Source organism: Acinetobacter sp. ANC 4862 (genome assembly GCF_004336635.1).
Lineage (GTDB): Bacteria > Pseudomonadota > Gammaproteobacteria > Pseudomonadales > Moraxellaceae > Acinetobacter.
In genome coordinates, this window is record NZ_SJXH01000018.1 from 1 (window position 1) to 57,671 (window position 57,671).

Sequence of the window (57,671 nt, forward strand, 5' to 3'; positions counted from 1 at the left end):
GTTTTTTCTGCTTTAATCGCAGCAAGTGCTACCTTAGCTTTAAAATCATTTGAATGATTTCTTCTTGGTCTACGTGCCATAAAATACTCCATATATTGATGTTTATAACATCATTTGGGGAGCAAAATATCACTTATAAGTGTTGTTCAAATTTCCTGATCCACCTCTATATCTCCCTTCCTCTTAACTTTACAAAATTAACTATCATGAAGATATCTGCATATTCTTGTATAAAGCTACCATCCATTCTTGTTAGTATGATACCAGTCATTACTGTTCCAAGTAGGCTACTATAATTATCTTTGATAAAGTGCTATTAAAGAAATTATAAAATTAATATTTTCCTATTTTTCTTAGTTCTTCCATACGTTCTTGTACTTTTTTAGGTACAAGATGCTTTTTATAATAATCTGTTTCCCAGAATTCCTCGTGGGATAACCCACCTCTCATTAATTCACTTAATTTGCTCAATGGCTTATCAATTTCAGGATAATCAACTTCACTCCAATAAAAACCCGTAAAAAAAGAATGAATATAACCAGATAAATCAAATGGTTGGTCGATTTCTTTCTGAATTGCGACATCATAAACAGGTTGATATACTTTTATCATTGGATCAATAAGGCTTTCACTCCATTCAATACAGTCCAGAATTTCTTGCTCACCCCATTCAGGTCTATAGGGAACTATAGTTTCCCTAATGTTCCTCTCAGATTTCCAATCTAATAAAGCCTGCATAAATTCATTAGCTGCTATTTTAATTGCCTCTTGATCTAACACTATAGGTTTGGTATTTAAAATGTCTGGTATATCTTTCTGAAATTTCTTAACTATTCTAAACGCCAAAGGTTTTGCTGCAAAAATCAGTGCGACAATAACTGCAAACCAGATCCAAATCATTTTATTTCACCTTAATCTGTATGCCTGTTAGGAGCTGCGAGTTATAAGTGGCCTACTTGGATAGAATAACTGGTAGAACACGAACAGGAATGGGTGGCCGAATTATTCAGTAATATGCAGATATCTAAAATTATCTTTTTTTATATCCCCAAATGCCTTCTTCATAACTTCTATGATTCTTATCACTAGATAACCATTTTGATAGGAGAAAGTAGAATGTCTAGAACACAAAATGATAACCGGTCAGATAGCATGAATCCAAACAACGATGCTTATTGGGATTCTCTCTATAATCATGCAGATCAGTTAAATCCAAACAATGATCACTATCAAGGATAAATCATTATGCAAATAGGGGGATTTCGATCTCCTATTTGTTTTAAGGACTGAATAGCCACCAAAATTCTAGACACACCTAACCATCTTTTGATGGGCTTTTTCATAATCTAATGGAGAACGCTGACCATTGGAACCATGTCTGCGTTTTGAATTGTAGAACATCTCAATATATTCAAAGATATCTGATCTGGCTTCAGTTCTTGATGCATAGATTTTCTTCTTAATTCGTTCCCGCTTTAATAGCTGGAAGAAGCTTTCTGCAACAGCATTGTCATGGCAATTTCCTCTACGACTCATACTACTTTCAAGATTGTGATGCTTGAGAAATGTCTGCCATTCATGGCTGGTGTATTGGCTGCCTTGATCAGAATGGATCAAGACTTTGTTCTTTGGGTGTCTTCGCCACAAAGCCATCAATAATGCATCTAAAACCAGATCTGTCGTGATTCTGGATTTCATAGACCAGCCAACAACAAGACGTGAAAACAGGTCAATCACAACTGCAAGATACAACCATCCTTCATGAGTACGGATATAGGTAATATCTGTCACCAACAGCTGGTTGGGATGAGTTGGATTAAATTGGCGATCTAAAGTATTTGCGGCAACAACAGCTGGAATACCAGCATGAGTTCTAGGTTTGCGATAGCCACGCTGTGATTTAAGACCATCTGCTTTCATCAACCGATGTACTCGATTAATCCCGCAACTTTCACCGACATCTTTCAGATCACAGTGAATCTTGCGATAGCCGTAGACTCCGCCAGATTCTAGCCAGAACTGTTTAATTAATCCCGAAAGCTGTTGCCGTTTCCTCGCAGTTTTACTGATGGGTTGCTTTAACCATGCGTAATAACCACTGTGATGAACATCCAGAGCTGAACATAAACGACGGACAGGCCATATGTGCTGATTGTCCTGAATAAAGGCGTACCTCATTTGGACTGGCTTGCGAAGTACACCGCGGCCTTTTTTAATATGTCTCTTTCTTCAGTGACCCTTTGCAGCTCTTTTTTTAACTTTGCCAATTCTGCACTTGAATCAGTAGATTCTGTTGTCTTGGGCTGTTGAGGATCATAGCGTTTAATCCAAGCATATAAACTATGTGTAGTCGTACCTAAACGTGCTGCGACATCAGCAACACTATGACCTTTCTCAGTGATTTGTTTTACTGCTTCAATTTTGAATTCTTCAGGGTATCGTTTACTGCTCATAAGCACCTCTCATAAGCACCTCGTTAATTAGCCATTTTATCTAACTAAAAGGTGTCTACAAAATCGGTGGCTATTCACTACTACTTAACCCTTTACTAAGGCTTTTATTGGTTGGTGGAGAATTAATAAAGCAGCGATCTAATAAAGAGATAAGTCTTGTCTTATATGTGATGTAGTATTGATAGTTATTTGATGTGAAAGATAAAGTTCCAATATACATCTCAAGATACCAGTTTAAAAACTGCTTAATAGTGATCAGCCTTTGATTAAATGTATTGGCTCTAACTGCGATCTTGATAGTTTTATGTCTTTTTTCATGGTCTTTTCTTAGAAACTCTACAAGACTTCCGACAATTTCAGCTTCAGTAAAAGGTCTCTTCTGAATCAATCTTTCATATAAGTCGATGTTGTGCATGTGCAACCATTGATACAGTAATTTTATTTCTCTTAAGTTTCTGATCAATGTATTAGAGCTTGAATGTCGTTTTGACAAAATAAATATTTGGTAAAGGTATTGGCATACCATCATCATCTAAGAGTATAGGCAACAACTCTCCAGAATCATGCAAGATTACCTCTACATCCATCTAATAAATTTCCAAACTTGATACATTCTTTTTTAACACATCAACTTAACAAAATAAATTATATATGCACTTTTAACTTAACATTTTCTATAGTTAAAAAAATAGCTTCTCTTATTAACAAAATAAAAGAAGCTATTTTTCTACTTAAGTATTTGAATTGAAATTATTTTCAATTCAAATACTCACTAACAACTTAACAAATTATGTTTATATATGATCTAGAACGGTAAATCATCATCTAGATCAGCAGGTGCAGCGACAGGCGCAGGTGCAGATTGCGGTGCTTTCGGCTGGAAAGCAGACGGATTATTGTTGGCATAACCGCTTTGCTGGTTGTTATTAAAACCACCACCTTGATTATTGCCATAACCGCCTTGGTTGTTATTATTGTTATTATAACCTCCGCCTTGATTATTATTGAAACGTGGCTGGTTATAACCGGCGTTGTCACCACCCGCAGCTTGTTCACCTTGCTGACGGTTGCTATCTAGCATTTGCATTTGTTCACCACGAATTTCTGTGGTGTAGCGTTCTTGGCCACTTTGGTCAGTCCACTGGCGCGTACGCAATGAACCTTCAATATAAACTTTTGAACCCTTACGTAGATATTGCTGTGCAATTTCACCTAAGCGGTTATGCAACACAATACGATGCCATTCAGTTTGCTCTTTACGCTCACCCGTATTTTTGTCAGTCCACGAATCGCTGGTTGCGATTGAAAACTGAGTCAGAGAACCACCATTTGGAAAAGTTTTGGTTTCAGGATCTTTACCTAAAGTTCCCACTAAAATAACTTTATTAACACCACGCATCAGACGTACACTTCCTATTTATTTCTATATTTTACTTTATAAGAGTTATGCTTAAATGGCTACCTCTTTACCTAACAACTGCGTTAAATCTTGTCGCGCAGCTTCATCTATCAGCTGTTTATCAATTTTAACATAAGCAAATTGCTGATCAGACATCACCACAACCTCTTCAATACCACGAATCGCCAAAAGTTGAGAAGTCCACTCATCCGTTTGTTTTGTCTCGGGCAAGGCCAATACCAGCGATGAAAGATAACGCGGCTGAGCCAGGCCAAAGCTGATCAATAACCAGACCAGAGCGATCCCTGCCAGGATACTCCAACCCATTGAAGTATTATTTAGTAACAAGAGTTGACCGCCAATCATGCCACCAAAAAATGCCCCTAAAAACTGACTGCTGGCATTCACACCCATCGCGGTGGCTTTAGACTGAATCGGGGCTGATTTGGATAACCATGAAGGTAACAAGGCTTCCATCACGTTAAAGGCGATGAAGAAGCATCCTAAACCTGCCAATAAAATATATTTTGATTCATAACCAAAAATAAGCACCAGTAAACCCAGAATAATCCCGCCAATGGCAGTCAGGAAAATGCCGCGCATTTTACGATATTTTTCCGCCAAAATAATGCTTGGAAAAGCAAAAAACAAGCTAATAATGAGCAATGGCAAATACACCAGACCATGACTGGCCAATGGAATATCAGCAAACTGAATCAATTGTGATGGCATATAAATAAACATCGCAGTCAGCAATAAATGCAGTGCAAATACTGAAACATGCAAGCGGTTTAAATCGCCCATTTTCAGCACCTGTTTCAGTTGTGCGAGATAACCTTGCTGATAGTTTTTATGATGACGGGTCACTTTGGGAACCAGCAGCAACATCGAAATTGCCGTCAAACCCATCAGCGTAGTCACCCAGAACAGTCCGGAAATACCGACTAAACTGGTGAGCCAAGGTCCAAGACTGAAGGCGACCATAAAAGATACACCAATACTCATTCCCATCACGGCCATGGCTTTACTGCGCTGTTCTTCCCGGGTGACATCGGCTAACAATGCCATCACCACGGCAGAAACCGCACCACCACCGGCAATCGCACGACCAATGATCACGCCATAAATGGTTTCGGACATCGCGGCAATTGCACCACCTAGCGCAAACAACAATAAGCCTAAAACCACCAAAGGCTTACGGCTAAAACGGTCAGCCAGCAAGCTGAATGGAATTTGTAAAATCGCTTGGGTTAAACCATATACGCCTACCGCCAAACCAATCAGCGCAGGTGTTGCCCCTTGATATGACTGTCCTGCCACAGAAAACACAGGAATAATCATGAACAAGCCCAACATACGCAGGGCAAAAATACTGCTTAAGGCAAAGGTTGAACGGCGTTCTAAAGCATTCATCATATCAATAAGCTTAGGTTTATAAATTTAATTTCGATGGGCTATCCTACAACATTCATGTTATGGATGTTGATTTATTCAAAGATCAGCCATCATAAAAAAGGGCGCATTTTCATGCGCCCCTATTGTAACCGTTTTTCTTAAAAAACCATTAACCGATCCGTTCTTGACGCTTACTATATTGAATGGATGCAATCACTGCCCAAACAATAAATGCCACACCAATCAAACCAGTCACGACTTCAGGTACGTGTAACCCAGTACCGCTCGCCAGCATAATGAATGCCAAAGCACCAATGGCATAGTGCGCGCCATGTTCAAGGAAAACATACGCATCTAATGTACCTTTTTCGACCAGATAAATGGTCATTGAACGCACAAACATTGCACCAATGGCAAGACCGAGCATAATGATTACAACATCCGATGTAATCGCAAAAGCACCGATGACACCATCAAAACTGAACGATGCATCAAGTACTTCAAGGTAAATGAAACCACCAAAACCGGCTTTAATCACACCTGTAGATGCACCACTGGCATCATGTGCTACAGCATTACCCTGTTCATCAATTTCAGGTTCACCGCCTAACAAGTGGCTGAGTACTTGAACCCCGATATAAACCACAATGCCCCAGATCCCGGCCATGGTCACGGCTAAACGTGCAGTTTCCTCTACATTTGCTGCCATGATCAGCAAGCCAACCAGTGAAAGGAATACTGACATTGCCGGTACGTTGGCTAAATTAGACAAACGTGCTTCAAGCCATCTAAACCAGTGGGTATCTTTTTCGCTATCCAGGAAGAAATTCAGGAATACCAGTAACAAGAATGAGCCACCAAATGCTGCAATTTCAGCATGATGTGCCATCAGTTTTTCTGAATAACTAATCGGATCATTGATCGCCATTTTCACGACTTCAAGCATGCCCATGTCCGCAGTGACTGCAACAATCACAATCGGGAACACCAAACGCATGCCAAATACAGCAATAACAATACCGACGGTTAAGAAAATCATTTTCCAGAAATGATCCCAACCGCGCAGTACCGAGGCATTCACCACGGCATTATCGAAAGAAAGTGATACTTCCATGACGGCCAGAATGGCAGTAATGGTTAACGCCGTGAACATGGTCTTTAAACCTGCTTCCGGGCCATGCGTAAAGCCCCAATATGCAGATATAGCCAGACACACGATCGTAAAAATGATTGAGAAACCAAAATGTTTCATCATGATAGATCGACCTATGAACAAATATGTATAGAGAGTAAATTCGGTAAAACTTAAAAATAGAAGCTTAAGATTTTATGTGCACAATTATGACGGCTTTTTGATATTAATCCAAAATTCTTCGTATGATTTTTTTTGAAGATAAATACACTATTTATGCGGCTTGATATCTTAGCGCGAAAACTCTTGTTATAGTCCCGCCTTCTGTAAATTCTTCTTTTATTCTCGACAGGATGATGACATGAGCTTTTCTCAAGATGTATGGCAGCGAAATCTAGCTTTATATCAAAAAACTTTAGCCCTGCCATTTAACCAAGAACTTGCACAAGGTACTTTGAGCAAAGACGTTTTTAGTCATTATGTGATTCAAGATGCGCATTATTTACTGGCTTATGGTCGATCACTTGCAGTCTGTGCTGCCAAAGCTTTTGAAGCCGATGACGTGATTCAGTTTGCGGAAGCTGCCAGAATTGCCATTGTGGTTGAACGCAGCCTGCATGATGGCTTTATGCAAGAATTTGATATCACCAAAAAAGAATTTGAATCCACCCCTTTAACCTTGGCTTGTCATCATTACACTTCATTTTTAACTGCTACAGCCTGGTCTGAAAGCTATCCGGTAGTCTTGGCTTCTTTACTGCCTTGTTTCTGGATTTATGCAGAAGTCGGTAAAGATATTGTCGATAATTCAATATCGAATAATCCGTACCAAGCTTGGGTCGATACCTATGCAGGTGAAGAATTCAATGAGGCTGTACGTAATGTGATTGCCACGGTTGATAAAGTCGCTGCACGTTGTGATGCCGATACGCTTGAGAAAATGCATCATGCCTATACCACGGCTGCCAAACTGGAATGGTTGTTCTGGGATAGTGCTTATGATCAAAGACAGTGGTTGGGTTTGGATCAATAATCATACTAAAGACCTAACACAACGGAGTCTTATTATTCTAAATTCGTTTTCAATATCAACCTTCGGTTCGACCTACTTTTCTTTCGGGGAAAGTAGGAAACCCATTGTCATCTGGAAAATTCGGCAATATCCAACTCTTATCGAATTCTTTACAAAAGTTCTAGCTTTAGAATACCTTTTGCTTAGCTGAAATTCAGCACAATCAAAGCAATCAGTGTGATTAAAATTTTGGCAATCATTGTTTTCATTTCCCTTTTTATTTTCATGCTATTGTGCGGTGATTTTGCTTTTTTAGCGACACCCTCTGCAACACGATTCACATTAAAAGTAGCTTATTCAGACTTGTGGCTCTTCCGAAAGCTCGCTACAGTCTTATAAAATTTAACTCAACTGATTCGGCCGACATAATATGTCGTTAAAAAACGATTTTATTCAGCTTGAACAAAATTAAATCGCTATCATATATAACCTTCAATTTGCACATTACCGAGATGTTTTATGAGCCAAAGTCATATCCGTATTCGAGGCGCACGTACCCATAACTTAAAAAATGTGTCACTCGATATTCCACGCGACAAATTCGTGGTCATTACGGGACTCTCAGGCTCAGGTAAATCTTCCTTAGCTTTTGACACTTTATATGCTGAAGGTCAGCGCCGTTATGTGGAATCGCTTTCTGCCTATGCGCGCCAATTCCTTTCACAAATGGAAAAACCAGAAGTCGATTCTATTGAAGGTTTAAGCCCTGCTATTGCAATTGAACAAAAATCAACCAGCCACAACCCACGTTCAACTGTGGGAACAATCACCGAAATTTACGACTATTTACGTCTTTTATATGCACGTGTCGGAACACCGTATTGTCCTGAACATGACCTGCCGATGGTGGCACAAACCGTTTCAGAAATGGTCGATGCAGTTAAAAACTTAGAAGAAGGCACCGCTTTAATGCTGCTTGCCCCTGTGGTGCGTGAGCGTAAAGGTGAATACACCAACCTGTTTGAGCAACTGCAAAGCCAAGGTTTTGTCCGTGCGCGTGTAGATGGTGAAATTGTCGAAATTGACACGCCACCTGAACTGGATAAAAAGAAAAAACACACCATTGAAGTAGTCGTGGATCGCTTTAAAGTTCGTGATGATTTGGGCAACCGTATTGCTGAATCTTTTGAAACTGCACTGCGTTTAGGTGGTGACATCGCGATTTTATCGTGGATGAAAGGCGAACAGGCAGATCGTGTGTTCTCGGCAAAACACTCTTGCCCTGAATGCGACCGTGCCGTTGCCGAACTTGAACCACGTTTGTTCTCGTTCAACAATCCATTTGGTGCCTGCCCGGTCTGTGATGGTTTAGGTACCCGCAGTCATTTCAGTGCAGACAAATTGATTCCAAACAATGAAGTTTCAATTAGCCAGGGCGCGATTCGTGGTTGGGACAGACAACGTCCGTATTACTACAGCATGATTGAAAAAGTCGCAGCACATTTTGGCTTCTCTTTGGACACGCCTTGGAATGAACTGGATGCCGACACCAAAAAGAGATTCCTTTACGGTACCGGTAAAGAAAAAGTTGATTTAAGTTATATCGATGAGCGTGGTCGTCAGCATAAACGTGTGCAACCTTTTGAAGGCATTTTGCCACATCTGGAACGTCGCTACCGTGAAACTGAATCTAATTATGTCCGTGATGATTTGGCACAATATTTATCCAACGCAGCCTGTGATGCCTGTGGCGGTTCACGTCTAAATGAAATCTCGCGTAACGTTCGTGTCAAAGACAAGACCATCGCACAGATTACCAAAATGTCGATTGGCGATGCCGAAAGTTACTATCAGGATTTAAACCTTGAAGGTGCCAAAGGTGAAATTGCCGACAAAATTTTCAAGGAAATCCGGGAACGTCTGCACTTCCTTGTGTCAGTGGGTTTAAATTACTTAAGCCTGTCGCGCTCTGCCGAAACCTTATCTGGCGGTGAAGCACAGCGGATCCGTTTGGCTTCACAAATTGGTGCTGGCTTAATGGGTGTGATGTATGTCCTCGATGAACCTTCAATCGGCCTGCATCAACGTGATAATGATCGTCTGCTTGAAACCCTGGTTCGCTTACGTGACTTGGGCAATACAGTTTTAGTCGTTGAACATGATGAAGATGCAATTCGTGCTGCGGATCATATTATTGATATTGGCCCGGGTGCAGGTGTACACGGGGGTCATATTATTGCCGAAGGCACCTATGACGAAATTTTGGCGAATCCCGAATCGCTTACCGGACAATATTTATCCGGAAAGTTAAAAATTAAAGTGCCGGAAGTTCGCACTCAACCGCCAAAACCTGAAGAAAAAATCAAGTTGATGGGTGCGGCAGGTCATAACTTGCAGAATGTTGATTTAACCATTCCTTTAGGCATTATGACCTGTGTGACGGGTGTGTCAGGTTCGGGTAAATCGACCCTGATTAACCGTACCCTTTTACCGCTTGCAGCAACACAATTGAATGGTGCAACCACTTTAACCGCTGAAAAATTTGATTCGATTGACGGCTTACAATTCCTCGATAAAGTCGTGGATATTGACCAAAGTCCGATTGGACGTACGCCACGTTCCAACCCGGCGACTTATACAGGACTGTTCACCCCGATTCGTGAATTGTTCGCGCAAACGCCTGAAGCTAAAGCCCGTGGTTATGCTGCAGGTCGTTTCTCGTTTAACGTGAAAGGTGGTCGTTGTGAGGCCTGCGAAGGCGACGGCATGATTAAAGTAGCGATGCATTTCTTACCGGATATGTACGTACCATGTGATGCCTGTCATGGCGATCGTTATAACCGTGAAACGCTAGAAGTCGGTTATAAAGGCAAAAACATTTCCGATGTTTTGGGCATGACTGTTGAAGATGCGATGCATTTCTTTGAAGCCATTCCAGTGATTCACCGCCGTCTGGAAACTTTAACTCAAGTCGGGTTGGGTTATATCCGTCTAGGTCAATCTGCGACCACCCTTTCTGGTGGTGAAGCACAACGTGTGAAACTGGCACGTGAGTTGGCGAAACGTGATACGGGCAAAACCTTATATATCCTGGATGAACCGACCACAGGTCTGCATTTTCATGACATCGCCAAGCTGTTAGACATTCTGCATCAGCTCCGCGATAAGGGTAATACCATTGTGGTGATTGAGCATAATCTGGATGTAATTAAAACTGCCGACTGGGTAATTGATTTAGGTCCTGAAGGTGGTGCAGGTGGCGGTATGATTATTGCCGAAGGTACGCCTGAACAGGTGGTGAAATCTAAAACTTCACATACAGCGAAGTTCTTAAAACCTTTGCTTAAATAATTTTCTATTTCAGCTAAATACATGATAAAACGGTGATTCATTCACCGTTTTTTTATTTTTAGATATGACAGAATTAGAAATTATAGATACAGCCGTTAAAATTGGATTAGGCTCAATTATTACAGGATTCTTTGCTTACTTTCTTCAAAGAACTAATATCAGTGCTTCAGTATCCAAAGATAAATTAGAAAACAACAGAAAAATTTTAATGCAGATTTCTGCAGACATTGAGGAAATAAATCATCTAGTTTTAAAAGTATGGAGTATTTTTGATTTTGAAATTAAGAAAGATCCAATCGATAAAGAAAATATATATTTAAGATTAACGCCATTAAAAGCATCCTTATTTAATGACTTTCAACTATTAAGTAAAATGAAGGCTTACTATTATTATATGGTTATAAAGACCAACAACAATGCCTAAGAAAATACGGAGAGTTTTTAGTAAAGTTTAATTCTTATACTTATTTCAATGGAGAAAAAGTTACTCAAGAAAAATCAACTTGGTATCGAGGAGAAATTCTAAGACTCAGATATGAATTATATGAAAGTTTACATAGTGCTCTTTCCCAATAAAAATGCATGTATTCCATCACCCCGCGACTTTATTCTTCCCATTTTCTTTGGCCTGAAATAAAGACTTATCGGCTTTTTCAAGTAATGCCATCCACGATGCTGCACCAACTGCCACACCTGCACTCACAGAAATCTGGATATTCTGATTGATCTCGGCAATGTACAGTTCAGAGCTACCAATCTCTTCAAGAATTTTATTCGCGACAACCCAAGCATCCTGAAAATCAGCCTGTTCGATTAACACCAAAAATTCATCACCGCCATAACGCACAATCAAATCCGAAGTACGTACATTAAATTGTAATTTTTCCGCAACTAGCCTAATAACTTCATCGCCGATAATATGCCCAAATGTATCATTTACATATTTAAAATCATCAATATCAAAAATAATCAGGGCTGTTTGAGTAAATTTTTCAGGTTTCTTTTCCAAATACTTAATGTATTCATCCAAAGCCAAACGGTTGGATACACCAGTCAAACTATCAGTATTGGCAATATTTCTGAGTTGGAATTCTAAAGCATCGCGTTGCTGTAGCACGGATTTCAACTTTTTAATTGCCTGTAACAATGTTACTGGATCATTTGATAATTTATCAAATTCACTATCTGCAACTTTATGCTGTGCCAAACGAAGAATTGCATTTTTGGCTTTCAGTAAAGGTTTAAATACCCCATTTCGTGCATAAATCATGGTAAAACATGCGGTAACCAGACAAATTACTGCAACCAATAGCGTTATTATAAATTGTTGTTTCGCTTTATTTTTCTCATCTTGAGCAACGCTAACACTGTAATCTAAAATATAAGTTTGCAAATTTACCACTGTGACAAATTTGTCGACCATAGCCTCTGTCAATTGCGTACCGGTTAATGAATAACGCTGATGATGCAAACTTTCATTAATTAAACCCGCAACAATTGGAATACCTTTGTCTAAAAACTGTGCTTTTACTTGTTGATGCAAAGCTAAATATTCGGGGGTTTTACCTTGTTCAGGTTGTATGGTATTGACCAAAGCCCATAAATACCTTGCCTGATGTTGAGTCTGTAATGATCGAGCCAGATTATCTTCAGGTATTTTTTCTACAAAAGTGATGGATGCCATGATATTGGAGGCAATTCGCCCTCCCTGATCGCGTAAATCTGCCAGAATTAAAATCAGCGTATAGTATTCAGAAACAGATGTGCTTTTAGCTTCAGCGTGTACCAATACATTTTTTAAAATTTCATGACAACTATCCCATGCCGTGAACATTTTCTTAATCGCTTCATCAAGCTGTTTTGAAGTACGTTCAGATCGGGGCAAAGCAGCATACGCATCTACAGCTTGACGACCTTGCTGTAAAGTTACTTTTAAATTGGAAGATAAGCCTCGTACCTGGGCAGAAAAGCCCGCTGCATTTAAAATCTGTATGGTCTGATCAATTTGTATATCAACTTCTTTTCGATGCGCTTGCAGCTCTTGTAGATTTTCAGCTAATTCTTCAGCAGTGCTCGACATCACCTTATTCGCAGGTGCTCGCTCGCGTGAAACTTTATTGGCTAAATCGGCAACTGCACGTAGCGCAGAAATTTCAGTTAAGGCTCGATCTGCTTTTTGATAACTCTGATAGCTACTGACAATTAAGGGAACAGAAAGAAAAAGCAGTGAGAAAATAATGATAATCATCGACAAAAAAAGCCGTTGACTAATATGTCCCGAACGTAATTTATACATGGATTCAGTACGTCCCACACAAAAACAACTGGCCAATCATCATCATATTTCGTTTATAATACAATCGTATATATTACATGATTTTCATACTACTAATTCTTTCTTATCAACCGTTTATCTTATTTTTTTATAAAAAATTATTATTAATACTACTCTCTAATGAAGATAAAAGAATAAACCAAGTTTATCCAAAATATCTAAGCTCAATTGCTTGCGCTCATCAGCATCATGGATTGATTATAGAATTCTGTTCGCTTTTCTTTTGACAAGCACCTAATTGCATCAAGCCCCCCATTAAGCAACTTAAGTAAATCAATCCTTGTTTCATCTCGAAAGCCTAAATTTTCTACTTTTATTAAATTCGTTCAGATCATTTTGTATGAATGACACATAGCTAAAAATATTTTTATAACAGGTCTAAGAAAATATTTACACATGCCACAAATAAGTGCATAATGCACCGCATTAGGGCAAGTCAAAATCATTCCTCAGCAGGATTTTTGATTTATCCGAGATTTTTGGCTAAAAAACCCCAGTTTTCACAGGAAACTGGGGTTTTTTATGACTAAAAATTGAGAAATAGCATAAAATTAATATTAATAACGCACCATATTAATGCACCATTATTACAAATCGTTCCAAATGCACATTTTTTAAATATTCTGCTTTGTAATCAATCATTGAGCAAAAATAAAGAAGAATATTCTTTTAGTTTCAATACTTCGTTGATACTTGGATATTTTCTTTATTAAATATGAGAACGTAGGCAGAGCACACTTCTTTCAGGCAAAAAAAAACCCAACCTTGGGGAAAGTTGGGCATATAAAAACAAAACTTGTTCATGGAGAATCAGATCATCATCACATTATTTTAATGTAACATGACTTGATAGATGGATTATGATAAAAATCACCAAATAAGTAAAGCCTATTGAATTAGTTGGCTTTTAGTTAAATCACAATAATTAGATAATAATGCAAAAATCATCACATAAATAAAAATAATATGTTTGTTTTTTATACCCAAATAAAATATTTTTAAGGCTAACTTTGATGTTAAATTCTAAATAAAATTAAGAATATGCAAAATAATTCACACTTAAGCTAGCTCTATAAATTGTTTTTTACAAAAAATAAAAAAAATTATCAAATTTTACATTGTTAAAAATCTCTCAAATTTTCCGTTTTTTTTCCAAAAAACAGCTGTAAAAATCCGTATATTCATTTGTTCTAAAAAAGTTTTTTAACTTTGACATAAAACCAATCAATTGAACATTTTTTAAACAATTATATGGTTTACTACAAAAATTCAACAAAATAATGTCATTATAGTTCATTGACTTAATGTTTTGTTACAATACAATGACTAATGTTTAATCTATTTTTAACAAAACTGGTAAGTATTATGAAAAAACTCGGTTTAGCCACTGCTTTATTATTAGCCATGACTGGTGCTCAAGCATATCAAGTAGAAGTACAAGGTCAATCTGAGTACGTTGATAACACAGCAAATGACAAAAACTTTACGGGTGCTGTACAAGGTACTTATTACCTTAAAAATGTTGATTCTTCAAAAGGTCCATTGGCTGAAGTAGCTTTCTTAAACCAAGCATCTAACGTTTCTGTAGCTTATAACTATGGTGAATACGACGTAGATGCTGAAGGTGAAGACTTTGTTTCTCATACTATTGGTGCTAAAGCAGAAGCGTATATTCCAACTAAAGTTGTTCCTGTATATGCTAGCGCTTCTTATAGCAACACAATTACAGACAACAAAAACAACCAAGCTGATGACCATGGCGACCGTTATGCTTTAGAACTTGGTGCTGTAGTAGCTCCTAACTTCTTGGTAGCTGTTGGTTATACTAGCGTTGCTAACCAGACTTCTTATGATGCTTTCAACATCCTTTCAAACGGTGTTGTTAAAGCTGGTTTAGAATCTGACACGATTGATCAAGACCAAGACGCGATCACTGCACGTACTAAATACGTTGGTGCAATCGATGGTACAAACATGTCAATCGGTTTCGAAAGCGGTTTAGTTTACGGTGAAGATACTGCTTACAACCTAGGTACAACTCTTTTCGTTACACCTAAATTAAGCGTTGGCGCGTCTTATGCTGAATCTAGCTTCGATGGTTCACCAGACAAAGCTTGGGGTGCGAACATAAATTACTTCATCACTCCTGCTGTTGCAGTTGGTGCATCTTACGTAAATGCTAATGCTGAAAAAGGTTCTGTATACGATACAGAAACTGTTGGCGTAAATGCTAAATTCCGCTTCTAATTTCCAATTAGAAAAAGAATTCAAAAAAGGACTCAATTGAGTCCTTTTTTATTGTCTAGCTTTATTCAGATGGAAAGCCATTATTCTCATGAATCACACTGCTCTTATTTATTAACATCATCATGATCTGGTAAATATGCAATAGACCTCTTGCGAAAGTAAAAACCACCTCAATCTAAGTTTCATGAGATATCAGAACTTAAACCGTTTTTCAGATTCTGAATTTAAACGCTTGGTTGGCGTACCTCGACCAGTTTTTACCGAAATGGTAGAGGTTTTAGAAAAAGCAGAATCACTCAAAAAGAAATCAGGTCGTCCTCATACTTTAGCTATAGAGGATCAGTTGTTATTAACGCTCAATTACTTACGGAACTACAGTACTCAACTGGAATTGGCGGCAAATTACCATATCGCTGAAAGTAATGTGAATCGAACCATTAAAAAGGTTGAAGATGCATTGATGAAATCAAGATGTTTTACTCTGCCAAAACGAAGCATTACCACAGCAGACGAACACTTTAACTGGGTCATTATCGATGCGACAGAATGTTCAATAGAACGCCCGAAAAAAAAATCAGAGTAAGTTCTACAGTGGTAAAAAGAAGAAACATACGCTAAAAGCACAAGTGATCTATCATCCAAAGAGCAAACAAATCATAGGGCTAGATATATCGAATGGCAGTCAGCATGACATTAAACTGGCAAGAAAAACGGTTAAGAAATTCAAACATTGTGAATATGTTATGACCGATTTAGGGTACTACGGATTAGAGCAAGATGGCTTTAAATTATTGATGCCAATAAAGAAAAAGAAGAATATACCCTTATTTGATGTTGAGAAAAAGTACAATAAAATGATTGGAAAAATACGAGTTGTGATCGAACACATCAATAGTCAATTGAAAACATTTAGAATATTAAGTGAACGCTATCGAAATAGACGGAAAAGATTCGGTTTACGCATTAACTTAATCGCTGCACTGGTAAACCGGATAAATTTTCAATAATGACTTTCGCAAGAGATCTATTGTTTCAGTAGAAATCGTTACCAATGAAACGGACAATTTTTCACTAATTGTTAAAAGCTTACCAAATAATCAGGGAAATAAAGGAATTATAAATATTGATTTTGATGACCATAAGACTGCCCAAAAAATGGTTGATAAAATCAAAAAAGCACTTAACTAAATCTTAGTTATAAGCATATTTGTAAATCGGTAATTATCCACTTGGCTCAGCCGTGACTCTAATTCACTTCCTAACGTTCATATAACGTTATTTAAAGCAAAAATATAGGCAATAAAAAACCCCGGCATCCTGCCAGGGTTTTTCATATTGGGTTCGCTTGGTATAACTCCTGTCGTACCTGCCAATCCTTGTGCGATCTTTCTTATTCTTGTTATTTGGAACATCCTGTTCTCTATGGCTTCATCATAGGAAATTTCTTATATCTCAACCAGCAGCAAAGAGCCAAGATTCGTGTGAGCCAAAGCGTACAACGATGCCTAAAATTCACCCCATTTTTTATAGCATAAGTTTTTTGAAATTTAATCCTATTTTTTTGATGTTAGAACCCATTTAAAGTATCTATATTCTCACCAATAAAGCTATCAATCTGGCACATTTTCTAGGTTGGCAGGATTTTCAGCAAATCCCTTAAATAGACGTATGGATCGAGTCCATTCAGTTTAATAATGGACAGTATGGGAGATGTTTAGCTGACAGGAAAAGTGAGGGTTGACGTAGCTTAGCATCACTTAAATAATTCAATTTGAGTTAAAATATCTCTCTTTCAAACGATCTAGAAAACACCACCTGAATTCATCTCTTTCTAAAAAAACTTAGGGTCTGTTGACATTTACTGTATAAAAAATAGCGAGATAGTAAAATCAAATCGCCAAACCCAATTTTACTCTCGCTATGCCTCGTACAATGCTGAATGATCAACACTGGTCTAAGTTACTTTCCATTTTCCGTCAGTTTAATATTTATCTCAAATCAAATTTAAGAAATTTCATTGAAGCTATTTTATTTCGTATTAGAACAGGTTGCCCTTGGAGAGATTTGCCTCTGCAATTTGGTAAACCAAACTCCATTTTTAAGAAATACAATCGATGGTCTAAAAACAGTAAATTTATCAATATATTCAAATTATTTAGTAAGCATGCTGATAAAGAGTGGATTTTTATTGATGGTAGTCATGTTAGAGCTCATCAACACTCTGCTGGAATTAAGAATCAAGATATATCTAAAAGTATTGGCGGTAATAGTTCCAAAATCCATCTAGCTATCGATTCTGATGGTAATCCTATTGAGTTTATTATTTCTGATGGGACGTCTCACGATATTAAAATTGCACCAGGTCTTTTATCTAAACTGGATTTAACTGAATCAGAAATATTATGCGCTGATAAAGGGTATGACTCAGAAAATTTCAGGAATCAAATTGAAGCAACAAAAACAAAGCCAAATATTCCAAGAAAATCGAACACTAAGTCCAGTAATGATCATATGGACTGGTATATTTATAAAATCAGACACTTAGTTGAAAATTCATTTTGTAGGCTGAAGCAATTTAGAGGAATTGCTACCCGATATGACAAGTTAAAGCGTAATTACCAAAGTGCTGTCGCTCTCGCTTGTATTTTTATATGGTTGCCCTTATAGGACAATTTATGCACTACAAATGTCAACACACCCTAATTAAAACAAACTCTATTTCGGCCATTATTTTTAGCATTGTATAAACGTTTATCTGCTATTTCTAGAGCACTCATTAATTGGGTGTCGGTATCTATTCTGGCTGCCCCAAAACTTGCAGTAATTCTAATATTATTAATAAAAAGTTGATCTTCAATCTTTTTGCGTAAGCGTTCAACTAAAGCGAATGAAGATTTTTCATCTGGACTACGCAGTAATATAATAAATTCTTCCCCGCCAAACCGGCCAACAATATCACCTTGCCGAATGTTAGATCTGCATATATCCGCAATTTTGCATAAGATTTCATCCCCTATCACATGCCCCCATGCATCATTTATGTGCTTAAAATTATCAATATCAGACATCACAAGATAAACTTCACCGTGCTGCAATTCATTAAATAAATCTTTTGTTTTTTCTAAAAAACCATTCCGGTTATACAGCTTCGTTAAAGGATCTCTCAATCTTTCTTCGTTGATAATATTAAATCTTTCTTTTACAGCGACAGCTGAAACTATAATTGCAAACCACAGGCTGAGTAGGAGATTTACAGCAACCATCATCATCCACCATTGGGTTGTTACTAAGTTTACATCTTGCACATTTTGAAGGTATACGATGACAATTAATGTTCTAATAACGCCATAACTAAATAAGAGGACATAACTAAAACATAAAAGCTTTTCTAAGGCGTAGGTTTTTTTAAATAAATCATATACTTTTGGAAGTGCTAAAACTTCTAAGCATAAAATCACAATATTAATTATTATTATTCTTAGCCATAACTTCTCATCAAAATGGGTAAAATATAAAAGCAAAGCCATACCCACTACAATCAAAGTGGTTGCTACAAATATATTTGATTTTGAATTGGCTTTTAAGAGCATTCCATGCACCACTGCCCAAGCGCCACCTAAATAAAAAAGTGCAAACCATGGGGCAGTCAGTCTCAGCTGTGCATTTGTCATCAATGTCTGTGAACCTAATGCGACCGATGGCAAAATACAACCCAGACCCATCCACAATAAATATTTCGGCGCTTTAAACCATAGATGAGCAGCAATAAAAACAGCACCTATAAGAATTAAGCAAATTGGGTAAACTAACAAAAAATACTGGGTATCTGGCAGATTCACGTACTGAATGACACCTAGGGCTGGGTGATTTTTATTCTAAATTGTTTAGCTAAAATTAATCAATAATTATTTATTTTTTAATAATAAAAATCTTTCATAACTCATTTTTTACTCGGTTTCAGGTTGTGAATTCCAGCAATTCAATTGAATCTTAAACCGGGTGTTTTAGCTCTATTTCGATAAAAAACCAGTTGCCGGAGCAACTGGTTTTTAAACTTAAATTTCAATAACTCCATTTACTTGTTTTTTTCAATTAACTCAGCTATTGCTGGAGCTTCTAATACTTTACCGCTTGAGACAATTTTATTATCGATAATTAAACCTGGTGTACTCATCAAACCTGTTTCAGCAATCTTGATCATGTCGGTGACATACTCAATTTCAGCTTGTACACCACTGCTTTTCACCGCTTCTTCTGTCGCCGCCAATAAAGCCTTACATTTACGACAACCTGTACCCATAACTTTAATATGCATTTCTAATCTCCTGAGACTGTTTTAGATAAAGAACTGACCAAATAAATTTAGACTGTATCCAATAATTAAAATACCAACAAACACAATCACGACAAAAAGGCTGAGTAATTGTGTTTTAACGACTTGCTTTAACAAAATTAAGGAGGGCAGAGAAAGTGCTGTCACCCCCATCATAAATGCCAAAACTGTACCTAAACCCACACCTTTAGCCACCAACGCTTCTGCGATGGGTAAAGTACCAAATATATCCGCATACATTGGTATACCGACCACAGTCGCAACAAGCACTGAATACCAGTTGTCTTGTCCTAATAAAACAGTAATCCACTGCTCTGGAATCCAGTTATGAATCGCCGCACCAATACCGACACCGATTAAGACATAGATCCAGACTTTCTGGAAGATTTCAACCACCTGTTCCCAAGCAAATTCGCGGCGCTCTTTAGCAGACATTTTAAAATCTTCATCACCTTGCACCGCAGAATTTTGAGTGACAAATTCAGCAACATACCTTTCCATTTTGAAAAAGCTGATGATTGAACCCCCAATGACCGCCAGAATCAGACCGAGTGCCACATAGATCATGGCAATTTTCCAATTGAAGATACTGGCTAATAAGATGATGGAAGCTAAATCAACCAAGGGAGAGGAAATCAGAAAAGAGAATGTCACGCCTACAGGCAAACCAGCCCGAGTAAAACCAATAAAGATAGGAATAGATGAACAGGAACAAAATGGGGTAATGGTTCCAAGTAAGGCACCCATGATATTGGCTTTAAGCCCTTTCATGCGTCCCAGAATTTGTCGAGTTCGTTCTGGGGGGAAATAGCTCTGAATATATGACAGTGAATAGATCAGCACACTTAAAAGTATAAAAATTTTAATCACATCATAGATAAAGAAATGCACGCTGCCACCGACTTGTGTGGCAATCGATAAACCCAAAATACTTTCAACGAACCAGGCAACCCCCTCTGATAGCCAAGTCATTTTTAACAGCATGTCATTTAACCATGCAAAGACCGCAATAATGCTATCCATTTAAATCCCCTTGATCTTGACCTAATAAAAGCGTTTTAGTGAATGAATACAGCTGTTCGGTACAAGTGGTATTCATTGAATAACGCATCCAGCGTCCATCTTTTCGCCCCTTGACTAACCCCAGTTCAGTCAAACACTTCATGTGATGCGATAGTGTAGATTGCGTGATAGAGAGCATTTCCAATAATTCACATGCACAGCACTCGCCTGAATGTAATCTTTGTAAAATTTTTATCCGCGTTTCATCGGTTAAAGCTTTATATAGATGACAGGCCTCAAGATTGTTCAATCTACAGGATCCTTAAATGACTCTAATGTAATTAGTATGTAAACTACATTGATCACTGTCAATGTAATATGGCAAATAAAAAAAGCCCATTTTTCAGGGCTTTGTTAATAAGTACAGGACAAGTATTCATTGTCGTGATGAAGTCATAGAATAACTTCAACTCCTAGGTGATTTCGAAGATGATACCGTGATAGGTGAGAATTTAAGGGTGCATTATTAACGCTGGTTGAGCGCAAGAGCCTCTATATTCAATCATTCCCTTGGGTAAAACAAGAACCTTCTAAAATGAGATCCAGTGTTTTGGAGCACCTGTAAAGCAGTCAGGTCTATATAGCCAAATACTAAAAAATATAGAGCAATAGAAACATGGGATATTAGATCTCTTGCGAAAGTTAATTTAAGAGCATCCAATTCACCATTCCAGCAATTAAATTCATTCTTAGACCAAATCGTTTCCGTCTATTTCTATAGCGTTCTGTTAATATCCGAAAATGTTTAAGTTTGCCGTTGATATGTTCAATTGTGATCCTACGCCGACTGATTTCTTGGTTGATCTGTTTTGCTATTTTGGGTAATGATAAATTCTTAGGTTTCTTGATTGGAATGAGTAACTTACTCTTAATCTGATGAAATCCTTTATAGGCTAAATCTGCCATGATACAAGGATAAATGATCATCTCCTTCAAATACTTACGCGCAATCGTCAGATCATGTTTTCTGCCACTTTCGACCTGTATACTTACAATTTGCTTTAGTCTTGGGTTAAAAATGACCTGTGTTTTTAGCGTATGTTTCTTCTTTTTACCACTATAGAATTTTCTTTGTTTTTTTGGGAGGCTCAATCTGTGACTCAGTGACATCAACGATCACATAATCCCCCTCACTAAACTTTTGATTCCTTTTAGGCAATGCGAAAATCCGTGATTGAATCAGAGTATTTTCAACTTTCTGAATAGTACGATTCACATTGCTTTCAGCTAGGTTATAGTCAGCGGATAACTCAATTTGAGCTCTATAACAGCGTAAGTAATTTAAAGTTAACAACAATTGATCCTCTAAACACAACGAATGAGGTCTTCCAGATTTTTTCTTGGCAAGTTCAGCTTGTTGTAACACCGATACCATTTTTAAGAATAATGGACGAGGAACTCCAACGAGTCGTTTAAATTCCCCATCATTAAATCGAGTTAAATTTTCATATTTCATGGGGCTAGTATAAACAATTTTTTACTTTCGCAAGAGATCTATTCAAAAGATTTTAAAGACGAAGATATTGATAAATTGTTTAAAGATTACTGTAATGATTTATTTGGTATTTAGCTATATTCTCCCCTCTTGTTAAGCACGGTTTTTGAAATTAGCCAATAATAAGGTCTACAAATTCAATAAATTTAACTATAATCAGCATGATAACAAAGAAGGATATACCTTGTGCGCCATTCTTATCATCTTGAAAAACATTACATCGAACGTGCGGGATGGTTGCGTGCAGCTGTGCTGGGGGCAAATGATGGGATTATTTCAGTCACAAGTCTCGTGGTGGGAATAGCAGCCAGTGGAGCATCCACTCATACTTTACTGGTGACTTGTGTTGCCGGATTAATATCTGGAGCCGCATCGATGGCTGCAGGTGAATATATTTCCGTTAAATCACAACAAGATATTGAAAAGAATGATCTGGAAATGGAAGAACGTGAACTACAACGCCATCCTGAACATGAATTAAATGAGCTAAAGAATATTTACATACAGCGTGGATTGCAACCCTCTTTAGCACAAGAAGTCGCGCAACAACTGACTGCACACAATGCTTTAGACGCACATGCTCGTGATGAAATTGGTATTTCAGATCATACTTCTGCACAGCCCTTTCGTGCTGCATTCTCTTCAGCCATCGCATTTACTGTAGGCTCATTATTTCCTTTAATTTCAATTATGCTTCTGCCTGAGCAATACTTAGAGAAAGGCGTAATGCTGATTGGGGTATTAAGCCTGGGGATTATGGGCGCCTTGGCCAGTTATGCTGGCGGTGCAAGTATTTGGAAAGGTTCGGTTCGGGTCATGCTTTGGGGTATTATCGCCATGTTATTCAGTGCTTGGATCGGATCATTATTTAATGTTGCGGTGGCGTAAGATCCCTTTTTATATGACCCGAACACGTCCAAACCCATGAGGGGTATAGATAATAAATTATAGAAATATTTGACATGCTTTATATCGATAAAGCATGTTGTTCTGGGTGAACAATATCGCTATTTTTTTATAGATCTAAATCACTTCATTTTTTAAATAACATACTTTTTAATACATTATCTTTGAAAATAAAATGGTGGATTAATGCAGCACAGGCATGCAAACCCACAATTACAATAAAAAAGTTACCTAAAAATTGATGTAATTCAGCAATAAATTTAAGATCTTTCACACTGCTTAAAAGTGGCAAGTTTAAAGAGAATACTTGGAAGTTATCAGTCAGACTCGATAATGCAAGCCACCCCGCGATTGGAACGACACATAAACTTAAGTAAAGCGTAAATCTGACAATTTTGAATAATTTGATTTGATACGAATTAATTATCTCATTTTGAGGAATACTTCTTTTATAAATAAAAACAAAACTTAATCTCACGAAAAATAGAATAAATATTGAAATTCCACCCATGACATGAATCTGGCCCTGCAAGCCTGTTCTTGTGGGATCTCCACTCGTCAAATATACAATTCCAACTAAAACAAAGGTAATCCAGTGCATTATTATTATAGGTTTTGGATAGTTATTATTCATGATTTTTCCTGAATATCAGATACTGATATTATATAAAATACAATCTAACTGAATTAGATAATCTAAATCTCGGATAAGAAATTGACTTGAAAAAGATGACTTGAATAGCCACCACTCTCCTAGACAAATTTCATCTATTGTTTTTTAAATACCTATAAACAGCTTGCCTGCTGATATCAAATGCTTTTGCCAAATCAACCTTGGATGAATACTTCCCTTCTTTCCAAGCTTGTTGTAAAGCTTTGGCCTGATCAGGCTTCAATTTATGTACCCGGCCTTTGTACTTCCCTTGAGCAGAGGCGAGTTTAATTCCTTCCTTTTGCCGTTCTAAAATGATCTCACGTTCGAACTGTGCAAAAGCACCCATCAGTTGCAGCATCAAATTATCCATCGGGGTGGATTCGGCCGTAAAAGTAATATTTTCTTTTACAAACTGGATGGCGATCCCTCTTTTAACCAGTTTATCTACTTCAGTGACCAAATCTTTTAGACTGCGTGCAAAACGATCCATGGAATGTACAATCACGCTGTCCCCTTCCCGGACATAGTTCAACATTTCCTGAAATTTCGGTCGGTCGGTATTTTTACCCGAAGCACGGTCAACAAAAATCCGGTCGACTTCAATTCCCTCAAGTTGACGCCCAGTATTTTGCTCGACCGAACTCACTCGCACATAACCTACTTTTTGGCCTTTCACTCTTTCTTGCCCCAATTGGATAAAAATGAACAATTTCGTAAATTATAAATCTTTAATACCAAAGTTACATGTTACTTATGATTAAAAATCATTTAAATGGTACATAGTTTTACGAACTTTTAAAGTGTTACTTTAGGGTACAGTTTAAAGTTACATACTTGAGTACAGAGTGTGTTCTTATTCATAAAGTAGGCCCCCTCATTTGTTCAGATTAAGCAGTCAAGCTAATCAGAGTCGTGGAACATTGCTCAAATAGTAGGCGTGGAACATGGGAAATCATAAAAAAAGCCCATTCGAGGGTGAATGGGCTTTTTACAATTCCATATCATACTGATTTTAAAAGATAAAACAATGGTTGTTTACTGTGTCAAAAAAAATGTCACTTTGGGAAGCCAGTACCATTGCCTGTCTACTTTGACTAGGACTCAAAACCTGACATTTTTTTTAGCATGAAATCTGCGGTTCTCTTAGGGAATCGTGTCAAAAAAAATGTCACTTTGGGAAGCCAGTACCATTGCCTAGTCTACTTTGACTAGGACTCAAAACCTGACATTTTTTTTAGCATGAAATCTGCGGTTCTCTTAGGGAATCGTGTCAAAAAAAATGTCACTTTGGGAAGCCAGTACCATTGCCTAGTCTACTTTGACTAGGACTCAAAACCGGACATTTTTTTTAGCATGAAATCTGCGGCTCTCTTAGGGAATCGTGTCAAAAAAAATGTCACTTTGGGAAGCCAGTACCATTGCCTGTCTACTTTGACTAGGACTCAAAACCTTAGGGCTTTTAAATTAACGCTATTGGTTTGTTAATAAAGATATTTCAGCTGGAGTATAACCACGTTCATATAGAATGCTACCAACAGCGTCTCTAACATTCTGACAGTTAGATTTTTTACTCTTTTTAAGTAAGTCAAAATCACTATAACTACTTAAGTTATATTTTAATTCTAGGACTTTAGAATTTGGGAATGAATAAAAGGAATGTAATAACTTACGTATTCGGGGGCGCATATAGGGGGATAATTAGATAGTGAAATTTGATCTTATAGAATTTTAAAATAATAGAAAAGATAATACTTAACAGTTTTGAGAATTTTTTTTAATTAGATAATATTTAGGTTCTCTAAAATCAACATAATGGCGATTATACGAAACTAAAAATAAATAGTGTTAAATTTCAAAAAGTTATGCTATAAAAAATCGGGGACGCAAACCCGAAAAGCCGGCTTGGAAACAAGTCGGCTTTTTTATGATCTTTTTTGATAGTTTTTGCCAATAATTTCGACTAAAAATTACGCTTTTCAACTTGAGTGATACAATTTTGTGATACATTATTGTACATACAAATTTGAATGTTTTTTATGGAACAATATTTCGAATGGGATGAGGCAAAGAATCGAAAGAATCAGAAAAAACACGATGTCTCTTTCGAAACGGCAAGCCTTGTTTTTGACGATCCACTGAGGATCTCAATCCAGGACAGACATACCGATGGTGAAGAACGTTGGCAAACCATTGGAAAAGTAAAAGGCGTACTAATGCTCTTAGTAGCTCACACCATCTTTGATGAAGATGACTGTGAAATCATACGAATTATTAGTGCAAGACAAGTAACTAAGGCGGAGCGAGATAGATATGAGCATGGTTAGATACTCACGCAAAGAGCTGAATGAAAAATTCGGCGACAAGCAAGATGCTGAAATTGAACGCTTGCTTGCTAAGGGAACGATTCCTGACGATCAGCTAGATCTATCAGATATTCCTGAAATTACAGACTGGAGTAATGCTATTCGTCATGGGCAATTTTATCGTCCAGTGAAGCAACAAACCTCTGTTCGTCTTGATGCTGATGTACTTGCATGGTTAAAAGCACAAGGGAAAGGCTATCAAACACGCATGAATAAAATTCTGCGTGAAGCAATGTTAAAAGATTTAAAAAATCATCAATAAAAATGGGAGCTTAGGCTCCCATTTTTGTGTTTTTTTGACTTCGTATAACGTGTATTATATTAATTTTAGAAAATCTTAATCTTTAGCTAACATAATCATCAGTTGATATCACTTGAGCATATGCAAATTCAAAAGCGGCCATTAATGTTGCATGGACATGACCAGCAGGTACTTTAACGCCATTAAATTCCAAGTCTAGTGTTGCACAAGCATCATGAATCACTTTTACCTTATAACCAAAATCAGAAGCAGCACGAACAGCAGCATCAACACACATATGGCTCATAGCACCAATCACGACTAACTCAGTCACTTGATTGCTATCTAAAATTTCTTTGAGATTCGTATTTAAGAACACATTGATGTGATTTTTAATGATCACGGATTCATCTTCTTGCGGCTTAACTGTGTCCTGAAATTCAATACCATTTGAGCTAGGTTCAAATATAGGAGATTCAGCATCAGCAATATGTTGGACATGAATCACTTGAGTACCCAGTTGACGGGCCTTCGCAATTACTTTCACTGCATTAGCAGCAGCTTGTTCAATATTTACCAATGGTAATTTACCTGTAGGTAGATATTCATTTTGTAAGTCGATAACTAATAAAGCTGATTTTGACATAGCGGTTCCTTTACTTAACTAATATTGGTTTTGTTCTGCTTAGGATTTTAAAGAAGTGGAAGCATTCCACTTCTTTAATTTACTTTAGAAAGAAAGCGTTTCACCATCGATAGGAATTAAAACCTTATCTTGAATCCCTTTGTCTTCTACATATTCTGCAAGTTGAGCACGTGTTACCGACATGTGGTTAATGGCATCCATATGAACCGCGACAATTTTAGCATTAGGTGCTTTTTGGGTTGCACGATAAGTATCTTCTTTGCCCATAATAATAGATTCTTTAAAGCCATCAACCAAGGCGTTACCTGTATTCAAGACAATCACATCAGGTTTAAATGTTTGAATCGCTTGATCAACTTCAGAACGCCAGATGGTATCTCCTGCCACATAAACAGTTTCATGGCCAGCAGCTTCAAATACCACACCCATTGCTTCACCTAATCCAGCTTTAAGCTTAGGAATACGGTACATCGCATCAGTACCATGTTGACCACCAGTTTTAGTGAGCTTAATCCCTTCAAAGGTCGCTTGAGTTAATACACGAACATCTTTGAAGCCTTGTGACTGAATGACTTTCTGGTCTTCTTTATTCTGTACAAACAACGGCATGTTTTTCGGAATAGTCGCTTGTGCTGCATCATCCCAATGATCTAAATGGGTATGGGTCACGATTACCGCATCTACACCTTCTAAAATCGTTTCGGGCTTGATAGGCAAATCGACTAATGGGTTCCGTAAATAGCTACGATGAGTATCAGGGAAACCTTCATAGAACCCTTTTTTAGCAAACATTGGGTCAATTAAAAAAGTCGTATCAGCATAGGTTACTTTAATCGTTGCATTGCGAATTTCTTGTATATGCGTCACTTTAGAGGTATCTCGCTGAACCACTTTATCATTCGCATATAAATTGACTGAAGCCATTGCCAGAGAGAGTGCAATAACAGAGCTACTTAAAATTTTATTCATGTTCTAGATCCAATCATTGAGTCATACTTGAATCATGATAGGAAAAATCAAATAATAAAATTGTCCTTAAGGACAATCATCGAAACTATTGGGACAACATGCTATATTTGTTATTTTAGAGAGGTAGATCGAATGGCTATACCAGTGATTGGATTATTCGTTTATCCCAATATAAATCCATTTCACTTCTCTATCCCCCATATCATTTTCAATATCAAGATTGAAGATAAACGCTTATTCGATCTGAAAATTTTTTCTATAGATGGCCAACCCGTAAAAACAGAACAGTCTATGATGATTATCCCTGATGGTGGGATTGAACTCATTAAAGAGTCGGATCTTATTATTATTCCTGGATGGGATGATTTTAATCATAAGCCTGAACAAGTACTTATCGATGCCCTAAATTGTGCATATCAGACTGGAATTAGAATTGTAGGGTTATGCTATGGAACTTATGCATTGGCATATGCTGGTTTACTTGATCATAAAAAAGCAGCTACGCACTGGATGGCTGAACAAGATTTCAGTGAGCGATTTCCACAGGTTCAGCTTGATCATGATGCCCTGTATGTAGAAGACCAAAGGATCGTAACCTCTGCTGGAACAGGCGCAGCGTTAGACTGCTGCTTATATTTGGTACGTGAAATCTATAATGCACAAATTGCGAATAAAGTCTCTAGAGTAATGGTCATTCCACCTCACCGTGAAGGTGGGCAAGCTCAGTTTATTGAACAGCCAATAGCAGAATCGAGCCAAGATGCACAAATTAACCTATTACTTGATTTTTTAAGAAAGAATTTAGCTTTACAACATAATATTGAAAGCCTAGCTGAACGAACACATATGACACGTAGGACGTTCACACGGCATTTTAAGAAAGCGACAGGTATGACCTTAGTCGATTGGCTGAATACTGAAAGAATCAGATTAAGTTGTGAACTTTTAGAAACGACAAACTTGTCTATCGAAAAGATAACCGAGCTTTCAGGTTTTAATAATACCGTGTCATTTAGAAAAAATTTTCGTGAAAAATATGGCACCAGCCCTCAGGCATGGAGAAAAGCTTTTGGGATCATTAATGAGGATAATCTTCCACATTTAATATAATGGCTGTTATGCGAAATCGAAAAAATCCCAGGTTTAAAATCTGGTGTGTTAGAACCCATTTAAAGTGTCTACAAAATCGGCGGTTATTCAAGCTATAATACGATGACTAGAACAGCTAACCGAACCATGATGTTTGTTTTAGTAGAGAGGTAAAAGCTGTAACTTCTGCCTCTTAATTTTTATGTTTCGATATTTGAATCTCTTGATTAAGTAATAAGAAAAACAAAAATCCCTGTAAAGGGGCTGTTATCTGATTTAGGCTTGCACTTGTGCATAGTTTTTTCTTGTCCTTCCGCTTCCTCAAACACTCCTGTTTTGTTCAAAACCATGTGTTTAATTGGCTGATCGGTTAGCTCGGAAATATCCAGAAGATCACCAACCATTTGTTGTCCTAGCTGTTCACGATGAGCAGCTTCAGGGATTTCCTGCATGTTTTGAGATTCTTCAGAACTAAGAACTAAAGGCAATCTATCCATATCTAAGACCTCATTGAAGAGCCACTGATTTTGTAGACACAACGAAATCTGAACAGTTTAGCTTCTAAATCTGCTATGTATTTATGGTCAGAAGTGGCAACTCGGCTTTTTAACCAAGGAAAGTTAGACAAAGCACAATATGAAGTCGCAACAGTAAATTTTTAAATGGTTTATAGGGTAGACATTTTAATTAGTGAATAACAAACAACCAAAACTTGCAAGACCAACATAAAAATTGGAGCTTTAAGCTCCAATTTTTATGAGAATATTTCACTGATTGCCATAAATTATGGCAAAATCTGATCTTTCTACAAATCACATAAGTTATATTTCAAGTTCTGGATAAGTCCAGATCGATTACAACAAATCTATAAATCGCATAAGCGATATTTCACCTTGCTCGTGTAATCCCGGTGGAAATGCTGAATCTATAAATCGCATAAGCGATATTTCACTACAATATTAAGAATATATATTGTAATTAATCAATAAATTATAGTTTTTTATACAAAAAAATCAAGACTTTATTAATGAAAATAAAACAATATAGATTCAATAACTTGAAGTATGTATCAAACAATTAGAGATTTTATAAAATGTAGCAAAAAGCAGAAACTTCATGTTTCTCCAAGGAAAAATATCACATATGAGCGATTAAAATCCATGAACCACTGACCACACATAATTTTCATGGGTTTATGATGTCCAAAAACATGGGACTTTTTTACAGTTAACTGGTTCCAACTCATCAAAGATTTCAGCTGAATAGAGACAGAATTCTTCTAAGGAAATGAAGTTTCTAAAAGACTGGTTTATTTCCAGTTATTCCCAAGCTTAAATAACCCGAATCGCGGATAAGAAATTAACTTGAAAAACAGGAGGACTAGAGCCATCAGTTGAGTTACCATACTAAACTCACAACTCTAGTCCTGATGTTCGATAGTACCGAATTATTCTGTGTAATTGATGATTTCTTTCTTAAATTTGAAGCAACCTACTGGAAATTCCTCAAACAAAGTAATCACTGTTTAAGAATCCGAACTGGTCAACTAAGCATCTCAGAAATCACCTTTATCGCCATTTGGTATAAATGTTCTCACTTCAGCAATTTCAAAGCATTCTTCTCATGGTTGAAGCAGGACAAATGTAATTTATTTAAAAGCTTACCCTGTTACCAACGTATGATTCATCTGATCAAAAGGCATGAATTAGCCCTTCATGTCGCTCTGATGAAAGGTCAAGAAACACAATATTTATGGATTGATTCAACAATGCTACCTGTTTGTAAGAATCAACGTATTCAACGTCATAAATCATCAGTCCAAATTGCATCACGTGGTAGAAGCTCAATGGGCTGGTTTTATGGCTGTAAATTACATATTGCGATGAATCAATTTGGTGAAATTGCCTGTTCTGCTTTATCGAATGGACATGTTGCTGACATAAAAATGGTTGAGCAATTAGTTGATGGCCTAAACGGAAAACTTTACGGGGATCGGGGCTACATCAGCCAAGAATTAAAGAGCAGGCTGCAAGTTCAAGGTATTGATTTAATTAATTATCATCGGAAGAATATGCAGGCTATTCAACTCTGTACATCAGATGAATATCACCTAAGGTAACGCAATAAAATAGAAACATTATTCAGCTTATTGAAAGGGCAATACAATTTAGTGACGAGTAAAGCACGTAGTACTCATGGATTTCTCAGCGGAATTTATGCTTCGCTATGTGCATATCAACTCACCCATTCAAATAAGCCAAAAATTCAGATTATAAGATCATTAGCTTAAATAGGATTCGGGTTAAGTAGTTTAGCAATTTCTAACTGCTTAAATATAAGATTTTTAAAAGTGAAGATCATCTCTGCTCTTAAGGGCTTCTGAATGGGATTTTGTATCATAAATATAGATCATGATCTAAGCAGCAATGTGTTAATATTTTTGAATAGCTCGTTATTCACATATCCATCTCTTATGCGTAAAAATAGCCATCTTGAAGTATGTCCAATCGCTAGAACGGTATCAATTCTTGGTGATGCTTGGAGCATATTGATTTTAAGAGATGCACATCTAGGATTAACACGATTCGATCAATTCCGTACCAGTTTAGGCATTGCACCAACGATATTAACCAAACGCTTATCAGTTTTAGTTCAGGAAGGCTTACTTGCTAAAAGACAGTATTCTGAACACCCTCCACGTGATGAATATGTCTTGACTCAATCAGGTCAAGATTTTCTTCCGATTCTCTTTGTTCTTAGTGCCTGGGGAAGCAAGCATAAGCCTTACGAATATACTGAACAACTGACTCAATTCCATGATCTTGAAAATGGCACTGAAATCAAGCCTATTGTCATTGATCAAGTGACTGGTGCAGAGATTGGCACACGACCTATTTGTCCAAAAAAATGAAGAAAAACAACAGTCGTTACCCCTTGTGTTAAGCGAATTGAACTCTCTGCCTATTGCTAATTCATGGGTCATCCATTGATCCCAATAACTCCTCCAACAACACTACCTAACTAAGAAAAATAATGTTCTTTTGTGTTATCTGAATTTTCCATTAGTACGATAAGCAGAACTAGCCCCATCAATCTCAATACATTGAGTTTCAGTGCCCAGTTGCATCATTTTGATAGCGAATGATACACGTTGGTCATCCATATTTTTTTGATAGTGACTATACATAAAATAAAATTCATGTCACTATCTTTTTAGTAGTCACAAATTTTTCTTACGTTCTGCTCAATAACATTCAGGTGAAAGAAATGGATCTGTCACCTAAAACAATAATATTGGACATTTACTATGACAGCTAAAGTTGTTCTTATTACAGGCGCTTCTTCAGGTATAGGTTTGGCAACTGCCGAACGATTACAGGCATCTGGGTTCATTGTTTATGGTACGAGCCGAAAAACATATACAGCTTCTCCTTATAAATTTCATCTGATTAAGCTCGATGTTAACGATGATGATTCCGTCGCTGATGCTGTTAAAACCGTGATTGATCTCGAAGGTCGGATTGACGTATTAATTAATAATGCAGGCTTTGCCATTGCACCGGCAGGCGCTGAAGAAAGCTCCATCCAACAAGCGCAAGCAATTTTTAATACTAATTTTTTTGGTGCAGTCAGAATGACCCGCGCAGTGATTCCATTCATGCGTCAGCAACAATCTGGGCTGATCCTGAATATCAGTTCAATTTTAGGGGTGTTACCAATGCCCTTCGGCGCACTTTATACGGCATCTAAACACGCGCTTGAAGGTTATTCAACGTCTTTAGACTATGAACTTAAGCCCCAAGGCATTCGTGTGTCTTTGATTGCACCTGCTTATACCCGTACCGCTCTGGGACTTAACTTAGTTGAAGCAGACAATCAAATATCAATCTATGACTCGATTCGCAAAAAACTGTATCAGCAAATGATTAAGTCCATACATGCGTCTGATGATCCAAGTGTAGTCACTGAAGCTATTCTCAGCGTCATTCAAAGTCAACAGATTCGCCCACGTTATGACATTGGTAACACTGCAAAACGACTCAACCAAATACGTCGATTCTTACCTGCAAGTCTATTGAGTCGTCTGATTCAACACAGCTTAAAGATTTAATCAAAGGCCCTAATTATTTCATTTCAACAATAATAGAATGATAGAGAGATTCAGTATGAAAGCCGCATATATTCAGTCTTATGGAAAAATTGATGATGTCAACATGGGCAATCAAGCTCAACCGACGATTTCGGACTATGAAGTACTGGTAAAAGTACACGCTGCAAGCATTAATCCACTTGACTTACGTGTACTTAAAGGTGAGTTCAAAGCCATTTTACCTGTTCAGTTTCCATTGATCTTGGGCAATGATTTTGCAGGCGTTGTTGTTAAAGTTGGCGTGAAGGTCACACGATTTAAAGTCGGTGATGAAGTCTATGCGAAGACAGATGTACATGGTGCATTTGCCGATTACACGGTCGTACATCAGTCTTCTCTAGCATTAAAACCAGAAAACCTGTCAATGGATCAAGCTGCATCTTTACCTCTTGTATCTTTAACCGCATGGCAAGCCTTGGTCGAGATGGCAAAAGTTAAAGCAGGAGATAAAGTGCTGATTCATGCCGGTTCAGGTGGCGTCGGATCGATCGCTATTCAACTTGCAAAGCATTTAGGCGCAATTGTGGCGACGACCACCAGTACTCAAAATATCAATTGGGTAAAAGCTTTAGGCGCAGATATTGTCATCGACTACACAACCACAAATTTTGCAAGAAAACTTAAAGAGTATGATGTGGTTTTCGATACGCAAGGCGGTAAAACTTTAAATCAATCGTTGCCTGTTCTGAAAAGAGGTGGACGTCTTATCAGTATTTCAGGTCCACCTGATCATGCTTTTGCCGAACAGCTCGAGGTGAATCCATTACTCAAACATATCGTTCCGCTGATCAGTTGGCCCATACGCCATAAAGCCAAAAAACATGGTATTCAATATTCATTTCTGTTTATGCAGCCCAATGGACAACAGCTTTCTGAAATCACGCAGCTTTTCGAAAGCAGAGCGATTAAGCCTGTGATCGATAAAAGCTATGAATTCTCAAGCATTAAAGATGCTCTCAAATATGTGAACAAGGGGCGAACTAAGGGCAAAGTGATTGTAACAATGTCACTATAGAACAAATGCTTTAAGCATACGGTGTTAGGTATCATCAATTGATAGGCAATACCTTTATATAAGATACCTAACACCCTTTATAACCTGAACAATTTACGCCTATATCACTAAAATTTTGTCTTCTTGATCAGCACATCAGATATTCAGCTTCGATCCGTTCGTATGCTTGGATTAAGCAAAAATTGCCACGGTCTGTGTACCTGACAACACTAATTCACTGTGTTGATTCCACACTTGCATCGTCTGATATGAATATCCACCGCTCGCATCCAAGCTAAATGATCGAACCAAGTACCACTCGCTATGCTGAGCAGGTTGGCTAAAATCTACAGTCCAATTCATGGAGCTAATCGGTGCCAAGTCTTTAAAACATACGGTGGATGCCGGTGGCAAACAATCTCCAATCAGTAGTAGTGCAACTTCAGGTGAAATTTCATTGAGTCCTTCTAAATGCACCCACGCTAACAGCTCAGGCCTTTCAGCGCCTGAAAAGAACATGGACTGACTCACTAAACGTATATCAAAATTTTTAAAAAAGTTTGGCACCGGTAAGTGTTTGGGAATAGCCGCATAGTGCTCAGGTGATTTCACCTCAGGACATGCAATATAGTGATGCTGAATATGACTTTCTCTTGGATGTGCAAAGGTAAAACCTGCCCTTAATACAATCGCCTGATCCACACACGCATCCACTGCCACTTGGGTCGCAGACTTGCCTTGTCTTAAGGTTGAAACATCAAAAGACACCTGCTCGGTGACGGGTCCAATAAAGGCAATCTGTGCTGCTTTTAACGGTGGACGTTCCTCAGATAGATGATTCAGTGCGATCTGAAGTGCCATTGCAGATGAAAATCCACCATAAGCGGTTCGCCCTTGTCGCCAATGTTCAGGGGGCGTAAATGGCTGTTCTGTGCTTAATGACGCAAACATGTCGGCTAAGGTTGGCTTATCCATAGGCTCGTTTCTCTTAATTATTGTGTCAGTTGTTTTAAATCAACGGTTTCATCGGCAAAATCATCAGGATCAATTTGAATATTTTCATGAATGATTTTTTTACTGATCATAAATTCCAAAGGACGATTTACACAATCTGCAGCAATCAGTTTTTTCTCTTTAAAATAAAACACGGCAAAGCTATCGTTGTTGTGACGATCCCCTCGAATCACCAACTGATCATAACCCTGATTTAAACCTGCAATTTGCAATTTGATATCATATTGATCTGACCAAAACCAAGGTAAAGCATCATAAGTTTTAGATTTTCCACAGAGGGTTGCAGCCGCAACTTTGGCCTGCTCGTTGGCATTGGGTACAGATTCTAAACGAATGTAACGCTGATAATGTGGACTAAAATGGGTGGTACAATCCCCTGCCGCCACAATATCTGGATCATTGGTTCGGCCATAACCATCAATCACAATCCCATGATCAACGTCAATGCCTGCTGTCTCTGCAAGCTCCGTATTCGGTTGCACGCCAATGCCGACAATGACTAAATCTGCTGCAATGGTTTGACCATTGGCACAGATCACCGCTTCCACCTGTGTACTGCCAACAATACGCTTGATACTCATATTGTGATATATGCTCACGCCCTGTGCTTGATGAATTCGCGTATAAAACTCAGATAATTCAGGCGCTGTCACACGCTGTAATATCCTTGGGGCATTTTCTAATAGTGAAACTTGAATGCCTTGTTTTCTGAGCGATGCTGCGGTTTCCAAACCAATATAACCGCCGCCAATCATCACTGCATGCTTGGCATGTGGGATCTGCTGTTGTATGGCGGTAATATCTGCGGCATTTCGAACGTAATAAACGCCTTTGAGCTGACTGCCTTCGATATGCAATTTTCTGACCCGTGCGCCCATACACAAAGCAAGCTTTGTATAGGCGATGTGTTCACCACCGGCAAGTGTGAGCATTTTTTTCTCACGATCAATGCCAACCACATGCCCGTGTATAAACTGAATCTGCTGTTTTTCATAAAATGAGGCCGGACGGATCAGCAAATCCTGAATGGTTTTATCACCCGATAAAAAAGTTTTTGATAAAGGTGGACGATGATAGGGCAAATGCGGTTCATTGCCGATCATGATAATCTCACCTTGCCACCCTTCTTGGCGCAAGCTGGCGCTGAGCTGCGCCGCGGCATGACTTGCGCCAATGATCACTGCTCTCATGTTTTGCATCACATCCCCTCTTTTTCAATGCACAATCGAGTTTATGCTGCAGTTTTCGCGGTGAGCTTGACCATTAATTTTGAATAACCGCGAACAAAATTCGACTGCACAATTTCAGGTTCAGCAACCACCTCTAAACGGTCAAAACGTTTTAAAATTTCTTCCCACAAAATGCGTAGTTGCATCTCAGCTAAACGATTACCCATGCAACGATGAACGCCAAAGCCAAAGGACAAATGATTACGTGCATCTTTACGATCAATCATAAATTGCTCAGGATGTTCAATGGCACGTTCATCAAAATTACCTGAGGCATACCACATCACCACTTTGTCACCTTTACGAATAAACTGACCATTCAGCATGACATCCTGTTTTGCAACGCGGCGCATATACGCCAATGGGGTCTGCCAACGGATGATTTCGGACACCATATTCGGAATCAAGCTTGGATTTTCTTTGAGTTTGGCAAATTGTTCAGGAAATTGATGCAATGCCAATACGCCACCGCTCATTGAATTACGGGTAGTGTCATTGCCACCGACAATCAGGAGTGCCAAATTGCCTAAATATTCCATGGGACGTTTAATCAGATCACGTGTCGCATCGCTGCTTTGCATTAATGTGATGAGGTCAAAACTTGGTGTTTCGCCTGCAGCTAAACGTACGGCTTTATCATGCCAAAGCGCCACAAAGTGTTTGGCCATATCCGCCACACCGACAAAAGATTCATCTAAGTCTTTATCGCCCCCTGTACTTTGCGGTGATGATGAAAAGAGATCTGACCAATACACCAGTTTTAAACGGTCTTCGTAAGGGAAATCGAGCAGGGTCGCCAACATACGCGCAGTCAGTTCAATCGAAACAGTGTGTACCCAATCAAATGGTTGTCCAATCGGTAAGCTGTCGAGGACTTCTGCAGTGCGTGTACGAATCAAGGATTCCATTTCTTTCAGATTTTTAGGTGCAACCACACCTTGAACCGCTTGACGACGTTCATCATGTTTCGGTGGGTCCATGGCAATAAAGGTTTCCACATCAATCGGTGCAGTCCCAATTAAAATCAGTGGCTCTGCTGAAAACAGTTCATGGTTTTTATCGACAAAGACAATATCTTTATAACGGGTCACCGACCAAAATGGCCCAAATGGGCTATTGGCTTGATAATGCACCGGACATTCATCACGCAGTCGTTTGGAATAGGCATGCCATTGGTGCTGTCTAAATAAGAATGGATGACTTAAATCGATATCTTGGATCGCAACGGTAGATACGTCGGGAATCGGTTGTTCTACAAATTCTGGGAAATATTCCTTTTGTGTGACAAAGCGTTTGGTGCGTTTAAACAGATGTACACCTTTAACTTGCATATCCATTGGGATCCATGGCGAGAGTCGATTAGATGCTTCGTTTTTGACTTTATTCAATAGGCTTTCGAATTGGGTCATTGTTGATGTCCTATTTTTATTATTGCATTTATGATCAGTTTTAGATGTGTCTATCAATGTAATGGATTACATTTGATATTCAGGAAGTTGCACACGCATACCGTTCATGTCTTCAGACACCTGTACTTGGCATGCCAAACGTGAATTGCTGGTTTTTTCAGGACTTAAATCGAGCATTTGCAACTCATTTGCAGGCGCCGGGCCGACCGCTGCGATCCACTTGCTGTCTAAAATCACATGACAGGTGCCACAGGCACACTCACCACCACAATCGCCATCAATACTTGGAATGCCGTGATCAATGGCAATCTGCATCAGTGACTTACCGACCTCTAAGTCAGCCGAATGTTCTGTTCCATCGTGCTCAACAAATGTAATCGTTCCCATTTCTGTTCTCCTTCACAGGGGATGAATATGCTATTCATCGGTTTTTATTTGGATCACGATAATCTAATGCTATAAAGACGATGTAAGCAGGTCATTTTTTGGCAAGATAGGGTCATTAAAAGACACATTCATCCAATATGACCTGACTTTTATTTGTTTAAACGCGCTGACAGGATGTCGATGTGTACCAAAACCAGAACGCTTTATGGCTCGAGACCAATCCCGATATTGCCAATATTCCATCGAATTATGCACGGCTCATTGGTCGAGAATTGGCACTGAATATTCGAGAACTGCCGCAATTGCTGCAATTTACTCAGCTGAGTCCTGAGCAATTGATGCAGGATGAAACCTTACTGACTGCAAGGCAATTGGTGCAGATTTTACAGAACAGCGTCGCATTGTCTGAACATGCCGATTTTGGCTTACGTTTGGGTCAGCGTTTGACACCAACCACACATGGTGCCATGGGATTCTTGGTCAACAGTAGCCCAAATTTATTGATGGCATTGAAAGCGTTTCAGGAATTTATTCCCACTCGCATCAGCTTTGCACGTTTAAATCTTGAATACACCGAATATGTAGTCCATCTATCCCTATATTTTGATTTTCAACTGTCCGAACAGGTGCATCGTCTATTGGCTGAAACCTGTGCTGTGATTTTATTTGAATGTGCTGAATTTATTGTTGGACGCCCCCTCCATGACGCTGAAATCTGTTTTGCCCATGCAGAACCCGACTATCACCAAGCCTATGCGCAGTATTTATCGGGCGCTTATTCTTTTTCAGCAGCTGAAATTAAAGCCACCTTCCCTTTGAGTCTATGTCACATTCCGAATGCGTCGGCCAATCAAGACAGTTATTTACTCGCGATGCAACAATGCGAAAGCATGCTACAGCAGCTCAAACCGAGCAAGCAAAGCTATGTATATCTGATAAAAAAAATGATGCTGTCGAGTTCACTACATGAACTGAGTGAAGACCAAATTGCAGCGGCATTGTTTATGAGTAAACGGACATTGGCACGTCAACTTGCTGCAGATGGCACAAGCTTTAGGGAGATTCGAGATGCCATTTTGTCGGAGCAAGCACGTCGTTATTTAACAGACAGTACTTTATCTGTCGATGCGATTGCCACTCTATTGAACTATCATGACAGCTCTAACTTTAGACGCGCATTTAAGCGTTGGTTTGGCGTTACACCGAGTCAATATCGTAATCAACATAGTTAAACTTTGGGTAAAGTTCATTGCATAAGCAGGTGAAATATTTTTTATCATTCAAAATTGACCTGATTGAAGATTAATTTTTTTCTGTATTCATGACCATCCCTGATCGGACGGCTAAACATCATGTCGTTCGAATAAGACCTTTAAATCAGCCATTTGTTATAATTTGGATATACAATGAATGGCAAAATTAAATGGATCATTTGCAGAAGTTACAGATATATGTGCGTGTGGTTGAAACCCAAAGCTTTACTCACACTGCGGAGACATTGGGTGTGCATCGTCCGCTGATTTCCAAAGCCATTAAACAGCTTGAACATGAATTGGGTGTCCGATTACTCAATAGAACCACCCGTAAAGTCAGCATGACTTTAGAAGGTGAAGCCTTCTATCAAAAAGCATTGCAACTCCTTAAAGATTTCGATGCTATTTTTAATAGCTTTCAACCAAATCTACAGACGCAAAATATATCGGGTAAACTGCGCATCAACGTACCCATCACCATTGCCAAAGCCATTCTGATTCCTCATTTGGCAGAGTTTAAACAACAATATCCAAATATCGAGTTGATTCTAGAATCCTCTGATTCCTTAGTGGATCTCATTGATCAAGGTGTCGATTTTGCAATTCGACTCGGCTACTTAGATGACTCAACCCTCATTGCAAAATCGCTTGGACAAGTTGAAATGATCACTTGTGCTGCCCCTTCTTATTTAAAAAAACATGGCACGCCGCATAGCTTAGATGACCTAAAACACCATCAAGCTGTCAATTATTTTAGCGGTAAACAACGTAAGGTTATGAATTGGCAATTTATTGTGAATCAAAAACTTGAAGAATATAAATTGGATTCAAGTATTTTAGTCAATGATTCAGAATCATTTTTAAGTGCAGCCTTACATGGTTTGGGCTTAATTCAAGGGGTTGGTCATGCAATAAAGCCCTATCTAAAGAACGGACAATTGGTTGAAGTGTTATCCAATTATCAAAATATGCCGAAGCCTATTTCTTTGCTCTACACTCACCGTGAACATTTACCTGCACGTATGCACGTCTTTATCGATTGGATTGAAAGGCTATTTGCAAAAGATTGTGATAAAAAATAGAACTAATCTATAAATAACCCGAATCGCGAATAAGAAATTGACTGGAAAAATAAGAGGATTAGAGCCATCAGTTGAGTTACCACACCAAACTCACAACTCTAGTCCTGATGTTCAATAGTACCGAATTATTCTGCGTAATTGATGATTTTTTTCTTAAATTTGAAGCAACTTATTGGGAGTTTCTCAAACAAAACCGTGGTTCCTTAAGAATCAGAACTGCTCAACTTACAATTTCAGAAATCTGCTTTATTGCCATTTGGTACAAATGCTCTCATTTCAATAATTTCAAAGCCTTTTTCACCTGGTTAAAAGAAGATAAAAGCCATTTATTTAAGTACTTGCCTTGCTATCAAAGGATGATTCATCTGATCAATATGCATGAATTAGCTCTACACGCTTTACATGTGGCACTGATGAAAGGCCAAGGTACACAATATTTATGGATTGATTCAACAACTCTGCCAGTTTGTAAAAATCAACGTATTCAGCGTCATAAATCATTAGTCCAAATTGCATCACGTGGTAGAAGCTCAATGGGCTGGTTTTATGGCTGTAAATTACATATTGCGATGAATCAATTTGGTGAAATTGCCTGTTCTGCTTTATCAAATGGACATGTTGCTGACATAAAAATGGTTGAGCAATTGGTTGCTGGTATAGAAGCAAAACTTTACGGGGATCGAGGTTACATCAGCCAAGAATTAAAAATTAGATTGAAAGATCAAGGTATTGATTTGATTACTTATCATCGGAAGAATATGCAGGCTATTCAACTCTGTACATCAGATGAATATCACCTAAGACAACGCAATAAGATAGAAACATTATTCAGTTTATTGAAGGGGCAATACAATTTAGTGACGAGTAAAGCACGTAGTACTCATGGATTTCTCAGCGGAATTTATGTTCGCTATGTGCATATCAATTAGCTCATCAAAATAAGCCAACGATTCAGATTATGGAATCATCGGCTTAAGCAGGATTCGGGTTAGATATTAAAACTAAAATAAATAGCTATCAATTTAAAAAATACTGTAAAATCAATATATTACATATTTTTAGTCAAAATTCCGCGGCTTGCTTTATCTAGCTAAAGCAAGCCGCCAACTTTATGATCTTAATCCAATCAGCAAAACAGAATGGACTGGATCCGTATATCTATTTAAGTGATGTGCTGAAAAGACTGCCAACGGAGAAAATGAGCTAGATTGAAGAGCTGTTACCATATCACGGGAAGTTCGCCCTAAATTGAAATTAAGCAAGGGCTTCACCGGACGCTTATCCAGAAAATGAATTTTTACCTATTGCTGAATCTGCAATTTCAGAATAAATTTTTTTTTGAATAACTCAAATGGCCGAGTAACAGGATTGGTTAAAATATGATTATATCTTCATCGAATCAGTGATTTTTTGACAAAAAACACCTAATAGGCTGGTATGGGCCCCTATCTAATCCTTACGATTTATTCAAATCGTGATCAATATTTATCAGGTAACCCAGTCCTCAGTAAAACCACTTTTTTACAGACTTTTATTCGACTGATTTGTTATGCTGTCAGATGATTTATTACCATCATAAGTAATCTGAAACCATGGACAGTAATAATAAAAAACCTAAACATTCAATTGTCTGGCTCGATCAGCCAGAAGCACATGATTATCCTGCTGCGAGGTCTTATTTATGTTTGCTGTTGCATCCTTCACAGGTTGAAAAACTGGTGAGCCAGTTTCAAGCCGAAACAGTAACTCAGTTTAAAGCCAAAGATATTTTTCGTGCAGCACAGCTTCCACTACTCGATGAACACAATTTTCATGTGGCCCGTGATTTGAGCAAAATTGAGCAGAACAAAGCACTTTCACCTTTATTGTTGGTACGTGATTTAGGACGACGTCATTTAATTATCGCGGATGGTTATCACAGACTTTGTGCGGTGTATCTGCATGATGAAGATGCCCTAATTCCTTGCCAGATTATTTCACTGACTATGCAAGATTTGGCAAATGTATGACCGCTGCTAAAAAATTCCCGTTTTTTGATGTGATTGCGGGTTTATCTATCGCAGGTTTGCTGCTGCCTGAAGCAGTCGCATATTCCAATATGGTCGGGTTGCCACCACAAAGTGGTTTGGTGGCGTTGGTACTGGGCTTAGTACTTTATGGTCTGATCGGGAATAGTCGTCTTGCAATTGTGTCTTCGACATCATCTTCTGCCGCAGTCATGAGTTCAGGTTTGGCAACCATAGTGATGTTTTCTTCACCAGAACGGGCAAGTCTGGCATATGCACTGGTATTTCTGTCGGGCATTTTACTGGTGATCGCAGGGTTGTTTAAGCTTGGAGATGTGACGCATTTTATTGCCAAACCTGTGCTGAAAGGCTTTTCTTTTGGTCTGGCACTCAGCATTGTAGTAAAACAGCTTCCTTTAATATTACAGGTACATCCCGAACATAGGGATTTTTTCCGTCAGTTGTGGGAAATGTTACAGGCTTATTCAAGCTGGAACTGGCCTGCTTTGATTATGGGACTCTGTACCTTTTTCACTTTGCAATTCACCCAGCGCTATAAAACTATTCCAGTGGCTTTGTTGCTGATTATTTTAGGGATTAGTTTCAATGTGATGGGATATACCCAAGCATGGGGAATCCGTTCTGTTGGACATTTTGAGTTTGTTCTACCGAGTGTTAACTTACCTCATTTGAATATGAATAGCTGGTTGCAACTGGTAGAACTTTCACTGGCCGTTGCACTAATTATTTATGCCGAATCTTATACTTCAATTCGTACCTCTGCCCTAAAATACAATGATTCAATCCAGCCAAACCGTGACCTGATTGCATTGGGCGTGAGTAATATCTGCTCAGGATTGTTTAAGGGAATGGCAGTTGGTGCAGGCTATTCCGCGACTTCAGCCAATGAATCTGCAGGAGCAAGAAGCAAAAAATCAGCCTGGGTAGCAGCACTGGCCGTGGTGATTTTTTTGCTGTTTTTTCGCCAGTATATTGCCAATATTCCTGAACCCGTTTTGGCCAGTATTGTGATGTATGCGGTCAGTGGGCATATTCGTTTTGCACCATTTAAACAGTATTTTATTTGGCATAAAGATCGCTTGCTGTCGATTGTTGCAATTTGGGCGGTGATTATTTTTGGTGTGCTCAATGGTTTATTGATTGCAGTAATGGTGAGCATTTTAATGTTATTGAAAAGCTATTCTGTCCCTCGAATTGCATGGCTTGGACGTCTGAATGGTGGACATGATTATGTTGACATCAACCGTTTTCCTGAAGCTGTAGCATCTCATGCTATTTTAATTGCACGACCTGATCATCCCCTGTTTTTTGCCAATGCAGAAAAAATCTGTCATACGATTTTACAGAAAGTTTCCGGGCAAAATTATAAACACTTGATTTTGAATCTTGAAGAATGTCCAAGCCTTGATAGTACCAGTATTGAAGAGTTGTTATTGTTGGCTGAGCATTTGCAAGAGAAAGGGATTGACCTGAAGTTGGCACGAGTACGTCGTTCAGTCGCACAAACCTTATTGTATGTGAATAGTCCATTATTTCCTGGCTCTAGTTATGACGCACAAAGTGTCGATGATGCCGTAAGCCAGTTAGAAAGTAGCATTTCGACTGCGACTTGATCAGAGGGAATTTGTTAAGTCTTCCTCAATAGAGGGTTTAACCCCCACTAAGTTCATGACTTAATCTAGTCCGAGAACATGCCTGCGAAATATAAGGATGAATCAGTGTTTTTATCAGGCAAAAGTGAAGCACTGATAATCAAAATCGTGTAACGCAATAGGGGAAGTGCTGACAGTACCTATAAGAATGCCTACTTATATAGGTAGATATACTTATCTACAGAACCAGGTTGATTGAATATTTTTATGGTAAAAATTGAATTAAATAAATATAACCGTCAATAATAGCTTTGAAATTCATGTAGCGAGAAAGCAGATGAGGCCCATGAGCGTCTGGTTAAACTAGGGGATAACGAGTAGTGCAGCGAAGAACCGTACAGTTTGAACACTTTTAGTGCAGCGAAGAACCGTACAGTTTGAACACTTTTAGTGAGCATTCTCCTTGAGCTCAAGGAGAATGCTCACTAAAAGTACAAGTACATTGGTACCTGCTAAAAATGAAGTTTTTTTGCTTCACGTGACAAATCAGCTTTGCATATTGATTAAATCGCTATACAGCAACATGTGATTATAAGAACTTATGATAAACAGCAATAATAAAGTGGTCACTCCCCGTCGCTCTTATCGCTTGGCACTCTAGATGACACATCTGATTTATTATTTCTCAAATCACTTTCAATACGACCATCCACCAGATTAATGGTTCGATCACAGGTTGCTGACAGGCGCGGATCATGGGTGACCAGCAGCACAGCACAATCGTGTTCGTAATGTACTTTACGAAATAGTTCAAACATTTCTGCAGCTGTCTTAGTATCAAGATTGCCTGTAGGTTCATCCGCTAACAGTAACGCGGGTTGAGTGATCAGCGCCCGGGCAATCGCCACCCGCTGTTGCTGACCACCCGAGAGTTCATTGGGTTTACGGTCGGCAAACTTTTCCAAACCCACCGCAGCAAGCAATTCACGCGCTCGCTGTAGTGCAAGCTTATCGGGTTTGCCCTGAGTCAGCATCAACGGCATGAGCACGTTATTTAAGGCGGTAAAGGCCTGGATAAGGTAGTGAAACTGAAAGACAAACCCGATACTGTTGCCACGTAACGTAGTGCGTCCGGCATCATCCATACTACTCGTCGCATGACCCAGTAAATAAAGCTCACCGCTGCTGGGTTTATCCAGCAAGCCCAGAATATTCAACAAGGTACTTTTACCCGAACCAGACGGACCAATCAACGCAGCAAAATCCTTGCGCTCAATACACAGATCAATCCCATGTAATATTTCCACCTCATTGGGCTGACCAATATTATAAGATTTACGCAGTGCTTCCAGACGTAACACTTCCTGAGACTGATCAGACATGACGAATCGCCTCCACTGGATCGAGTGCGGCTGCCCGGCGCGATGGTACAGCTGCAGCCAGCACGCCAGTCAGTGTAGCAAGTAACACTGCCAGCATCACCAGCTCTGTAGACACAGGAATATAAAATAAACCTGGACCAAAAGTATTAAATACCCATACCAACACATAACTGGCAGCACTACCTAGAACCGAACCCAGCAAGCCAAATATTGCACCCTGAAATAAGAAAATTCGTAAGATTTGTGATTGGGTCGCACCTGTCGCACGCATAATGCCAATTTCCCGGGTTCGCTGCACCACACTGACCGACATGACGCTGGCGATCCCAAAGGCCACAGAAATCGCCACAAAGACAATAATCATATTGGTCGACAGGCTTTGCGCTGTAATTGCATTCATAAGCTGGGCATTGGTTTCAATCCAGCTTTCGGCTTTTAATGAGGTCAAGCGTCCTATCTGTGCAGCAATGTTATCTGCCTCAAAAATATCTGCGATGGTCAGGTCAATCACCGTGACTCCCCCAGGCAAACTGAGTAGCGATTGTGCCTGTTTTAAGTCCAGATAGACGTAACGCGCATCCAGTTCGCGTACCCCCAGTTCAAATATCCCGGAGATATTGACCACGGCACTGTTCTCCTGACCGGTATCTAATCGTAACTTACTCCCGACTTGTACTCCCAGATCTTTGGCTAACTGGCTGCCAATCAGTACCTCGTCAGCACCCACTCGTAACTGACCACTCTGCAAATATTCTTTCAGCGGGATGATCTGTTGGTAACGTTCTAGATTGATACCTACCAATGCGACCGATTCGACTGCATCACCGCGTTGCACAAAGGCAGGTCCAGACACTACGGGTGAAACAGCAGTCAATATGGGTAAATGATCCAAGGTCTCGGTAATCTGCTGCCAGTTATTGATCGAGCGCAGCCGCTGTGCCCGTTTATCTTCCTGCAGCAACTGTACAGTACCGGCTGCAGGCCGCACAATCTGATTCACCTCATCCGGTGACAGCAAACGAATATGCGCCTGTGTTCCCAAAGTACGTTCGACAATATTCGACTGCAATCCTTGAATTAAAGCGCTAATAAACACAATTACCGCCACACCCACTGCGACGCCCACAGTGATCATGATGGACTGTGCACGGCCCTCGCGCAAAAAACTGATTGCGATCGTCCACTCGGTCCAAAGCCGCCCGAAAAAGTTTTTCAATCGAATTTCACCGGTAATTCATTTTTGCTGTCTGTGTCACCAGCTTGATTATTCAATGGTATTTTTTGCAGTTTTAAGCGTACCCGCGCTCCCTCTTTTAATGAGGATTCGGCATCGGCAAGTACATGATCACCCTTACTCAAACCTGAAACCACTTCCGACATGGCTAAGCCACGTAAACCTAAGGTAACTTGCTGATGCTGTATTTTTCCATAACGCACCAACAGCACTACTGCCTTATTTCCCTTTATACTGCTTAAAGCATCATTAGGGATGGTCAATGCTCGCTCACGTCTGTCAGTTTCGACATTGACCGAGACAGTCATGTCCTGACGCAGAAAGTCGGGTACTGGATCAACCGCTAACCGAACCTCTACCGTACCTCGCTGTGGATCAATACTCGGTGCAATAAAATTGATACGGGCAGGAAAAGATTGATCAGGGTACGAATCGGCAATCACTGCTGCATTTTGCTGCAAGGCAAGCCGTGATAAATTTCTTTCATCAAGCGGCACTCGAATTTCCGTATTGCCATTCAGTGCAATGGTAAATAATGTCCGACCGGGCTGTACCAGATCGCCCGGCTCCACATCGCGTGTCAGCACCGTACCTGCTACTCCAGCACGTATTTTTGTTTTGGCAAGCTGAGCTTGTGTCGCAGCAAGTTGCTCACGAAGCTTAGCTTCCTCGACTTGACCCGGTGCCAATGCTGTCGCCCTTAAACGTACCGCATCAAAGTTGTTGCGGGCCACTCTTTCAGTCTCAACAGCCTTCTCTATTTCTTCAGCCGACAGTATTCCGGCTTCTAAATTACGCCTACGTGCTGCTTCTCGGCTGGCCTGTTCTAGTTGTGCTTTAGCACTAGCTAATTCTGCTGCTGCCTGTGGACGCCTGCTGGTTGCAAGTTCGGTCAGTGCAACTTCAGCCTGCCTCGCCTGAGCAATTAGTTCATCCGATTTCAGAACCAATAACAGGTCACCTGGCGAAACCTGATCACCTTCCTGTACAAGCCGTTCAAGGACCACACCAGTAATTTCACTGCCAACCTGAGCGCGTGATACTGTCGCTACTCGCCCGGTTGCCACCACAGTTTGCACCAGAGGCGTCGACGCAATGGTATAAGCGGGCAATAGCGGTCCCTGCCACCATCGAAACAGAGCAAAACCCGCTGCAAGTATGAGCAATATGATAATAAGCACAGATTTATAGCGAACAACGCGCAATGAGCCTCTCCAGTTCAGTTTAAAAACATCATACTACAATCGGCAGAGCAGCTATATTCATACTCTTTTATACTTTATAAAGACATAAAATTTTCTTGTCAGTTATGCAGAACTTTGATGAAATCTAAATTTCAGCTCTGATTGTTTTAATCTAAATCCAGCATATTCCTGTCTCAGGATAAAAGTCTTCCCTGAAGGATGATTTAGATTATTTGATAGTACATAAGTTCATAAACTTTGAACACCAGTTTTAAATTGAAGCTGTTGTCTACGTGACAGAGTATAAGCAGCTTTCATGCTTCACGCGTGCCTGTCGAAGATTTTGCCATTTCCTATGAATGAACTATGGATATATAAACAGACTCTCCAGTATCATCACCTTTATCATTTTTTAAAAATGAAGGTCCAGAATACGAGTATCATCACTTTGAAATGGTTTCTCAACTTTAATTACTTTTGCACCTAAATCTGCCAATATTTGATTGCCCTATTGCCCTGCCAAAATTCGACTTAAATCAAGAAATCAATAAAAGAAGAATAGGCATTGAGCATGTATTTGGCCGCCTGAAAAACTTCAAGATGCTTGTGGAGCGTTATCGAAATAGAGGCAAAAGACTTGGTTTGAGATTCAATTTAATTGCTGGAATTTACAACATGGAACTGAGTAAGAAATGATTTATAAAATAGGTTTAATAACTTATATTTCATACACTTATTAAGCATATGAAATATAAAAGCTGTAAAATTAACTTCTTCAGATAAGTGCAATTTAAGACAAGGAAATAAAATTGAAACAGGGCTTGGGGATGTTGAAAGAAAAATTTGGCCTAATCAACCTACAGCAAAAATTTATTTCTGGCTATTTGAGCAATCTTTATTAAGACCGGATATCTAAAATTTAAGTTAGATTTTTATTTTCCTCAAGGCGGGTTGCCAACGTTTTTTCAATTGCGTTAATAGTGCTGTGATGTAAACCGTACTCTTTAGCAATTTCACTGAAGCGTGATAATACATCTACAATTTCATGAATATATTGCTGTGCTTGCTTCCAACTTGCAAACCCTGCATGAGCTGCAAGTTTTTGAATTGTTTTAAGTGGTGGTTTTTTTCCATAACCTATAAATGCGGTGGCATGCTCATTAAAAGGATGAGGGCTGAAAGTTACATCATAAAATGGTGCCGGTTGCCACTGACCATTATCTTCTTGTAAAAATGCCCAGTTTTTACTGTGATCATCCTGATTACACGCAAACAAGTTAAACATCGCACGACGAAATTGTAATTGTCCAACGGCTGGTGACTTACATAACTGGCTGCTCGCTTTAATTAAGTCTTGATAGTCTAAACTTGGTGTTCGATAATCCGCATCCAACAGACCACATGCGCTATGCATATGTAGACGACCATGTTTGTTCGATCCACCATTTAAATTATCTATCCAATCAAAGCGTTTAACCGCTAACCAAGCCCGAGCACCACTTTTTACTGGAGCATCTAGCAGTTGCCATTCAGGGGGGGTTAAATTTGCCAGTCCCGCTAAAGTCAAATAAGTAGCTTCACATATCCCCTCTTCATGACCAAGTGCTAAATTTTGTGAGGTGAATTTAACAAGCCATGCTTCATCCCCGAGTTTTGCAGTGGTTCGACATTGATTAGGCTGATTAGGTGGAAAAAATAGCTGAGCTTTAGGACGTGCACCACCTGAACTCCCTGCAGTGACCAGCGCTGCTAGAACATCTTCTGTCTGACCATCAAAAAGAGCCTGAGCTTCTAAGCCTAAAGTCGCTAAATCAACTTCATCAAAAGCTGAGGTTTGATAATCAGATGCTGGAGCAAAGGCTAGCCCCCCATGCCTCTTGAACCTACAAAAGCTAGACGATCCATAGCCGTTATTTGGGCAGGTAAAATACCTTGTTGACGAAAAATACGATCTTGTAAGAGAAGTCCCCAACCATCAGGTAGGCTGTCTGCAAATAAACCATGCAATCCTGCATGTGGTTGCTTGGGTGCCAGTTGTAAAATATTTGAGGTCTGCAGTAAAAAAGGTGAAAGATTGCCAAACCTGCTTAAATACTCTGTGTCATATTGGAAAAATACCCCTTGAGTGTTTTGCGCTAAAACACCGGCTGAAACCAGCTCACCTGTTGTTAATGTCCTGGTAACGCTCAGTTTTTGAATTGGCTTAAAATTCATCTTTTAAAACCTCATCAATTGAAATTGGAAGCATTTCTGTGACTTTAGATTCTTTGGTTAAATCATAAAGACGCTTAAGATCATCTAAGGATTGCCAAAGTAAGAGTAATTGCCGGAATGAGATTTGTCCGCTCAGTTCAAATTTTTTAATTGTAGCCGCAGGCACACTGCTGCGCTCGGCAAGCGCTTCGCGAGATAACTTTGCCTGTTCACGTAATTGGCGTAAATGAACAGAAAAAGCCTGCTGTACATCTATATTATCAAGCAATAAAAATCGAGACATAGGAATTAAACAGACATAATAGTATCTATTATAGACCAATTTTAAGATTATTGGATACTATTGTATCTATTTTATTTGAAAGTATTGAAGAGCAACACCGTGATAAATGAAATGGGTCTTGTTGCATAAACATTTCAAAATTAAAATTCCCTAGACTCGTTTTCTCAAGACCGTATCTGAGTATAGGCTCTGTCTCATTCAGTAACTTTGTTTAATCTAGCAATTATGAGTATTAAGTTCATTCATTTTAAGATCAAAAGCTGTTACCTGATTTTATTTAATAGAACCTAAATAATCGCCCCACCACTGCATCATTTCAATACGCTGGCTAAGATATTCAGCATGATTATAACTTGCACGAGTTTTATTTTTATCTGTATGGGACAATTGAGCTTCAATCCAATTTTGTTGAAACAATCCAGACTCATTTAATATGGTACTAAAGGTAGAACGCAAACCATGTAAGGATAACTCATTTTTACTATAATTCATTTTACGAATTATTGTATTTAATGTATTAAAATGAAGATGTTTGTTTTTATTTCTAGGGCTATAAAATACATATTTTTCACCATGTGACCACTCTAATGCTGATCTTATAATTAGAATAGCCTGATTTGATAAAGGAACCAAAAAATCAGGAACATCATGACCTAAAATGACTTTACGTCTAAACTGTTTGATATGCAAAGCAGGAATTTTCCAAATTTTACTATCTAAATCAAAGTGATGAGGCTCACTCAGCAATAACTCAGCCCCTCGTACTCCGGTGTAAAGCTTAAACCATAATGCTTTTTTAATAATAGGATGAGTATTAACTTCATTTAATCTAAGTATAAAATTTGATATATCTTTTGCCTTTAAATATGGATAATTTTTCTTAATTTTATTATTGACCAATATTTTATGTAAACCATTGGCAATATTATATTCACAATAACCCATTGCTACAGCATAGTCATAGATTTGATTTAAATAACTATACGCTTTTTTAACGGGCTCTTTTACATCCCGATATTCTATTTTCTTTACAACTGTAACTAAATCATATCGTTTCACTTCATTAAATGGGATATCACTTAATTCTGGATATATATCATTATATAAACACTTTTTTGATAACTGAATAACACCACAACGTGGCTCATCTTTAAAAGAGTTTTTTATTTTGAATTCCAACCATTCCTCACAAACATCTTTGAAAGATTTTATTTTTTTGCTATGTATATTTTCCCCCATGTAATTATTTAACTTATATTCATCTCGTGCATATCTTGCATCCTTCAAGGACATGACAGGATATAGACCTAGTTTAACTCTAGGTCGTTTGCTCGATCCTGCTACAGAATACCGATAACTCCATGACTTACGTCCGTTAGGTTCAATCTTCAAGCTTAAGCCATCATCATCGGCTAAGTAGTAAATTTTATCCTTTGATTTGGCTTGGCGTATCTTAAATTCTGTAAGACTCATGAAATTGAATGAAACCACTAACTACACTAGATACTTTCATTATATCAAAATAAAGCTAATTATATGTGATGCGTATGATACGCATCACATAGTTTTATAAATAATTGTTTTTAAATATTTAAAAATAAGTAAATTAAATTTTAGTAACCATGCTAGTTACCATTTTCAAGTAGAAGGAATGTATTAGAGGCTTTGTTGCAGAAATATTTGAAAAGTAATACTCTCATAGCCCCATAGATTTAAAATACAAATCAGGTTTGTAATCTGGTAGCTAATTATTTGAATTTATTGAGACCTGAATAGCCACTAATTTTGTAGACACCTTTTAGTTAGATAAAATGGCTAATTAACGAGGTGCTTATGAGCAGTAAACGATACCCTGAAGAATTCAAAATTGAAGCAGTAAAACAAGTCACTGAGAAAGGTCATAGTGTGGCCGAAGTTGCTGCACGTTTAGGAACCACCACACATAGTTTATATGCCTGGATTAAACGTTATGATCCACAGCAACCCAAGACAACAGAATCTACTGATCCAAGTGCAGAATTGGCAAAGTTAAAAAAAGAGCTGCAAAGGGTCACTGAAGAAAGAGACATATTAAAAAAGGCCGCGGTGTACTTCGCAAGCCAGTCCAAATGAGGTACGCCTTTATTCAGGACAATCAGCACATATGGCCTGTCCGTCGTTTATGTTCAGCTCTGGATGTTCATCACAGTGGTTATTACGCATGGTTAAAGCAACCCACCAGTAAAACTGCGAGGAAACGGCAACAGCTTTCGGGATTAATTAAACAGTTCTGGCTAGAATCTGGCGGAGTCTACGGCTATCGCAAGATTCACTGTGATTTAAAAGATGTTGGTGAAAGTTGCGGGATTAATCGAGTACATCGGCTCATGAAGGCGAATGGTCTCAAATCACAGCGTGGCTATCGTAAACCTAGAGCTCACGCTGGTAATCCAGCTATCGTTGCCGCAAACACTTTAGACCGCCAATTTAATCCAACTTATCCCAACCAAATATGGGTGACAGATATTACCTATATCCGTACTCATGAAGGGTGGCTATATCTCGCAGTTGTGATTGACCTGTTTTCACGTCTTGTTGTTGGCTGGTCGATGAAATCCAGAATCACGACAGACCTGGTTTTAGATGCATTATTGATGGCTTTATGGCGAAGAAACCCAAAGAACAAAGTCCTAATCCATTCTGACCAAGGCAGCCAATACACCAGCCATGAATGGCAGACATTTCTCAAGCATCATAATCTTGAAAGTAGTATGAGTCGTAGAGGGAATTGCCATGACAATGCTGTTGCAGAAAGCTTCTTTCAGCTATTAAAGCGGGAACGAATTAAGAAGAAAATCTATGCATCAAGAACTGAAGCCAGATCGGATATTTTTGAATATATTGAGATGTTCTACAATTCAAAACGCAGACATGGTTCCAATGGTCAGCGTTCTCCATTAGATTATGAAAAAGCCCATCAAAAGATGGTTAGGTGTGTCTAGAATTTTGGTGGCTATTCAGCTTGAAAGTCAGGGTGTACTTTACTATATTTATGTTATAAGTCACCCAAGTGTAAGTAATGCACTTGACTGACAAAGAAGCTCGCCAAATGGTGCGCTTTTTTAATATTGTAGGTGGTATAGTGGGTTACCAACTCAGTAATTTTTCTATGCCAGAATTTTATAAATACCGATACACTAAAATAAGTATATTTGGGTCTTTACCAACACATAAAGTATTTGTGAGCAATACCAGCAATAAGTCAAAGTTAGTTTTTGCCGATAATACTTTTATATATGGCACAATTTCTGATTGGACGTTAGGTAATTCAGATTTTGATTCACGAGCATCAACATGGCTAGAAGAACCCAAGGCTTTTTTAGAATATGAGAGAAGAAAATTGAGCCTTTATAGGGCTTCTTGTCAGTTGTTTAAGACTGAGACGTGTATTGGTTAAGATATTTAATTAATCTAATTGCCGCTGTAAGTGACTATATTTCTAATAAAGTTTGCATTGTTGGTTATGAAAGCATATAAAGCTAACTCGTTGATGCGGGATGGAGCAGTCTGGTAGCTCGTCGGGCTCATAACCCGAAGGTCGTTGGTTCAAATCCAGCTCCCGCTACCAACGAAAAAGATTCAAGTTTATATACCCACTTATCTCAATTTGTGGGTATTTTTTTGGCTCATCGAAAGGTGGGCTTTTTCGACATTGATTGCTCCTATAAATAAAGGATAATAGGGCCTTTAATTTCTGAACTCTTTTTTATGCCCATGATTGATGTTAATAAGTTAAACAATATTTTTAATGAAGTAATAGCAAACAATAAAAAACCTGAAAGATATTAATAGGTTATAAGATTTACGCTGAGTTGATGAACGATCGTAGATTCTTTGAAGAGGTGGTAGGCTCTGCAATGAATCCAGATAAGCGTACGTATAACAAGATTAAAATTAAGGTTACTCAAGATGACTTTCAGCTTGAAGTAAGGTGTTCTGCTTAGGATTTTATATAGCAACGAAAGCTCGCTAAATGGTGGGCTTTTTTGTTTATTGCACTTTGCAATTAGAATTAACGATTAACTACATTTCTTGAATACTACAGGTGCCTAGGGTCATTTATTTTTAATGGTTTGGTGTCGCTAATAGGCAATGAAATGATTCAGGAGATATTCTGCTTTATATATGATGAAGCTTTAAAAGAGTATGAGTCGTCTGAATACCATATAGTTAATAAGTTAAAATTTCTTACCATAGCTTTTCGATTATTTGCTGAGATCAAGGGTGAAGATGCCTATATCGAAATTAGGACCTTGGCTGTAATATTCAACTTTCGATTGGATTCTCGAGCTTTTTGGGTGTGCGAAATACCAGAGATAGAAGAAGAAAAAAAATTATTTATTGAGTATCTATCTATTGAGATGGATAAATTTTAAAGCTCATTGAAAGGTGGGCTTTTTTATTGCTTGTTGAAGAGTAACCATGTTATTAAGGGTGTATTGTTTTTAAACAATAGTTCTAATTCAGCGCAAATGATTAGAAGGAAGCTCACTTAGTAATAGGTGGGCTTTTTTAATGCCTGCAGAAAGCCAATTTGCAGAACATGCCTTCGAGTAAACTCCCTTTATGGGGCTTGACTAGGGTTTGGCACCCCGACCTAAAGAGGATGAAAGCAAGTAACGCAGACCGTGCATGTTAGATTTGTGTGATTTTGAGTAGCGGTAGATCAGTTGCCGAGCTGATTAATATCGAAATACAGGCAGGGTGTGGCAAATCGCGATATCCTTTTTATACGCCATTAGCTCAACTGGATAGAGCATTGCACTTCTATTGCATTGGTTACAAGTTTGAATCCTGTATGGCGTGCCAAGGGCCTTAAGCTTAAGTGATATAAGCGTCCCGCTCATAACGGGGAGATAATCAGTTCAAATCTGATAAGGCCCACCAAATTATAATTAATTGGAATTACATCAAAATCAGATGAGTTGTGAATTAAACGTGATATTTATCAAAATATTACGAAATAAACTGATTGATTGAATAGCAAATACCTAGTAATTTTTTTGTTGGGTTGGAGGAAATTGTGTATCGCCTAACTCGCAAAAACGACCGACACTCGGAAAGACGAGAAGTACTACAAATGCTCACAGAAATGTGAGCATTTTTAAATGCCCTGAGAAATGTTTTTCTGTGTAAGCAATATCAGGGCACCTATGGTGGCTCCCTTTATTCTTAGTAGTTTAAATTGAATGCCGCCTCCATATATAATAACGAAAGCTCGGTCATGGATTGGGCTTCTTATTTACTTATTTCATGCGAATGTTTTTGTGATTTTTTGCCAATGAGCGAAAAATAATTTTATATAAAATGTGCGCCATAGAATCTATCGCTGTAGTTTCTGATTTTTAGTTTTAGCCTCCCACCCTCGGGAGGTATTTTTTTGCCTGAAATTAAGGAGAAATACATGCTCAAACTATTAATGTGTTTATTCGGCCTGCATGGTGCGACCGAAATTGATTACACGATTGATGATGAAGAAATCAAGGTGTGTCGGGATTGCTCGAAAGAAATTAAGTAATAATCAATCAAAAAACATACAATCAATTAGAATAATAATCATGTTTTTTTGTTTTCATAATGTTGAAATAATTTGATTATATATTTAGTTAAAACAAAGTATAACTGCAAAAAATTCTAAAGTTTTAGCGCAAATTAGGCCTGTTTAATTTGGGAGAGTTAAACGGGTTTTTTATTGAAATATATTACTATTTTCCTTTTGTCAATCGTATTACGACACTCAAACCCCGTCATTAATTTGTCGGGGTTTTTCTTTTCTTATTGGTGGTGCTCATGGGTTATATCGTAGTAGCGTTTGTATCGTTCATCATTGGATATGTTTTGTGTTTTAGATGGTTCCAGAAAGACATTGTTGAAGGCAAGCCAATCGTATTTAACAAAGGTGTATATAGCCAATAAAAAGAAGATTGAGTCATGACAGATAAAGTAGAAGTAAGACGGAATATTGAAAGGTACGAAACTGAAATTACCAAATGGCTGGCACTATCACGCGGCTTAATATCACGTGATGAAATGATGCTTGTTGATAAGAAGATCAATCAATTAAAAGAATGGTCGAAGAATTTAAGAAACCTACTTCATGCGTAATGCTAGATGATTTGAAGTTATATTATTAATGTGGGTAGGTATTATAATTATTGGTATATCATGCACTTGGTTTTAATAATTAAGAGTTTGGTAGTATGGGTGTTTGGATTGCCAATAAAGATGAGTATGGCCAGTATCTTTTTAATGAAAGGGTTTGGCCGGACTGGTATAAACCTGAGAATATTGAGGTTGCTACTGTAGAGCATTATCGCAATATAATTAAAGATTCAAATATTACTTATTACTTGTATTCATGCGAAAGGTTGGATCCTAAAGCCTTAGAGGAAATGAAAAGTGATTGGTTAAGTTTTTATGTACCATCATAGTAAGATAATTTATTAAAACCTCCTCCGGGAGGTTTTTTAATGGGTGAAATTTATGACATGTGCATTATGCCAACAGCGCCGTGAATGGATAGAGAAACAATATGAACAATCAAAAGAAAGAATGCGGTTGTGTAACCAAGTAATACCACGATAGTTTCCACTTTAAATGGGCTCTAACAGGTGTACTTCGTATAACGGCACTGTTGCAAATAACCATTGATGATAAGCTAAATCGTTTTTTAGCTAAAGGTTCAGTATATAAATCCCTTCCATGGTCGGCATTTTCAGTGTGAAATCATTCTTTGGTCTGTGCGCTGGTATTGTAAATATGGCATTAGCTATTGTGAACTTCAGGAAATGCTTGCCGAACGTGGTGTGAATGTTAATCACACTACGATTTATCATTGGGTTCAACGTTATGCTCCTGAAATAGAAAAATGCTTACGCTGGTATTGGCGTAATCCTACAGATCTGAGCGCATGGCATATTGATGAAACTTATGTAAAAGTAAATGGACGATGGGCTTATCTGTATCGTGCAGTCGATCAACGTGGCTATACCATTGATTTTTACCTTTCTTCTAGACGTAATACCAAAAATGTGATCATGGCAAGCTAAAGCGGATCATCAGGGCCACGTTAGGATTTAAATCTATGAATACGGCTTATGCCACAATTAAAGGTA

49 protein-coding genes, 3 tRNA genes and 8 pseudogenes (1 of these 60 running past the window's edge) are annotated in these 57,671 nt (G+C 38.4%); 32 read left to right on the top strand and 28 right to left on the bottom strand.

All coding sequences use genetic code 11. From position 1 onward, the window contains the following. Positions 1-333: 333 nt before the first annotated feature. Entirely contained in the window at positions 334-900 is a 567-nt protein-coding gene (locus E0409_RS09180) for a hypothetical protein (RefSeq protein WP_252151798.1), read from the bottom strand. 216 nt (positions 901-1,116) lie between these two features. Between E0409_RS09180 and E0409_RS16915 the strand changes: the two genes are divergently transcribed. Then, on the top strand, positions 1,117-1,239 hold the full coding sequence (locus E0409_RS16915; RefSeq protein WP_286364052.1) for a hypothetical protein: 123 nt from the start codon (positions 1,117-1,119) through the stop codon (positions 1,237-1,239). Between the two features lie 66 nt (positions 1,240-1,305). Here E0409_RS16915 and E0409_RS09185 read toward each other — a convergent pair. From E0409_RS09185 to E0409_RS09205, 4 genes are all read right to left on the bottom strand, one after another. Then, positions 1,306-2,453 (bottom strand): IS3 family transposase gene (locus E0409_RS09185; RefSeq protein WP_131289943.1). Its coding sequence is split into 2 segments (ribosomal slippage): positions 1,306-2,207 and positions 2,207-2,453, totalling 1,149 coding nucleotides; the frame shifts between segments, so codons are not numbered across the junction. Positions 2,454-3,258: 805 nt separating this feature from the next. Beyond that, positions 3,259-3,852 carry a single-stranded DNA-binding protein gene (gene ssb, locus E0409_RS09195; protein WP_131289946.1) on the bottom strand — a complete coding sequence of 198 codons (594 nt, stop codon included), beginning with the start codon at positions 3,850-3,852 and terminating at the stop codon, positions 3,259-3,261. A gap of 51 nt (positions 3,853-3,903) precedes the next feature. Further along, a complete protein-coding gene (locus E0409_RS09200; RefSeq protein ID WP_131289949.1) occupies positions 3,904-5,268 on the bottom strand; it encodes an MFS transporter in 1,365 nt (454 codons plus the stop codon). Between the two features lie 148 nt (positions 5,269-5,416). Then, a complete protein-coding gene (locus E0409_RS09205; protein WP_131289952.1) occupies positions 5,417-6,502 on the bottom strand; it encodes a DUF475 domain-containing protein in 1,086 nt (361 codons plus the stop codon). 238 nt (positions 6,503-6,740) lie between these two features. On the opposite strand from E0409_RS09205, the gene tenA reads away from it, so the two are divergent. From tenA to E0409_RS09220, 3 genes are all read left to right on the top strand, one after another. Continuing rightward, complete coding sequence (gene tenA, locus E0409_RS09210) at positions 6,741-7,412, top strand: thiaminase II (protein ID WP_131289955.1); 672 nt, start codon at positions 6,741-6,743, stop codon at positions 7,410-7,412. 498 nt (positions 7,413-7,910) lie between these two features. Further along, a complete protein-coding gene (gene uvrA / locus E0409_RS09215) occupies positions 7,911-10,742 on the top strand; it encodes an excinuclease ABC subunit UvrA (protein WP_131289958.1) in 2,832 nt (943 codons plus the stop codon). Positions 10,743-10,806: 64 nt separating this feature from the next. Then, on the top strand, positions 10,807-11,166 hold the full coding sequence (locus E0409_RS09220; protein ID WP_131289961.1) for a hypothetical protein: 360 nt from the start codon (positions 10,807-10,809) through the stop codon (positions 11,164-11,166). Positions 11,167-11,334: 168 nt separating this feature from the next. On the opposite strand, the gene E0409_RS09225 is transcribed toward E0409_RS09220, so the two are convergent. Then, on the bottom strand, positions 11,335-13,038 hold the full coding sequence (locus E0409_RS09225; protein WP_131290067.1) for a GGDEF domain-containing protein: 1,704 nt from the start codon (positions 13,036-13,038) through the stop codon (positions 11,335-11,337). A 1,368-nt stretch (positions 13,039-14,406) separates the two neighbouring features. On the opposite strand from E0409_RS09225, the gene omp33-36 reads away from it, so the two are divergent. The 3 genes from omp33-36 (at position 14,407) to E0409_RS09240 (ending at position 17,991) form a co-directional block, all read left to right on the top strand. Beyond that, positions 14,407-15,324 carry a porin Omp33-36 gene (gene omp33-36, locus E0409_RS09230; protein ID WP_353682192.1) on the top strand — a complete coding sequence of 306 codons (918 nt, stop codon included), beginning with the start codon at positions 14,407-14,409 and terminating at the stop codon, positions 15,322-15,324. Positions 15,325-15,508: 184 nt separating this feature from the next. Further along, a protein-coding gene (locus E0409_RS09235; protein ID WP_131289969.1) for an IS5 family transposase occupies positions 15,509-16,331 on the top strand; the annotation gives its coding sequence in 2 pieces (ribosomal slippage) (positions 15,509-15,889 and positions 15,891-16,331; 822 coding nt in all). 913 nt (positions 16,332-17,244) lie between these two features. Further along, entirely contained in the window at positions 17,245-17,991 is a 747-nt protein-coding gene (locus E0409_RS09240) for an IS5 family transposase (RefSeq protein WP_131289972.1), read from the top strand. Between the two features lie 32 nt (positions 17,992-18,023). On the opposite strand, the gene E0409_RS09245 is transcribed toward E0409_RS09240, so the two are convergent. The 5 genes from E0409_RS09245 to E0409_RS09265 all read right to left on the bottom strand — a co-directional run bounded on the left by E0409_RS09245 (position 18,024) and on the right by E0409_RS09265 (position 22,175). Further along, positions 18,024-19,163 (bottom strand): GGDEF domain-containing protein, encoded by a 1,140-nt coding sequence (locus tag E0409_RS09245; protein WP_252151799.1) that lies wholly within the window; start codon positions 19,161-19,163, stop codon positions 18,024-18,026. A gap of 236 nt (positions 19,164-19,399) precedes the next feature. Then, positions 19,400-19,639, bottom strand: coding sequence for a thioredoxin family protein (locus E0409_RS09250; RefSeq protein ID WP_131289979.1), 240 nt, complete (start codon positions 19,637-19,639; stop codon positions 19,400-19,402). Between the two features lie 21 nt (positions 19,640-19,660). Continuing rightward, on the bottom strand, positions 19,661-20,680 hold the full coding sequence (locus tag E0409_RS09255; RefSeq protein ID WP_131289982.1) for a permease: 1,020 nt from the start codon (positions 20,678-20,680) through the stop codon (positions 19,661-19,663). After that, positions 20,673-20,969 (bottom strand): ArsR/SmtB family transcription factor, encoded by a 297-nt coding sequence (locus tag E0409_RS09260; RefSeq protein WP_131289984.1) that lies wholly within the window; start codon positions 20,967-20,969, stop codon positions 20,673-20,675. The genes E0409_RS09255 and E0409_RS09260 overlap by 8 nt, the downstream gene beginning before the upstream one ends. A gap of 392 nt (positions 20,970-21,361) precedes the next feature. Continuing rightward, positions 21,362-22,175, bottom strand: a protein-coding gene (locus tag E0409_RS09265; RefSeq protein ID WP_131289987.1) for an IS5 family transposase whose coding sequence is annotated in 2 segments (ribosomal slippage) — positions 21,362-21,787 and positions 21,789-22,175 — 813 coding nt in all. Because the reading frame shifts where the segments join, the coding sequence is not laid out codon by codon here. Positions 22,176-22,400: 225 nt separating this feature from the next. On the opposite strand from E0409_RS09265, the gene E0409_RS09270 reads away from it, so the two are divergent. Continuing rightward, positions 22,401-23,102: a VIT1/CCC1 transporter family protein gene (locus E0409_RS09270; RefSeq protein WP_131289990.1), complete on the top strand. Its 702-nt coding sequence runs from the start codon at positions 22,401-22,403 to the stop codon at positions 23,100-23,102. 145 nt (positions 23,103-23,247) lie between these two features. On the opposite strand, the gene E0409_RS09275 is transcribed toward E0409_RS09270, so the two are convergent. Both E0409_RS09275 and E0409_RS09280 read right to left on the bottom strand, forming a co-directional pair. Then, the gene (locus E0409_RS09275; RefSeq protein WP_131289993.1) at positions 23,248-23,754 is read right to left on the bottom strand and encodes a cytochrome b; all 507 of its coding nucleotides are present in this window, start codon (positions 23,752-23,754) and stop codon (positions 23,248-23,250) included. Positions 23,755-23,884: 130 nt separating this feature from the next. Continuing rightward, the gene (locus tag E0409_RS09280; protein WP_213073367.1) at positions 23,885-24,451 is read right to left on the bottom strand and encodes a recombinase family protein; all 567 of its coding nucleotides are present in this window, start codon (positions 24,449-24,451) and stop codon (positions 23,885-23,887) included. Positions 24,452-25,811: 1,360 nt separating this feature from the next. On the opposite strand from E0409_RS09280, the gene E0409_RS09285 reads away from it, so the two are divergent. Beyond that, positions 25,812-26,099, top strand: coding sequence for a BrnT family toxin (locus E0409_RS09285; protein ID WP_004884492.1), 288 nt, complete (start codon positions 25,812-25,814; stop codon positions 26,097-26,099). Further along, the gene (locus E0409_RS09290) at positions 26,086-26,400 is read left to right on the top strand and encodes a BrnA antitoxin family protein (RefSeq protein ID WP_131289999.1); all 315 of its coding nucleotides are present in this window, start codon (positions 26,086-26,088) and stop codon (positions 26,398-26,400) included. The genes E0409_RS09285 and E0409_RS09290 overlap by 14 nt, the downstream gene beginning before the upstream one ends. Before the next feature lie 82 nt (positions 26,401-26,482). On the opposite strand, the gene E0409_RS09295 is transcribed toward E0409_RS09290, so the two are convergent. Both E0409_RS09295 and E0409_RS09300 read right to left on the bottom strand, forming a co-directional pair. After that, the gene (locus E0409_RS09295; protein ID WP_131290001.1) at positions 26,483-27,025 is read right to left on the bottom strand and encodes a cysteine hydrolase family protein; all 543 of its coding nucleotides are present in this window, start codon (positions 27,023-27,025) and stop codon (positions 26,483-26,485) included. An 84-nt stretch (positions 27,026-27,109) separates the two neighbouring features. Beyond that, positions 27,110-27,994, bottom strand: a complete 885-nt coding sequence (locus tag E0409_RS09300; protein ID WP_131290004.1) for an MBL fold metallo-hydrolase — start codon at positions 27,992-27,994, stop codon at positions 27,110-27,112. Between the two features lie 132 nt (positions 27,995-28,126). Between E0409_RS09300 and E0409_RS09305 the strand changes: the two genes are divergently transcribed. Beyond that, positions 28,127-29,104: a GlxA family transcriptional regulator gene (locus tag E0409_RS09305; RefSeq protein WP_131290007.1), complete on the top strand. Its 978-nt coding sequence runs from the start codon at positions 28,127-28,129 to the stop codon at positions 29,102-29,104. Positions 29,105-29,382: 278 nt separating this feature from the next. Here the strand turns inward: E0409_RS09305 and E0409_RS09310 are convergent. Then, positions 29,383-29,565: pseudogene (locus E0409_RS09310) on the bottom strand (type II toxin-antitoxin system Phd/YefM family antitoxin); the annotation flags it as partial. A 947-nt stretch (positions 29,566-30,512) separates the two neighbouring features. On the opposite strand from E0409_RS09310, the pseudogene E0409_RS09320 reads away from it, so the two are divergent. The 4 genes and pseudogenes from E0409_RS09320 to E0409_RS09335 all read left to right on the top strand — a co-directional run bounded on the left by E0409_RS09320 (position 30,513) and on the right by E0409_RS09335 (position 34,248). Then, positions 30,513-31,373, top strand: a pseudogene (locus E0409_RS09320) (IS982 family transposase). A 183-nt stretch (positions 31,374-31,556) separates the two neighbouring features. Beyond that, complete coding sequence (locus E0409_RS09325; RefSeq protein WP_131290010.1) at positions 31,557-31,994, top strand: winged helix-turn-helix transcriptional regulator; 438 nt, start codon at positions 31,557-31,559, stop codon at positions 31,992-31,994. A 396-nt stretch (positions 31,995-32,390) separates the two neighbouring features. Beyond that, positions 32,391-33,194: an oxidoreductase gene (locus tag E0409_RS09330; RefSeq protein WP_131290013.1), complete on the top strand. Its 804-nt coding sequence runs from the start codon at positions 32,391-32,393 to the stop codon at positions 33,192-33,194. Between the two features lie 55 nt (positions 33,195-33,249). Beyond that, the gene (locus E0409_RS09335; protein WP_131290016.1) at positions 33,250-34,248 is read left to right on the top strand and encodes an NADP-dependent oxidoreductase; all 999 of its coding nucleotides are present in this window, start codon (positions 33,250-33,252) and stop codon (positions 34,246-34,248) included. A gap of 171 nt (positions 34,249-34,419) precedes the next feature. On the opposite strand, the gene E0409_RS09340 is transcribed toward E0409_RS09335, so the two are convergent. The 4 genes from E0409_RS09340 to E0409_RS09355 form a co-directional block, all read right to left on the bottom strand. Then, positions 34,420-35,202, bottom strand: a complete 783-nt coding sequence (locus E0409_RS09340) for an acyl-CoA thioesterase (protein WP_131290019.1) — start codon at positions 35,200-35,202, stop codon at positions 34,420-34,422. 17 nt (positions 35,203-35,219) lie between these two features. After that, a complete protein-coding gene (locus E0409_RS09345) occupies positions 35,220-36,440 on the bottom strand; it encodes an NAD(P)/FAD-dependent oxidoreductase (protein WP_131290022.1) in 1,221 nt (406 codons plus the stop codon). A 32-nt stretch (positions 36,441-36,472) separates the two neighbouring features. Further along, positions 36,473-37,879 (bottom strand): cytochrome P450, encoded by a 1,407-nt coding sequence (locus E0409_RS09350; protein ID WP_131290025.1) that lies wholly within the window; start codon positions 37,877-37,879, stop codon positions 36,473-36,475. 66 nt (positions 37,880-37,945) lie between these two features. Beyond that, complete coding sequence (locus E0409_RS09355) at positions 37,946-38,266, bottom strand: 2Fe-2S iron-sulfur cluster-binding protein (protein WP_131290028.1); 321 nt, start codon at positions 38,264-38,266, stop codon at positions 37,946-37,948. 182 nt (positions 38,267-38,448) lie between these two features. Between E0409_RS09355 and cypR the strand changes: the two genes are divergently transcribed. From cypR to E0409_RS09385, 6 genes and pseudogenes are all read left to right on the top strand, one after another. Next, positions 38,449-39,498 carry a transcriptional regulator CypR gene (cypR, locus tag E0409_RS09360; protein ID WP_131290031.1) on the top strand — a complete coding sequence of 350 codons (1,050 nt, stop codon included), beginning with the start codon at positions 38,449-38,451 and terminating at the stop codon, positions 39,496-39,498. Positions 39,499-39,689: 191 nt separating this feature from the next. Next, positions 39,690-40,601, top strand: a complete 912-nt coding sequence (locus E0409_RS09365) for a LysR family transcriptional regulator (RefSeq protein WP_131290034.1) — start codon at positions 39,690-39,692, stop codon at positions 40,599-40,601. 107 nt (positions 40,602-40,708) lie between these two features. After that, a pseudogene (locus tag E0409_RS09370) lies at positions 40,709-41,577 on the top strand (IS982 family transposase). 117 nt (positions 41,578-41,694) lie between these two features. Further along, positions 41,695-41,808: pseudogene (locus E0409_RS09375) on the top strand (transposase domain-containing protein); the annotation flags it as partial. A 385-nt stretch (positions 41,809-42,193) separates the two neighbouring features. Beyond that, a complete protein-coding gene (locus tag E0409_RS09380; RefSeq protein ID WP_131290037.1) occupies positions 42,194-42,610 on the top strand; it encodes a hypothetical protein in 417 nt (138 codons plus the stop codon). After that, positions 42,607-44,241 (top strand): SulP family inorganic anion transporter, encoded by a 1,635-nt coding sequence (locus E0409_RS09385; protein WP_131290040.1) that lies wholly within the window; start codon positions 42,607-42,609, stop codon positions 44,239-44,241. The genes E0409_RS09380 and E0409_RS09385 overlap by 4 nt, the downstream gene beginning before the upstream one ends. Positions 44,242-44,846: 605 nt before the next feature. Here E0409_RS09385 and E0409_RS09390 read toward each other — a convergent pair. The 4 genes and pseudogenes from E0409_RS09390 to E0409_RS09405 all read right to left on the bottom strand — a co-directional run. Continuing rightward, positions 44,847-45,602: an ABC transporter ATP-binding protein gene (locus tag E0409_RS09390; protein ID WP_067723160.1), complete on the bottom strand. Its 756-nt coding sequence runs from the start codon at positions 45,600-45,602 to the stop codon at positions 44,847-44,849. Then, on the bottom strand, positions 45,595-46,818 hold the full coding sequence (locus E0409_RS09395; RefSeq protein ID WP_067723161.1) for an ABC transporter permease: 1,224 nt from the start codon (positions 46,816-46,818) through the stop codon (positions 45,595-45,597). Before E0409_RS09395 ends, E0409_RS09390 begins: the two co-directional genes overlap by 8 nt. Further along, the gene (locus tag E0409_RS09400) at positions 46,815-48,041 is read right to left on the bottom strand and encodes an efflux RND transporter periplasmic adaptor subunit (protein ID WP_131290043.1); all 1,227 of its coding nucleotides are present in this window, start codon (positions 48,039-48,041) and stop codon (positions 46,815-46,817) included. Before E0409_RS09400 ends, E0409_RS09395 begins: the two co-directional genes overlap by 4 nt. A gap of 353 nt (positions 48,042-48,394) precedes the next feature. Continuing rightward, positions 48,395-48,546 (bottom strand): annotated as a pseudogene (locus E0409_RS09405) (CoA transferase); the annotation flags it as partial. 41 nt (positions 48,547-48,587) lie between these two features. Between E0409_RS09405 and E0409_RS16740 the strand changes: the two are divergent. Continuing rightward, a pseudogene (locus tag E0409_RS16740) lies at positions 48,588-48,716 on the top strand (IS5/IS1182 family transposase); the annotation flags it as partial. Positions 48,717-48,939: 223 nt separating this feature from the next. On the opposite strand, the gene E0409_RS09410 reads toward E0409_RS16740, so the two are convergent. The 4 genes from E0409_RS09410 to E0409_RS09420 form a co-directional block, all read right to left on the bottom strand. Further along, a complete protein-coding gene (locus E0409_RS09410; RefSeq protein ID WP_252151801.1) occupies positions 48,940-49,992 on the bottom strand; it encodes a type II toxin-antitoxin system HipA family toxin in 1,053 nt (350 codons plus the stop codon). After that, positions 49,881-50,234, bottom strand: coding sequence for a HipA N-terminal domain-containing protein (locus E0409_RS16745; RefSeq protein ID WP_252151802.1), 354 nt, complete (start codon positions 50,232-50,234; stop codon positions 49,881-49,883). Before E0409_RS16745 ends, E0409_RS09410 begins: the two co-directional genes overlap by 112 nt. Further along, a complete protein-coding gene (locus E0409_RS09415; RefSeq protein WP_131290045.1) occupies positions 50,224-50,517 on the bottom strand; it encodes a helix-turn-helix domain-containing protein in 294 nt (97 codons plus the stop codon). Before E0409_RS09415 ends, E0409_RS16745 begins: the two co-directional genes overlap by 11 nt. 273 nt (positions 50,518-50,790) lie before the next feature. Further along, complete coding sequence (locus E0409_RS09420; RefSeq protein ID WP_131290048.1) at positions 50,791-51,990, bottom strand: tyrosine-type recombinase/integrase; 1,200 nt, start codon at positions 51,988-51,990, stop codon at positions 50,791-50,793. A 360-nt stretch (positions 51,991-52,350) separates the two neighbouring features. Between E0409_RS09420 and E0409_RS09425 the strand changes: the two genes are divergently transcribed. From E0409_RS09425 to E0409_RS09460, 10 genes and pseudogenes are all read left to right on the top strand, one after another. Continuing rightward, a protein-coding gene (locus E0409_RS09425) for an IS3 family transposase (RefSeq protein ID WP_131290053.1) occupies positions 52,351-53,498 on the top strand; the annotation gives its coding sequence in 2 pieces (ribosomal slippage) (positions 52,351-52,597 and positions 52,597-53,498; 1,149 coding nt in all). Positions 53,499-53,581: 83 nt separating this feature from the next. Beyond that, entirely contained in the window at positions 53,582-53,953 is a 372-nt protein-coding gene (locus E0409_RS09430; RefSeq protein ID WP_252151803.1) for a hypothetical protein, read from the top strand. Positions 53,954-54,047: 94 nt separating this feature from the next. Further along, a tRNA-Met gene (locus E0409_RS09435) sits at positions 54,048-54,124 on the top strand. A 140-nt stretch (positions 54,125-54,264) separates the two neighbouring features. After that, a pseudogene (locus E0409_RS16750) lies at positions 54,265-54,500 on the top strand (hypothetical protein). Positions 54,501-55,288: 788 nt separating this feature from the next. After that, positions 55,289-55,365, top strand: a tRNA-Arg gene (locus tag E0409_RS09445). 1 nt (position 55,366) lies between these two features. Continuing rightward, positions 55,367-55,443, top strand: a tRNA-Ile gene (locus E0409_RS09450). A gap of 903 nt (positions 55,444-56,346) precedes the next feature. Next, on the top strand, positions 56,347-56,472 hold the full coding sequence (locus E0409_RS16920) for a hypothetical protein (RefSeq protein ID WP_286364053.1): 126 nt from the start codon (positions 56,347-56,349) through the stop codon (positions 56,470-56,472). A gap of 15 nt (positions 56,473-56,487) precedes the next feature. After that, positions 56,488-56,661, top strand: a complete 174-nt coding sequence (locus tag E0409_RS16490; protein ID WP_165541321.1) for a hypothetical protein — start codon at positions 56,488-56,490, stop codon at positions 56,659-56,661. A 95-nt stretch (positions 56,662-56,756) separates the two neighbouring features. Further along, positions 56,757-56,987 (top strand): hypothetical protein, encoded by a 231-nt coding sequence (locus E0409_RS09455; RefSeq protein ID WP_131290056.1) that lies wholly within the window; start codon positions 56,757-56,759, stop codon positions 56,985-56,987. A 258-nt stretch (positions 56,988-57,245) separates the two neighbouring features. Continuing rightward, positions 57,246-57,671 (top strand): annotated as a pseudogene (locus E0409_RS09460) (IS6 family transposase); it runs 101 nt beyond the window's last position.

Bases quoted from the DNA above. Each gene is read 5' to 3' on its own strand.
- E0409_RS09180 (WP_252151798.1), bottom strand. From the start codon at position 900: ATGATTTGGATCTGGTTTGCAGTTATTGTCGCACTGATTTTTGCAGCA.
- E0409_RS16915 (WP_286364052.1), top strand. From the start codon at position 1,117: ATGTCTAGAACACAAAATGATAACCGGTCAGATAGCATGAATCCAAAC.
- ssb (WP_131289946.1), bottom strand. From the start codon at position 3,852: ATGCGTGGTGTTAATAAAGTTATTTTAGTGGGAACTTTAGGTAAAGAT.
- E0409_RS09200 (WP_131289949.1), bottom strand. From the start codon at position 5,268: ATGATGAATGCTTTAGAACGCCGTTCAACCTTTGCCTTAAGCAGTATT.
- E0409_RS09205 (WP_131289952.1), bottom strand. From the start codon at position 6,502: ATGATGAAACATTTTGGTTTCTCAATCATTTTTACGATCGTGTGTCTG.
- tenA (WP_131289955.1), top strand. From the start codon at position 6,741: ATGAGCTTTTCTCAAGATGTATGGCAGCGAAATCTAGCTTTATATCAA.
- uvrA (WP_131289958.1), top strand. From the start codon at position 7,911: ATGAGCCAAAGTCATATCCGTATTCGAGGCGCACGTACCCATAACTTA.
- E0409_RS09220 (WP_131289961.1), top strand. From the start codon at position 10,807: ATGACAGAATTAGAAATTATAGATACAGCCGTTAAAATTGGATTAGGC.
- E0409_RS09225 (WP_131290067.1), bottom strand. From the start codon at position 13,038: ATGTATAAATTACGTTCGGGACATATTAGTCAACGGCTTTTTTTGTCG.
- omp33-36 (WP_353682192.1), top strand. From the start codon at position 14,407: ATGTTTAATCTATTTTTAACAAAACTGGTAAGTATTATGAAAAAACTC.
- E0409_RS09240 (WP_131289972.1), top strand. From the start codon at position 17,245: ATGCCTCGTACAATGCTGAATGATCAACACTGGTCTAAGTTACTTTCC.
- E0409_RS09250 (WP_131289979.1), bottom strand. From the start codon at position 19,639: ATGCATATTAAAGTTATGGGTACAGGTTGTCGTAAATGTAAGGCTTTA.
- E0409_RS09255 (WP_131289982.1), bottom strand. From the start codon at position 20,680: ATGGATAGCATTATTGCGGTCTTTGCATGGTTAAATGACATGCTGTTA.
- E0409_RS09275 (WP_131289993.1), bottom strand. From the start codon at position 23,754: ATGAATAATAACTATCCAAAACCTATAATAATAATGCACTGGATTACC.
- E0409_RS09285 (WP_004884492.1), top strand. From the start codon at position 25,812: ATGGAACAATATTTCGAATGGGATGAGGCAAAGAATCGAAAGAATCAG.
- E0409_RS09290 (WP_131289999.1), top strand. From the start codon at position 26,086: ATGAGCATGGTTAGATACTCACGCAAAGAGCTGAATGAAAAATTCGGC.
- E0409_RS09295 (WP_131290001.1), bottom strand. From the start codon at position 27,025: ATGTCAAAATCAGCTTTATTAGTTATCGACTTACAAAATGAATATCTA.
- E0409_RS09300 (WP_131290004.1), bottom strand. From the start codon at position 27,994: ATGAATAAAATTTTAAGTAGCTCTGTTATTGCACTCTCTCTGGCAATG.
- E0409_RS09305 (WP_131290007.1), top strand. From the start codon at position 28,127: ATGGCTATACCAGTGATTGGATTATTCGTTTATCCCAATATAAATCCA.
- E0409_RS09325 (WP_131290010.1), top strand. From the start codon at position 31,557: ATGCGTAAAAATAGCCATCTTGAAGTATGTCCAATCGCTAGAACGGTA.
- E0409_RS09330 (WP_131290013.1), top strand. From the start codon at position 32,391: ATGACAGCTAAAGTTGTTCTTATTACAGGCGCTTCTTCAGGTATAGGT.
- E0409_RS09335 (WP_131290016.1), top strand. From the start codon at position 33,250: ATGAAAGCCGCATATATTCAGTCTTATGGAAAAATTGATGATGTCAAC.
- E0409_RS09340 (WP_131290019.1), bottom strand. From the start codon at position 35,202: ATGGATAAGCCAACCTTAGCCGACATGTTTGCGTCATTAAGCACAGAA.
- E0409_RS09345 (WP_131290022.1), bottom strand. From the start codon at position 36,440: ATGCAAAACATGAGAGCAGTGATCATTGGCGCAAGTCATGCCGCGGCG.
- E0409_RS09350 (WP_131290025.1), bottom strand. From the start codon at position 37,879: ATGACCCAATTCGAAAGCCTATTGAATAAAGTCAAAAACGAAGCATCT.
- E0409_RS09355 (WP_131290028.1), bottom strand. From the start codon at position 38,266: ATGGGAACGATTACATTTGTTGAGCACGATGGAACAGAACATTCGGCT.
- E0409_RS09365 (WP_131290034.1), top strand. From the start codon at position 39,690: ATGGATCATTTGCAGAAGTTACAGATATATGTGCGTGTGGTTGAAACC.
- E0409_RS09380 (WP_131290037.1), top strand. From the start codon at position 42,194: ATGGACAGTAATAATAAAAAACCTAAACATTCAATTGTCTGGCTCGAT.
- E0409_RS09385 (WP_131290040.1), top strand. From the start codon at position 42,607: ATGACCGCTGCTAAAAAATTCCCGTTTTTTGATGTGATTGCGGGTTTA.
- E0409_RS09390 (WP_067723160.1), bottom strand. From the start codon at position 45,602: ATGTCTGATCAGTCTCAGGAAGTGTTACGTCTGGAAGCACTGCGTAAA.
- E0409_RS16745 (WP_252151802.1), bottom strand. From the start codon at position 50,234: ATGAATTTTAAGCCAATTCAAAAACTGAGCGTTACCAGGACATTAACA.
- E0409_RS09415 (WP_131290045.1), bottom strand. From the start codon at position 50,517: ATGTCTCGATTTTTATTGCTTGATAATATAGATGTACAGCAGGCTTTT.
- E0409_RS09420 (WP_131290048.1), bottom strand. From the start codon at position 51,990: ATGAGTCTTACAGAATTTAAGATACGCCAAGCCAAATCAAAGGATAAA.
- E0409_RS16920 (WP_286364053.1), top strand. From the start codon at position 56,347: ATGGGTTATATCGTAGTAGCGTTTGTATCGTTCATCATTGGATATGTT.
- E0409_RS16490 (WP_165541321.1), top strand. From the start codon at position 56,488: ATGACAGATAAAGTAGAAGTAAGACGGAATATTGAAAGGTACGAAACT.
- E0409_RS09455 (WP_131290056.1), top strand. From the start codon at position 56,757: ATGGGTGTTTGGATTGCCAATAAAGATGAGTATGGCCAGTATCTTTTT.